The 57671-nt window shown below is 68.2% G+C and carries 56 protein-coding genes and 1 rRNA gene (1 of these 57 running past the window's edge); 32 read left to right on the top strand and 25 right to left on the bottom strand.

The genetic code is table 11. The features are described 5' to 3' along the window. Positions 1-791, bottom strand: the 5' portion of a protein-coding gene (locus ABT340_RS34695) for an ABC transporter substrate-binding protein (RefSeq protein ID WP_352015127.1). It extends 220 nt beyond the left edge of the window; the window shows 791 of its 1011 coding nt (coding positions 1-791); it begins with the start codon at positions 789-791; the stop codon falls past the left edge of the window. A gap of 225 nt (positions 792-1016) precedes the next feature. Between ABT340_RS34695 and ABT340_RS34690 the strand changes: the two genes are divergently transcribed. From ABT340_RS34690 to ABT340_RS34670, 5 genes are all read left to right on the top strand, one after another. After that, positions 1017-1682: a B3/B4 domain-containing protein gene (locus ABT340_RS34690; protein WP_352015126.1), complete on the top strand. Its 666-nt coding sequence runs from the start codon at positions 1017-1019 to the stop codon at positions 1680-1682. A 170-nt stretch (positions 1683-1852) separates the two neighbouring features. After that, a complete protein-coding gene (locus ABT340_RS34685; protein WP_352015125.1) occupies positions 1853-5521 on the top strand; it encodes a multifunctional oxoglutarate decarboxylase/oxoglutarate dehydrogenase thiamine pyrophosphate-binding subunit/dihydrolipoyllysine-residue succinyltransferase subunit in 3669 nt (1222 codons plus the stop codon). A 99-nt stretch (positions 5522-5620) separates the two neighbouring features. Further along, positions 5621-5800, top strand: coding sequence for a DUF6104 family protein (locus ABT340_RS34680; protein WP_352015124.1), 180 nt, complete (start codon positions 5621-5623; stop codon positions 5798-5800). A gap of 66 nt (positions 5801-5866) precedes the next feature. Further along, positions 5867-6664 carry a DUF4097 family beta strand repeat-containing protein gene (locus tag ABT340_RS34675; protein ID WP_352015123.1) on the top strand — a complete coding sequence of 266 codons (798 nt, stop codon included), beginning with the start codon at positions 5867-5869 and terminating at the stop codon, positions 6662-6664. After that, entirely contained in the window at positions 6661-7371 is a 711-nt protein-coding gene (locus tag ABT340_RS34670) for a PadR family transcriptional regulator (RefSeq protein ID WP_352015122.1), read from the top strand. Before ABT340_RS34675 ends, ABT340_RS34670 begins: the two co-directional genes overlap by 4 nt. Positions 7372-7457: 86 nt before the next feature. Here ABT340_RS34670 and ABT340_RS34665 read toward each other — a convergent pair whose 3' ends face one another. The 4 genes from ABT340_RS34665 to ABT340_RS34650 all read right to left on the bottom strand — a co-directional run bounded on the left by ABT340_RS34665 (position 7458) and on the right by ABT340_RS34650 (position 10482). Then, positions 7458-8420: a zinc-binding dehydrogenase gene (locus ABT340_RS34665; protein ID WP_352015121.1), complete on the bottom strand. Its 963-nt coding sequence runs from the start codon at positions 8418-8420 to the stop codon at positions 7458-7460. A gap of 9 nt (positions 8421-8429) precedes the next feature. Continuing rightward, positions 8430-9323, bottom strand: coding sequence for a hypothetical protein (locus ABT340_RS34660; RefSeq protein WP_352015120.1), 894 nt, complete (start codon positions 9321-9323; stop codon positions 8430-8432). A gap of 368 nt (positions 9324-9691) precedes the next feature. Continuing rightward, entirely contained in the window at positions 9692-10225 is a 534-nt protein-coding gene (locus tag ABT340_RS34655; RefSeq protein WP_352015119.1) for an SSI family serine proteinase inhibitor, read from the bottom strand. Between the two features lie 92 nt (positions 10226-10317). After that, positions 10318-10482: a hypothetical protein gene (locus ABT340_RS34650; RefSeq protein WP_352015118.1), complete on the bottom strand. Its 165-nt coding sequence runs from the start codon at positions 10480-10482 to the stop codon at positions 10318-10320. 61 nt (positions 10483-10543) lie between these two features. Between ABT340_RS34650 and ABT340_RS34645 the strand changes: the two genes are divergently transcribed. The 5 genes from ABT340_RS34645 to ABT340_RS34625 all read left to right on the top strand — a co-directional run bounded on the left by ABT340_RS34645 (position 10544) and on the right by ABT340_RS34625 (position 18801). Then, positions 10544-12058: a trypsin-like serine peptidase gene (locus ABT340_RS34645; protein ID WP_352015117.1), complete on the top strand. Its 1515-nt coding sequence runs from the start codon at positions 10544-10546 to the stop codon at positions 12056-12058. A gap of 224 nt (positions 12059-12282) precedes the next feature. After that, entirely contained in the window at positions 12283-13440 is a 1158-nt protein-coding gene (locus ABT340_RS34640) for a trypsin-like serine peptidase (RefSeq protein ID WP_352015116.1), read from the top strand. A 136-nt stretch (positions 13441-13576) separates the two neighbouring features. Further along, positions 13577-14746: a trypsin-like serine peptidase gene (locus ABT340_RS34635; RefSeq protein ID WP_352015115.1), complete on the top strand. Its 1170-nt coding sequence runs from the start codon at positions 13577-13579 to the stop codon at positions 14744-14746. A gap of 448 nt (positions 14747-15194) precedes the next feature. Next, complete coding sequence (locus ABT340_RS34630) at positions 15195-16736, top strand: trypsin-like serine peptidase (protein ID WP_352015114.1); 1542 nt, start codon at positions 15195-15197, stop codon at positions 16734-16736. A gap of 538 nt (positions 16737-17274) precedes the next feature. After that, on the top strand, positions 17275-18801 hold the full coding sequence (locus tag ABT340_RS34625) for a trypsin-like serine peptidase (RefSeq protein ID WP_352015113.1): 1527 nt from the start codon (positions 17275-17277) through the stop codon (positions 18799-18801). A 168-nt stretch (positions 18802-18969) separates the two neighbouring features. On the opposite strand, the gene ABT340_RS34620 is transcribed toward ABT340_RS34625, so the two are convergent. Continuing rightward, entirely contained in the window at positions 18970-20331 is a 1362-nt protein-coding gene (locus ABT340_RS34620) for an NsdA family TPR-like regulatory protein (RefSeq protein ID WP_352015112.1), read from the bottom strand. Between the two features lie 298 nt (positions 20332-20629). Then, positions 20630-21820, bottom strand: coding sequence for an NAD(P)-dependent malic enzyme (locus tag ABT340_RS34615; RefSeq protein WP_352015111.1), 1191 nt, complete (start codon positions 21818-21820; stop codon positions 20630-20632). Between the two features lie 309 nt (positions 21821-22129). Here ABT340_RS34615 and ABT340_RS34610 point away from each other — a divergent pair, with 309 nt between their 5' ends. Continuing rightward, positions 22130-22663, top strand: a complete 534-nt coding sequence (locus ABT340_RS34610; protein WP_352015110.1) for a CGNR zinc finger domain-containing protein — start codon at positions 22130-22132, stop codon at positions 22661-22663. Here the strand turns inward: ABT340_RS34610 and ABT340_RS34605 are convergent. Next, entirely contained in the window at positions 22630-22950 is a 321-nt protein-coding gene (locus ABT340_RS34605) for a S24 family peptidase (RefSeq protein WP_352015109.1), read from the bottom strand. The genes ABT340_RS34610 and ABT340_RS34605 overlap by 34 nt on opposite strands. A 74-nt stretch (positions 22951-23024) precedes the next feature. Between ABT340_RS34605 and sodN the strand changes: the two genes are divergently transcribed. The 3 genes from sodN (at position 23025) to ABT340_RS34590 (ending at position 24842) form a co-directional block, all read left to right on the top strand. After that, complete coding sequence (sodN, locus tag ABT340_RS34600; RefSeq protein ID WP_352015108.1) at positions 23025-23426, top strand: superoxide dismutase, Ni; 402 nt, start codon at positions 23025-23027, stop codon at positions 23424-23426. A gap of 193 nt (positions 23427-23619) precedes the next feature. Next, positions 23620-24045 carry an anti-sigma factor gene (locus ABT340_RS34595; protein ID WP_386192473.1) on the top strand — a complete coding sequence of 142 codons (426 nt, stop codon included), beginning with the start codon at positions 23620-23622 and terminating at the stop codon, positions 24043-24045. Between the two features lie 17 nt (positions 24046-24062). Further along, entirely contained in the window at positions 24063-24842 is a 780-nt protein-coding gene (locus ABT340_RS34590) for an RNA polymerase sigma factor SigF (protein WP_352015107.1), read from the top strand. Here ABT340_RS34590 and ABT340_RS34585 read toward each other — a convergent pair. Beyond that, positions 24839-25246, bottom strand: a complete 408-nt coding sequence (locus ABT340_RS34585; RefSeq protein WP_352015106.1) for a hypothetical protein — start codon at positions 25244-25246, stop codon at positions 24839-24841. The two genes, ABT340_RS34590 and ABT340_RS34585, sit on opposite strands and share 4 nt — an antisense overlap. 75 nt (positions 25247-25321) lie before the next feature. Here ABT340_RS34585 and ABT340_RS34580 point away from each other — a divergent pair, with 75 nt between their 5' ends. Both ABT340_RS34580 and ABT340_RS34575 read left to right on the top strand, forming a co-directional pair. Further along, positions 25322-26362 (top strand): diacylglycerol/lipid kinase family protein, encoded by a 1041-nt coding sequence (locus ABT340_RS34580; RefSeq protein ID WP_352015105.1) that lies wholly within the window; start codon positions 25322-25324, stop codon positions 26360-26362. 281 nt (positions 26363-26643) lie between these two features. Further along, complete coding sequence (locus ABT340_RS34575) at positions 26644-26898, top strand: WhiB family transcriptional regulator (RefSeq protein ID WP_352015104.1); 255 nt, start codon at positions 26644-26646, stop codon at positions 26896-26898. Positions 26899-26990: 92 nt separating this feature from the next. Here ABT340_RS34575 and ABT340_RS34570 read toward each other — a convergent pair whose 3' ends face one another. Continuing rightward, complete coding sequence (locus ABT340_RS34570; protein ID WP_352015103.1) at positions 26991-28454, bottom strand: sensor histidine kinase; 1464 nt, start codon at positions 28452-28454, stop codon at positions 26991-26993. A 67-nt stretch (positions 28455-28521) separates the two neighbouring features. Between ABT340_RS34570 and ABT340_RS34565 the strand changes: the two genes are divergently transcribed. The 5 genes from ABT340_RS34565 (at position 28522) to ABT340_RS34545 (ending at position 34026) form a co-directional block, all read left to right on the top strand. After that, positions 28522-29679 (top strand): 8-amino-7-oxononanoate synthase, encoded by a 1158-nt coding sequence (locus ABT340_RS34565; RefSeq protein WP_352015102.1) that lies wholly within the window; start codon positions 28522-28524, stop codon positions 29677-29679. A gap of 73 nt (positions 29680-29752) precedes the next feature. Then, positions 29753-30472, top strand: a complete 720-nt coding sequence (locus tag ABT340_RS34560) for a GntR family transcriptional regulator (RefSeq protein ID WP_352015101.1) — start codon at positions 29753-29755, stop codon at positions 30470-30472. A 19-nt stretch (positions 30473-30491) separates the two neighbouring features. Beyond that, positions 30492-31208: a dethiobiotin synthase gene (gene bioD / locus ABT340_RS34555; RefSeq protein ID WP_352015100.1), complete on the top strand. Its 717-nt coding sequence runs from the start codon at positions 30492-30494 to the stop codon at positions 31206-31208. A gap of 31 nt (positions 31209-31239) precedes the next feature. Then, on the top strand, positions 31240-32235 hold the full coding sequence (bioB, locus tag ABT340_RS34550; RefSeq protein ID WP_352015099.1) for a biotin synthase BioB: 996 nt from the start codon (positions 31240-31242) through the stop codon (positions 32233-32235). Positions 32236-32373: 138 nt separating this feature from the next. Further along, a complete protein-coding gene (locus tag ABT340_RS34545) occupies positions 32374-34026 on the top strand; it encodes an acetolactate synthase (RefSeq protein WP_352015098.1) in 1653 nt (550 codons plus the stop codon). A 29-nt stretch (positions 34027-34055) separates the two neighbouring features. On the opposite strand, the gene ABT340_RS34540 is transcribed toward ABT340_RS34545, so the two are convergent. Both ABT340_RS34540 and bsaP read right to left on the bottom strand, forming a co-directional pair. After that, positions 34056-35696 (bottom strand): serine/threonine-protein kinase, encoded by a 1641-nt coding sequence (locus tag ABT340_RS34540; protein ID WP_352015097.1) that lies wholly within the window; start codon positions 35694-35696, stop codon positions 34056-34058. Between the two features lie 247 nt (positions 35697-35943). Next, on the bottom strand, positions 35944-36153 hold the full coding sequence (bsaP, locus tag ABT340_RS42530) for a biotin synthase auxiliary protein BsaP (protein ID WP_502992568.1): 210 nt from the start codon (positions 36151-36153) through the stop codon (positions 35944-35946). On the opposite strand from bsaP, the gene ABT340_RS34535 reads away from it, so the two are divergent. Further along, entirely contained in the window at positions 36152-36532 is a 381-nt protein-coding gene (locus tag ABT340_RS34535) for a thioesterase family protein (RefSeq protein WP_352015096.1), read from the top strand. The two genes, bsaP and ABT340_RS34535, sit on opposite strands and share 2 nt — an antisense overlap. A 29-nt stretch (positions 36533-36561) precedes the next feature. On the opposite strand, the gene ABT340_RS34530 is transcribed toward ABT340_RS34535, so the two are convergent. From ABT340_RS34530 to ABT340_RS34500, 7 genes are all read right to left on the bottom strand, one after another. Beyond that, the gene (locus tag ABT340_RS34530) at positions 36562-36774 is read right to left on the bottom strand and encodes a biotin/lipoyl-binding carrier protein (RefSeq protein WP_352015095.1); all 213 of its coding nucleotides are present in this window, start codon (positions 36772-36774) and stop codon (positions 36562-36564) included. A 49-nt stretch (positions 36775-36823) separates the two neighbouring features. Beyond that, positions 36824-38155 carry an acetyl-CoA carboxylase biotin carboxylase subunit gene (locus tag ABT340_RS34525; RefSeq protein WP_352015094.1) on the bottom strand — a complete coding sequence of 444 codons (1332 nt, stop codon included), beginning with the start codon at positions 38153-38155 and terminating at the stop codon, positions 36824-36826. Positions 38156-38281: 126 nt separating this feature from the next. After that, positions 38282-39574: an HD-GYP domain-containing protein gene (locus ABT340_RS34520; protein WP_352015093.1), complete on the bottom strand. Its 1293-nt coding sequence runs from the start codon at positions 39572-39574 to the stop codon at positions 38282-38284. After that, positions 39571-40878 (bottom strand): HD-GYP domain-containing protein, encoded by a 1308-nt coding sequence (locus ABT340_RS34515; RefSeq protein ID WP_352015092.1) that lies wholly within the window; start codon positions 40876-40878, stop codon positions 39571-39573. The genes ABT340_RS34520 and ABT340_RS34515 overlap by 4 nt, the downstream gene beginning before the upstream one ends. A gap of 264 nt (positions 40879-41142) precedes the next feature. After that, the gene (locus tag ABT340_RS34510) at positions 41143-42087 is read right to left on the bottom strand and encodes an NAD-dependent epimerase/dehydratase family protein (RefSeq protein WP_352015091.1); all 945 of its coding nucleotides are present in this window, start codon (positions 42085-42087) and stop codon (positions 41143-41145) included. Between the two features lie 53 nt (positions 42088-42140). Then, positions 42141-42407, bottom strand: a complete 267-nt coding sequence (gene rsrA / locus ABT340_RS34505) for a mycothiol system anti-sigma-R factor (protein ID WP_352015090.1) — start codon at positions 42405-42407, stop codon at positions 42141-42143. 34 nt (positions 42408-42441) lie between these two features. Further along, entirely contained in the window at positions 42442-43047 is a 606-nt protein-coding gene (locus ABT340_RS34500) for a sigma-70 family RNA polymerase sigma factor (protein WP_184720417.1), read from the bottom strand. 280 nt (positions 43048-43327) lie between these two features. Here ABT340_RS34500 and ABT340_RS34495 point away from each other — a divergent pair, with 280 nt between their 5' ends. After that, positions 43328-44065, top strand: a complete 738-nt coding sequence (locus ABT340_RS34495) for a class I SAM-dependent methyltransferase (protein ID WP_352015089.1) — start codon at positions 43328-43330, stop codon at positions 44063-44065. Positions 44066-44072: 7 nt separating this feature from the next. On the opposite strand, the gene ABT340_RS34490 is transcribed toward ABT340_RS34495, so the two are convergent. Both ABT340_RS34490 and ABT340_RS34485 read right to left on the bottom strand, forming a co-directional pair. Beyond that, positions 44073-44405, bottom strand: a complete 333-nt coding sequence (locus ABT340_RS34490) for a TraR/DksA family transcriptional regulator (protein ID WP_352015088.1) — start codon at positions 44403-44405, stop codon at positions 44073-44075. 191 nt (positions 44406-44596) lie between these two features. Beyond that, on the bottom strand, positions 44597-45358 hold the full coding sequence (locus tag ABT340_RS34485) for an SOS response-associated peptidase (RefSeq protein WP_352015087.1): 762 nt from the start codon (positions 45356-45358) through the stop codon (positions 44597-44599). A gap of 60 nt (positions 45359-45418) precedes the next feature. Between ABT340_RS34485 and aroA the strand changes: the two genes are divergently transcribed. Both aroA and rsgA read left to right on the top strand, forming a co-directional pair. Next, a complete protein-coding gene (gene aroA, locus ABT340_RS34480; RefSeq protein WP_352015086.1) occupies positions 45419-46696 on the top strand; it encodes a 3-phosphoshikimate 1-carboxyvinyltransferase in 1278 nt (425 codons plus the stop codon). Between the two features lie 49 nt (positions 46697-46745). Further along, positions 46746-47753 (top strand): ribosome small subunit-dependent GTPase A, encoded by a 1008-nt coding sequence (gene rsgA / locus ABT340_RS34475; RefSeq protein WP_352015206.1) that lies wholly within the window; start codon positions 46746-46748, stop codon positions 47751-47753. A gap of 11 nt (positions 47754-47764) precedes the next feature. On the opposite strand, the gene ABT340_RS34470 is transcribed toward rsgA, so the two are convergent. Beyond that, the gene (locus ABT340_RS34470; RefSeq protein ID WP_352015085.1) at positions 47765-48208 is read right to left on the bottom strand and encodes a DUF4442 domain-containing protein; all 444 of its coding nucleotides are present in this window, start codon (positions 48206-48208) and stop codon (positions 47765-47767) included. A gap of 121 nt (positions 48209-48329) precedes the next feature. On the opposite strand from ABT340_RS34470, the gene hisN reads away from it, so the two are divergent. The 6 genes from hisN (at position 48330) to ABT340_RS34440 (ending at position 54055) form a co-directional block, all read left to right on the top strand. Next, positions 48330-49133 (top strand): histidinol-phosphatase, encoded by an 804-nt coding sequence (hisN, locus tag ABT340_RS34465; RefSeq protein ID WP_352015084.1) that lies wholly within the window; start codon positions 48330-48332, stop codon positions 49131-49133. Positions 49134-49525: 392 nt separating this feature from the next. Next, a complete protein-coding gene (gene pstS / locus ABT340_RS34460) occupies positions 49526-50644 on the top strand; it encodes a phosphate ABC transporter substrate-binding protein PstS (protein ID WP_352015083.1) in 1119 nt (372 codons plus the stop codon). 4 nt (positions 50645-50648) lie between these two features. After that, positions 50649-51629 carry a phosphate ABC transporter permease subunit PstC gene (gene pstC, locus ABT340_RS34455; RefSeq protein ID WP_352015082.1) on the top strand — a complete coding sequence of 327 codons (981 nt, stop codon included), beginning with the start codon at positions 50649-50651 and terminating at the stop codon, positions 51627-51629. Next, complete coding sequence (gene pstA / locus ABT340_RS34450; protein ID WP_352015081.1) at positions 51626-52516, top strand: phosphate ABC transporter permease PstA; 891 nt, start codon at positions 51626-51628, stop codon at positions 52514-52516. Before pstC ends, pstA begins: the two co-directional genes overlap by 4 nt. Positions 52517-52534: 18 nt before the next feature. Continuing rightward, complete coding sequence (gene pstB / locus ABT340_RS34445; RefSeq protein ID WP_352015080.1) at positions 52535-53311, top strand: phosphate ABC transporter ATP-binding protein PstB; 777 nt, start codon at positions 52535-52537, stop codon at positions 53309-53311. Positions 53312-53335: 24 nt separating this feature from the next. Beyond that, positions 53336-54055: a response regulator transcription factor gene (locus ABT340_RS34440; protein WP_352015079.1), complete on the top strand. Its 720-nt coding sequence runs from the start codon at positions 53336-53338 to the stop codon at positions 54053-54055. Here ABT340_RS34440 and ABT340_RS34435 read toward each other — a convergent pair. Both ABT340_RS34435 and ABT340_RS34430 read right to left on the bottom strand, forming a co-directional pair. Continuing rightward, positions 54028-54843 (bottom strand): serine hydrolase, encoded by an 816-nt coding sequence (locus ABT340_RS34435; protein WP_352015078.1) that lies wholly within the window; start codon positions 54841-54843, stop codon positions 54028-54030. The two genes, ABT340_RS34440 and ABT340_RS34435, sit on opposite strands and share 28 nt — an antisense overlap. A 361-nt stretch (positions 54844-55204) precedes the next feature. Beyond that, positions 55205-56092, bottom strand: coding sequence for a phenylalanine 4-monooxygenase (locus tag ABT340_RS34430; RefSeq protein WP_352015077.1), 888 nt, complete (start codon positions 56090-56092; stop codon positions 55205-55207). 120 nt (positions 56093-56212) lie between these two features. On the opposite strand from ABT340_RS34430, the gene ABT340_RS34425 reads away from it, so the two are divergent. Further along, positions 56213-56680 carry an Lrp/AsnC family transcriptional regulator gene (locus tag ABT340_RS34425; RefSeq protein ID WP_352015076.1) on the top strand — a complete coding sequence of 156 codons (468 nt, stop codon included), beginning with the start codon at positions 56213-56215 and terminating at the stop codon, positions 56678-56680. A gap of 903 nt (positions 56681-57583) precedes the next feature. Here the strand turns inward: ABT340_RS34425 and rrf are convergent. Continuing rightward, positions 57584-57671, bottom strand: a 5S ribosomal RNA gene (gene rrf, locus ABT340_RS34420); the annotation flags it as partial.

Genomic DNA, 57671 nt, shown 5'->3' with positions numbered 1-57671 from the left:
CTGGCGACGTACTCCTGCCGGGAGTGGGTCTGGGTCCACTCGACGGCCCTGGCGACCGCCTCGACGAACTTCTTCGTGGTGTTGGGGTTGCGGGCGATGAACCTGTCGGTGAGCACGTAGCTACCCGCGGTGAAGGGGCCGAACAGGTCGATGTCCTTGAACAGGGCGCGGATGCCGCCGCGTTGCAGGGCCGTGTCGCGCAGGACGCCGTTCAGCGCGGCCACGTCGATCTGGCCCTGGCGCAGCGCCTGCTCGGTGCTGATCGGAGGCACGACGACCAGCTCGACCTGCTTGATCTCCTCGGGGGTCAGGCCGCCGCGCTTGAGGTACTCCTTGAGCACGGCCTCCAGGTGCGCCCCGAGGGTGTTGACGCCGATCTTCTTGCCGATCAGGTCGCGGGGACCCTTGATCGGCGAGCCGTCGGGGACGAAGTAACCGACGTAGCTGTCGGCGTCACTGCCGTAGTAGCCGACGACCGCCTTGATGGGAGCCTTGGCGGCGGCCAGTTTGATGATGGCGCCGTTGAACGCGCCGCCGAAGTCGGTCTGCCCGGTCGCGGCGGCCTGGATGTCCTGCGGCCCCGAGATCGTGTTGCCGATCCACTTGAGCTTCACAGGGGCGAGGTAGCCGAGGTCCTCGGCGAGCTCGGGGAAGGTCACGGCGCCGACGTTGCCCTGGTAGCGCAGCTCCAGGGTCTCCGGCGCACCGGGTTTGGCCGCGGCCTCCGCGCCGCAGCCCGCGAGGCCGAGAGCGAGCAGCACAAGGAACGGGACGTTTCTGAACTTGATCACGAACGTTTCCTGAGGGATGAAGGAAGGGGGGACGGAGGTCGGTTCGTGATCACGGACACAGAGCACTGAACACGCGACAGAAGTCGACATGTGCACACCGGGTCAGATAGAGGCCCATACCGGAGAAGCTACGCACGACTCCACGCTTAGTCAATATTTCCTACTTGTTTTGCATGAAATCGTAGGTGAGAAGTATGTGACAGGGGACGACCTAGACTGAGGTCCGTGATTGAGGACATCCGGGTCGACCCCGCCGTCAGCGCGCTGCGGCCGGACTTCGCCGTCCTGGCCATGGCCGTGTACGGCCTGCGCAACGGCCCGACCGACGACAGGTCGAGGGCCTGGCTGGCGACGGCGGCCCAGGAGGCCGTCTCCGCGGACGACCCGAAGGTCGAGGCCTGGCGGGAGGCCTACCGGGCATTCGGCGCCAAACCCCAGCGGACCAGGCCGTCCGTCGACGCGTTGGTCAGGCGCATGCCGCTGCCGGAGATCAACCTGGTGGTCGACGCCTACAACACGGTCAGCGTCAGACACGGGCTCCCCATCGGCGGAGAGGACCTCGGCCGTTACGCCGGGGCGGCCAGGCTGGTCAGGGCCGTGGGCGACGAGCCGTTCGAAGTGATCGACAAGGGCGAGACCGTGATCGACACCCCCGAGATCGGCGAGGTGGTCTGGCGCGACGACCTGGGTGTCACCTGCAGGCGGTGGAACTGGCGGCAGTGCGTGCGGACCCGGATCACCGAGGAGACGACCGACGCGCTGTTCCTGCTGGAGCGCCTGGCCCCCATGTCCCTCGACGAACTGCACGCCGCGGGCGAGGAGCTGAAGGCCCTGCTTGAGGCCGTGACGCCGGGCGTCAAGATCGAGTCCAGGCTCGTCGAGCATGAATGACCAGACCGGTACCACCCAGATGGACCCCCCGGGGATGACCGTTTTGAGCTGTCCTGAGAGGATCAGGCGGAGAGCTGCGGTCAGACTGGCGCAGGTCCGGGTCCGGGCGAGTAGCCTTGGACAGGTTCTCTATCATCAACGCCGATCTGCGGAAGAGGGCGATTTCCGCCGTGTCGTCTGAGTCGTCGCGGACAAACCCGCTGGCAGCCTTTGGTCAAAACGAATGGCTGGTCGACGAGCTATATCAGAAGTACCTCCAGGATCCCGAGTCCGTGGACCGTGCCTGGTGGAACTTCTTCGCTGATTACAGCCCTGACTCCGGGGCGGGCAGAGCCGCGCCCCCCGGGACGGCCCAGGCCGCTCCCGTTCCCCCGACCTCCGCTGCGGCGCCGGTGACCCCGGCGGCCACTCCGGCACCCCCCGCGCCGAAGCCAACCTCGGCGCCGGCTGCCCGATCCAAGCAGGAGACCCCGTTGCCCGCCGGTACCGAGGAAGTCAGACTCCGTGGCGCGGCCGCCCGTACGGCCGCCAACATGGAGGCCAGCCTCGAAGTGCCGACGGCGACCAGCGTGCGCGCCGTACCGGCGAAGCTGCTGATCGACAACCGCATCGTGATCAACAACCACCTGTCGCGGGGTCGCGGCGGCAAGGTGTCGTTCACGCACCTGATCGGTTACGCGGTCATCAAGGCCCTCAAGGTCCTGCCGGAGATGAACCACTCCTACACGGAGGTGGACGGCAAGCCGGTGCTGGTCAAGCCCGAGCACGTCAACCTGGGCCTGGCCATCGACGTCGCCAAGAGCGACGGCACCCGCCAGCTCCTGGTGCCCTCGATCAAGGCGTCCGAGTCCATGGACTTCCGCCAGTTCTGGGTCGCCTACGAGGACATCGTGCGCAAGGCCAGGTCCGGCAAGCTGGGCGTGGAGGACTTCGCGGGCACCACGATCTCGCTGACCAACCCGGGCACGATCGGCACCGTCCACTCGGTGCCGCGCCTGATGCCCGGCCAGGGCACGATCATCGGTGTCGGCGCGATGGAGTACCCCGCCGAGTACCAGGGCGCCTCCCCGGAGACGCTCTCCCGCCTGGCGGTGAGCAAGGTCATGACGCTCACCAGCACCTACGACCACCGGATCATCCAGGGCGCCCAGTCGGGTGACTTCCTGCGCCAGATCCACCGGCTGCTCCTCGGCGAGGACGGCTTCTACGACGAGATCTTCGAGGCCCTGCGGATCCCGTACGAGCCGATCCGCTGGGTCCAGGACATCTCGGCCACCCACGACGACGACGTCGCCAAGTCGGCCCGTGTCATAGAGCTGATCCACGCCTTCCGGGTCCGCGGTCACCTGATGGCCGACACCGACCCGCTTGAGTACAAGCAGCGCAAGCACCCCGACCTCGACATCAAGTCGCACGGGCTGACCCTGTGGGACCTGGAGCGCGAGTTCGCCACCGGCGGCTTCGGCGGCCGTCCCCTGATGAAGCTGCGCGAGATCCTCGGCGTGCTGCGTGACTCCTACTGCCGCACCATCGGCGTGGAGTACATGCACATGCAGAACCCCGAGGAGCGCGCCTGGATCCAGGCGCGGGTCGAGCGTCCGCACGCCAAGCCCGACCGCACCGAGCAGCTGCGCATCCTGGAGCGGCTCAACACCGCCGAGGCGTTCGAGACGTTCCTGCAGACGAAGTTCGTCGGCCAGAAGCGCTTCTCGCTGGAGGGCGGCGAGTCCCTGATCCCGCTGCTCGACTCGGTGCTGTCTGCCGCCGCCGAGGAGGACCTCGACGAGGCCGTCATCGGTATGGCCCACCGCGGCCGGCTGAACGTGCTGGCCAACATCGTCGGCAAGTCCTACGGCCAGATCTTCGGCGAGTTCGAGGGCAACATCGACCCGCGCAGCGCCCACGGCTCCGGCGACGTGAAGTACCACCTGGGCGCCAGCGGTGACTTCGTCTCACCCGACGGCTCCAAGCTCAAGGCCTCCGTCGTGGCCAACCCCTCCCACCTGGAGACGGTCGACCCGGTCCTTGAGGGCGTGGTCCGCGCCAAGCAGGACCTGCTCGAACGCGGCGAGGAGGGCTTCAGCGTCCTGCCCGTGCTCGTCCACGGTGACGCGGCCTTCGCGGGTCAGGGCGTGGTCGCGGAGACGCTGAACCTGTCGCAGCTGCGCGGCTACCGCACCGGCGGCACCGTGCACATCGTGGTCAACAACCAGGTCGGCTTCACCACGAGCCCGGCCAGCTCACGTTCCAGCGTGTACGCGACCGACGTGGCCCGGATGATCCAGGCGCCGATCTTCCACGTCAACGGCGACGACCCCGAGGCCGTGGTCCGGGTCGGCAACCTGGCCTTCGAGTACCGCAAGGCGTTCCGCAAGGACGTCGTGATCGACCTGATCTGCTACCGCCGTCGCGGCCACAACGAGACCGACAACCCGGGCTTCACCCAGCCGCTGATGTACGACCTGATCGACGCCAAGCGTTCGACCCGAAAGCTCTACACCGAGGCGCTGATCGGCCGGGGCGACATCACGGTCGAGGAGGCCGAGAGCGCGCTGCGCGACTACCAGGCCAAGCTGGAGAACGCCTTCGCCGAGACCCGCGAGGCGGTCAAGCAGCCGACCGGTGAGTTCGCCCGTCCCGACACCATGGAGACCATCCCGTGGTCCCACGAGGACACCCCGACGGGCATCTCCGAGGAGACGGTCAAGCGGATCATCGACACGCAGCTCAACCTGCCGGAGGGCTTCACCGTCCACCCGCGTCTGCTGCCGGTGCTCCAGCGCCGGGGCCAGATGGTCGCCGAGGACCGCATCGACTGGAGCACGGGTGAGACCCTGGCCTTCGGCTCGCTGCTGATCGACGGCCACCCGGTCCGTCTCGTCGGCCAGGACTCCCGGCGTGGCACCTTCACCCAGCGGCACGCCGTGCTGGTCGACCGCATCACCGGTGCCGAGCACACGCCGCTCAAGACGTTCAACCAGGGCACCACGAAGTTCTACGTCTACGACTCGCTGCTCAGCGAGTACGCCGCGCTCGGCTTCGAGTACGGCTACAGCGTGGAGCGCCCCGAGGCCCTGGTCGCCTGGGAGGCCCAGTTCGGTGACTTCGTCAACGGCGCCCAGTCCGTCATCGACGAGTACATCACCGCGGGCGAGCAGAAGTGGGGTCAGCGTTCCAGCGTCACCCTGCTGCTGCCGCACGGCTACGAGGGTCAGGGTCCCGACCACTCCTCGGCCCGCATCGAGCGCTTCCTGCTGATGTGCGCCCAGGACAACATGACCGTGGCCCAGCCGACGCTGCCGGCCAACTACTTCCACCTGCTGCGCTGGCAGACGATGTCGAACCGGCGCCGTCCGCTGGTGGTGTTCACGCCCAAGTCGCTGCTGCGCCACAAGGCCGCGGTCTCGGCGGTCAGCGAGTTCACCTCGGGGTCGTTCAGGCCCGTGCTCGGCGACACCACGGTCAACCCGGCGCAGGTCCGCAAGGTCGTCCTGTGCTCCGGCAAGATCTACTACGACCTGGCCGCGGCCAGGGAGAAGCAGGGCAGGAACGACGTGGCGATCGTCCGCCTGGAGCGGCTCTACCCGTTCCCGGCGAACCCGCTGCAGGCCGAGCTGGCCCGCTACGGCGACGACGTCGAGGTGGCCTGGGCGCAGGACGAGCCCGCCAACATGGGCCCGTGGCCGTTCCTGACCATGAAGATGGTCGAGCACCCCGACGCGTTCGGTGGTCGCAGGCTCAGGAGGATCTCCCGCAAGGCGAACTCCTCCCCCGCGACCGGCTCGCACTCCGCGCACGAGACGGAGCTGCAGCAGATCCTGGACGAGGTCTTCGGCTAGACCGGGCACGAAGCACACCGAGGAAGTCCCCCACAGGCGATCCTGTGGGGGACTTTCCCCTTTGAGACCTGCCGAGAGACCTGTTGAGAGAGGACGACGATGTACTTCACCGACCGTGGCATCGAGGAGCTCGTCACGCGCCGCGGCGAGGAGGAGGTCAGCCTGACCTGGCTCGCCGAGCGGCTGCGCGAGTTCGTCGACCTGAACCCCGAGTTCGAGACCCCGGTCGAGCGGCTGGCGACCTGGCTGGCCCGGCTGGACGACGAGGACGAGGAGTAAAACACGATATATCTTGACCATTGCCGATAACGCGACATATCGTGTCTCCATAAGGAGGTCACGAACATGCGGCAGTGGACGATCGAGAAACCCGAGCAGCTCACCTTTGACACCGTGCGCAAGCTCAACGTGCGGATAGTGGCGGGGAGGCTGGCGGTGCTGGCCAGCGAGGGGCCGCCCACCCTTGAGGTCACCGACATCGGCACCCCGCCGTTGATCGTCACCCACGACGACGACGGCACGCTCGTCGTCACCTACAAGGATCTGACGTGGGAGGGTGTGCTCGGCTGGCTGCAGCCGGGGCGCAGGGAGGCCACCCTGACCCTGACCGTACCGAAGGACTGCCCGGTCAGCGCGGGAGTGGTCTCCGCCTCGGCCGTCGTCGCCGGTTTCGAGAACCGCACCTCGGTCAAGAGCGTGAACGGCGAGATCGTGCTCGACGGGGTGAGCGGCGAGATCACCGCCGACACCGTCTCCGGAACCGTGGAGAGCCGTGGCCTGGTCGGCGACCTGTCCTTCAAGAGTGTCTCGGGTGAGCTGACCGTGGCCCAGGGCACACCCCGCCGGTTGAGCGCGACCACCGTCTCCGGCCGGATCACCGCCGACCTGGAGCTTCCGCCGACCGGTCATGTGACGCTGAACAGCGTCTCCGGCGAGATCGTGCTCAGGCTTCCGTCCACGGTCGAGACCGACGTCACCATCCGTTCGACCTCGGGCAGGATCAACACCGCCTTCGCCGAGCTGCGCCACACCAGCCAGCCGGGTGCGAAGACGCTGAGCGGCCGCATCGGCGGGGGCATGGCCTCGCTGGCCGCGACCACCCTCTCCGCGGACGTCACCCTGCTGAAGGGAGCACTGGCATGAGCCCGGTCTTCGGCCACGGGCGGCTGCGTCTCTACCTCCTCAAGCTGCTCCAGGAGAGCCCGCGCCACGGTTACGAGGTGATCAGGCTGCTCCAGGACCGCTTCCTCGGCGTCTACTCGCCCTCGCCCGGCACGATCTACCCCCGCCTGGCCCGTCTGGAGGAGGAGGGTCTGGTCACCCACGAGGTGGTGAACGGCAAGAAGGTCTTCACCCTCACCGAGCAGGGTCAGGAGGAGCTGAAGGCCAGGGGCGACGAGCTCGCCGACCTTGAGCAGGAGATCTCCGAGTCGGTCCGTGACATCGCCCGCGAGGTCAAGGAGGACGTGCGCGACACGGTCAGGTCACTGCGCGATGAGCTGACCCAGATGGCGCGCGAGGTGCGCCAGGGGGTCAGGCACGAGGAGCAGCAGGTCAGGCAGGAGCAGCGCGAGTCCTGGCGGGAGCAGAAGGCCGAGTGGCGACGGCAGAAGCATGAGTGGAAGCGCCAGGCCCACGAGTGGAAACACGAGTGGAAGCAGCACTGGGCGGAGAGCTTCACCGGCCACGGCCCCACCGAGGCCGACGACCAGCTCGGGCAGATGCTTGCCGAGTTCGTCCAGGAGGTCCGTCAGGACACGGCGGCGGGACGGGTGACCGAGGAGACACTGGCCACCGCGCAGGACGCGCTCTACGACGCGGCCCGTCGTATCCGCGACGCCCTGCGCTGACCCGCGCGGCCCGACCGGGTACGGCTCAGCCGGGCGGGATTCGGTCCAGCGGTCCTCAGCCCGGCGGGCTTCGGCCTGAGCGGGCTTCAGCCCGGCAGGGTGAAGACGATCTTTCCGAAGACGTCGCCGTCCCGCAGGGCCGCGAACCCCGCGCGGGCCTCGGTCATCGGGAGCACCCGGTCGATCGTCGGCCGGACACCGGTCTGCTCCAGGAGGCGGGCCAGCCTGCCCAACTGGTCACGGGTGCCCATGGTGGAACCGACCACGGAAAGCTGCAGGAAGAAGACCCGGTTGAGGTCGGCGGGCGGTACGGCTCCGCTGGTGGCCCCCGAGACGACGATCCGGCCACCCGGGCGCAGCGCCTTGAGCGAGTGCGCCCAGGTGGCCTGGCCGACGGTCTCCATCACCGCGTCCACCCGCTCCGGCAGCCGGGCGCCGCTGTCGAAGACCTGGTCGGCGCCGAGAGCCAGGGCGTGCAGCCGCTTCTTCTCCGACCGGCTGGTGGCCCAGACCCGGTAGCCACCCGCCCGGCCCAGGACGATCAGTGCGGTCGCGACACCGCCGCCGGCCCCCTGGACCAGCACCGTCGAACCGGGTTCCAGCCCCGCCTTCTCGAACAGCATCCGGTAGGCGGTCAGCCACGCGGTCGGCAGGCAGGCGGCCTCCTCGAAGCTGAGCGCGGCGGGTTTGGGCACCAGGTTCCGCCGGGGTACGGCCACCCGCTCGGCGAAGGTGCCGTCGTGGACCTCGGAGAGCAGCGACCTTCCTGGGTCGAGTGTCTCGTCGGCTCCCTTCCCGATCACCGCGTGCACGATGACCTCGTTGCCGTCCTCGTCGACACCCGCGGCGTCGCAGCCGAGGACGATCGGCAGCCTCTCCTGACGGATTCCCACGCCTTTGAGCGTCCACAGGTCGTGGTGGTTGAGCGCGGCGGCCCGCACCGTGACGACGGTCCAGCCGTCCGGCGTCTCGGGGTCGGGGCGCTGCCCGAGTGTGAGCCCGGCGAGCGGGTCCTCCGGGTCGATCCGGGTGGCGGTTACGGCGAACATGGCCGCACCCTACCGAACCGGTTTGCCCCTGACTCCGGCGATCACCCGCTCCACGATGTCGCGTTCCCCGGAGGCCGCGACGTATATCCCGTTCTTACAGACGCTCTCCGAGACGCCCTGCCCCGCTTCGATCGGGCCGATCCCGGCGGTGTCGCAGCCCGGCATGGGCGCGACCACGACCAGTGGCCCGCCGAATCCGCCGAACCACAGCCGCGGCCCGGCGAGTCCTCCTCTGAAGATCTGCCCGGACTTGCCCAGCCGTACGGGGGAGGAGGCCTTCAGCACGAGGTAGCCGTCCTTCGTCACCTCACCGTGCAGGTTCTTGGCCCAGAGCTGCCGCTGTTCGAAGGTCATCCCGTTCCTCTGGTCGCGCAAGGTGACGTACCAGGGAGTGAAGTCGAACAGCAGGATCTGCCCCTCGGTGGGGCTCGCCGACTGCCAGAGGGTGCTCTGGCCGGCCAGCTCACGGATCATGGGGCCGCCCTGGGCGATCTCGTCGCGCCCTCCCGGGGGAACGGTCAGCTCCCGGTACAGGCTGAAGTAGCCGTCGAGCCAGCCGCCGAGGGCGGGCCGTACACCCAGTTCGGCCAGGCCGAGCTCCGCGGGATAGCCGATCTCGGCCTTCGTGCCGTCGGGGAAGACGACGTCCAGGATCTCCTTGCCACCCTTGCGGCGTGGCTTGGGGTGGAGCACGTTGGTGGGGGCCGACGCGGCCACCGGTGCCGAGACGGCGCCCGAGGTGGTGGCCCCCGTGTCGGGGACGGGCGGGAGCCCGGGATCCCTGCTGGCCAGCAGGCTGACGACCGGGACGACCACGAGCGCGGCCAGCACCGCGATCCCGACCCAGCGCCTGGGGCCCGCGGGCCCCTTGGACTCGATGACGTCGTTCGGATCCCCGGCCACGTTCAGACTGCCTTCACGAAATTACGGCTTTCGTCCATCTTCGGCGGCGTTTGACGCCCACGCCTAGATCATCTCGATCACGAATCGGAACCGATGTGTCACCGCTTCATGACACCGGGAGGTCCGTGATTCCGGCGGCCCATTGTTCCCACGGCTACCGGAGAAGCAGGGGGAACCGGTGTTGCCGGAGTTTCCCATGATGTGATGGACAGGCCTCTCACCTGCGGATCCACCCACCACACGGCCGTGCTGAATCGTTCCACGTCAACCGTCGGGTAAGGCCGTCCCTTTTCTTTTCAGGACAGCGGAACGGCCTTTTCCGAGTCAGGACTTTCCGTACGGGACCCGGCCGTGGAGACCGGACCCGTTCAGGACTTGGAGCGTTCCCCGAAGGAGAAGACCGCACCGGTCGCGGCGTACAGCGAGCAGTCGTTGCCGTAGGTCTTAACGAATCGGACAAACCTTCCATCCCAGGTCCCGGTGGCGGTCACCGTGACCGGGTCGTACCGGGTCGTACAGACCACGCCGGACAGGGGCGTGAGCGCACCCGGGTCCCCCTTGGCCGCGACCAGTGCGCCGCACGCCGCCACCGGATCGGAGTGCGTGCCCCGCGGCGGGTCGCACATGAGCAGGACGTGCCGGAGGACCGGCGTCGGACTCTCGCCACGGGCGAAGGTGAGCAGGAACGTCCTGACCCGGCTCGGCGGCCGGTCCCCGCCCGGCCTGACCGGCCCGGGGACGATCGGCACCACCTCTCCCGGGTACGGCGGGCCGGACCCGACCGGCGCGTTCGCCGCCCGGTCGGACCCATGGGGCGGCGAGGCGGCGGCCGTACCGAACAGGGACCCGGACAAGGGCAGGGCCAGGAACCCGGCAGCTGCCAGGCCGATGAGACGTCGCAAGGATTCCCCCGAATGTCGCGTGACGCCAGGTGCGGCTCAGCCTTCCGCACCCGTCCCGCCCCGGCAACGACCGACTCTCCCGTTTTCGCAGCTCACAGCCCGGCGCAGGCGCCGGCTTCCGGCACATTCAAAGCGGAAGAGATCAGACGCCGATCTTGCGAATTCGGTTCCATCCGTTTGGTAACGAAAACATAACGGTACCCTGTGATGTCCGTTTTGTTGTCTTTTAACCGTTCTTTGCCTAGTACGGTCAGCACTTGTCTCTTTACGCATGCGTGGGTTGCGTCCCGAGTGACCCATGACAAAGAAGGAGCTAGATTGAACTTCCGAGCAAAGCACCTGATCCTCCCCCTTGGCGGTGCCGTCGTGGCCACCTCCATGGTCAGTGCGACTCTCGCGTCCTCAGCTCAGGCCGCTCCGGACCGCAAGACGATCACTCTGGCCGCCTCCGGCAACGCGAAGGCCATCGCGGGCTACTGGACCCCCTCCAAGCTGAAGTCGGCCAAGACGTACACCTCCGAGGGCACCGTCTCCGCCAAGCTCAAGACCGGCGCCTCGCGCGCCTCCGCCGACGGCAAGGCCGGAAACGTCGCCCCCACCGGTGAGAGCGGCAAGAGCGCGGGCAGGTCCAAGAACCTGAACCTTCCCATCACCGTCGGCAAGGTCTTCTTCCTCGACGACAAGGGCCAGGAGCGTTGGTGCTCCGGCACCTCGGTGCAGTCGAAGTACCGCAACCTGGTCGCCACCGCGGGTCACTGTGTCTACGACACCGACACGAACAAGCCTTACAACAACTTCGTGTTCATCCCCGGCTACTACCAGGGCAAGGCTCCCTGGGGCATCTACGTCGGCTCCAAGGTCAACGTCCACTACGACTTCGACGTCTACGAGGACTACGACTACGACTACGCGTTCGTCAACGTCTACAACGGCGTCAAGCAGACCGGCGCCAGGGAAGTCAAGAAGGCGGAGTTCGACAAGTACACCGGCCTCAAGTACACCGAGGACACCAAGGTGTCCAAGGAGACCTACGAGGAGTGGATCGGCCGCTACGGCGGCGTCGGATTCGCCAAGGACGCCGTCGCCGCGCAGATCACCGGCCCCGAGGACAAGCGCGGCCTCTACGCCCCGGAGGAAGTCGACAACGAGGCGTGGAAGGAGGCCGCGAAGATCGGCGGCCCCTCCACCATCAAGATCGGCGCCCAGGCTTACCAGACGATCGAGGTCGTCTCCGAGGCCGAGGCCAAGGAGTACGAGGCCGCTTCGAACACCACCCACCCGGGACGCGTCTTCCGCGACGACAAGACGGGGCAGTGGAAGATCGAGCACTCCTACGTGAAGCGCTGGGTCATCCCCGGCAAGGACGCCGAGTTCTACATCACGAAGTTCTACATCAAGACCTTCGCCGACGCGGGCCGCCTCGGCGACAACGTCGGTGGCCAGGGCTTCAGCTGGAACCAGCGGACCGGCAAGAAGATCTTCACGTTCGGTTACCCGGCCGCGGCCCACCTCGACGGTGACAAGCCCTACAGCGGTCACACCATGAAGTGGTGTTACGGCGCGACCGGCGCGGCTCCGGTCGTGGCACAGTTCAAGGCCGAGGAGCAGCAGGCCATCAAGTGCGCCTTCACCCCCGGCGCCAGCGGCGGCCCGTTCCTGCTGCAGTACAAGAGCAGCAAGCGGACCGGTTACCTCAACGGCGTCGTGAGCCTGACGCTCGACAGTGACAAGAACGGCCGTTACGACCGGGTCACCACCCCGTACTTCAACGGTGAGACCTACGGCATCTACAAGTACGCGGCCAACCTCTGGACCGGGAAGCTTCCCGTCTGAGGACAGACACCGTGAACGGGAAGACCCGCCGATGGCGGGTCTTCCCCCCGTCTGACAAGGGGTTTATGTCCGAAGATGCATACTCTTTCAAGGAGGACTACAAAACCTCACGTCTAAGACCTCGAAGTAGATCACCCCACCGAACTGCCCAAAACCAAATCGATCTGGAAAAATCACCCCTTACGACCAACTTTTCCCCTTGATCCCAGAAGGGAACACCCGCCATGTCCCCCCGCGTGAGGCGGTTGACGGCCCCCCTGAGCGCCCTCGTGGCCTCCGGCGTGCTCGTCATGTCCGCGTTCACCGGGAGCGCGGGCGCCGTGAGCGCCCAGGCCGAGAAGGCGACGGCGGGCAGTATCACCTCCATCACGCTGACCAAGACCAACGCGGACGTGAAGCGGATCGCGGAGTACTGGAGCCCGGCCAAGCTCAAGCAGGCCCAGAACAACAACCCCGCCACCCCCGAGGTCAAGCCCAGCGACGGCAGCAAGGCCTCCTCCGCCCCGGTCTCCCCGACCCCCACCGGTACGGCCAGCGGCGGCACGGCGGTGAAGGCCGTCACCTACAGCAACCCCAAGGCCTCCTCTCCGGTCGTCAGCCCCGCCGTGCCGACGAAGAAGCAGTCATCGAACAGCAACCTCCCCCGCACCGTGGGCAAGGTCTTCTTCAAGATCGGCGACAAGGAGTACTGGTGCTCCGCCTCGGCCGTCGCCTCGAAGAACCGCCACCTGGTCGCCACGGCCGGACACTGCGCCTTCGACCCCAAGCGGAACAGGCACGCCGACTACTGGATCTTCATCCCGGGCTACGACCAGGGCAAGACACCGTACGGCATCTACGTCGGCCACTCGCTCAACCTGCACGAGAACTTCACCGCCCAGGGTGACTACGACTACGACTACGCCTTCGTGACGGTGCACGACGGGTTCGTGTGGAAGCCCGGCAAGGCGGCGAACACCTACCAGATGGAGTCGGTCGGCAGCCTGGAGGACAACGTCGGCGGCCAGGGCCTGATGGTCAACCGCGGTGTCGGGCTGTCCGTCTTCGCCTTCGGCTATCCGGCCGCCCCCAACATCGACGGCAGCAGGCCGTACGACGGGCAACGGATGCTGTGGTGCGACGGGCGCACCTACCAGACCAAGGCGCCGACCCGTCTGGTCGAGATGGGCGTCTCGCTGGGCTGCACGTTCACCGGTGGAGCGAGCGGCGGACCCTGGTTGATCTACTACGATCCTGACCAGGGCGTCGGCTATCTGAACGGCGTCAACAGCTTCGCCTGGGACACCGACACCGACAAGAAGTACGACCGCATCTCCTCTCCGTACTTCATTCAGTCGACCTATGTCGTCTACGAGTACGCCGACCGCCAGCGCGCTTTCTGAACCTTATAGGAACCTTATGGCTACCTTAAAAGGGACTTAAGGCAGCCTTATATCAAGCTTTACTCTTACCTGTCTGCATAGGTTTCTGTCGTCCCCTGATTCCGATGCCTGCACTCAAGCAGCGCAAGGAGCAGTCTTGAAGCGCATCCTCCTTCCCGTCGTCGGCACCGTCGCCTCCGCCGGTCTGCTGGCCGCCGGCCTGGCCGGTACCGCCCAGGCCGCCCCGGACTGGGCCACCGACCCGATGGCTGTCAACAACGCCGCGGCGGTCTCCGTCGTCGACTACTGGACCGCGTCGAACAACGCCGCCCTGAAGAACGCCACGGCTTACTACCACGACAGCACTCCGCCTTCCTGGAAGTCCGGCGGCGGCTACTCTCCCGACGGTAAGCCCGGCTCCGTCCTCCCCATCGGTGAGGAGCGGGCCACCCCCGCCACCGCCAAGAACATCAACCTGCCCAGGACCATCGGCAAGGTGTTCTGGGTCGACGCCAGTGGGCGTCCGAAGTGGGCGTCGGCCACCTCGGTGCAGTCGAAGTACCGCAACCTGGTCGTCACCGCCGCCCACAACGTCTACGACACCGCGGGCAACGGCGATCCCCAGGTCCTCGACAGGTGGGTCTTCGTCCCGGGCTACTACCAGGGCAAGGCTCCCTGGGGCATCTACGTCGGCAAGGTCGCCTGGACGCACTACGACTTCGACGTCTACGAGGACTACGACCGCGACTACGCGTTCGTCACCGTCTACAACGGCGTCCTCGCCAACGGCGAGAAGAAGGTCACCAGGAACGAGTACGACAAGTTCACCGGCCCCAAGTGGACCAAGGGCGGCAACTTCTTCATCGGCCTGTCCAGGGACGCCGGCCGCCTCGGCGACAACGTCGGCGGCCAGGGCTTCACCTGGAACCAGCGAACCGGCCAGGGCGTGTACGTCTTCGGCTACCCCCAGGCCCCGCACCCCGACGGTGACAAGCCCTACACCGGCGTGACGCCGAAGTGGGTGTACGGCAAGACCACCGGCAAGGTCTACGTCTCGCCCGCCGAGAAGGTCGAGGAGCACGTGGGCCTCAAGGCCGCCCTCACCCCCGGCGCCGACGGTGGCCCCTGGCTCGTCAGGTACAGCAACGCCAAGCGTCTCGGCTACGTCAACGGCGTCACCAGCCTCTTCGGCGACCAGGACAAGAACAACCGTTACGACCTGATCACCTCGCCGTACTTCGACGGTGAGACCGCCGACATCTACAAGAAGGCCTCCAACGTCTGGTCCGGCAAGATCGTCGGCCCCAACGGGGAGCTCTACCGCTAGAACCCGAGGTTTTTCTCTCCTCACACGACGCGAGGCCCGGCACCCGCCGGGCCTCGCGTCCTTTTTGTCCATATTTCAGTGAGTGACGATTCCACGACGGATTGACTATGGGCGCGTTAGACGTAGTTCAGGCCGATTTGGTGCCATCGAAAAATGTGATCTGCGTCACATGAGATCGGGGCGCCCCAACTTGGGATCGGTCCACCAAGGATCTTCACCACCCACACCGCCATCTCACTGATCTGCAAAAACAGTTCATATGCCTCACAGCAGCAACAGGCACCCCACCCCCACCATCCCTCTTTGGAACGATCCCTGACGGGTTGACCGGCGACTTTACTTAGCGGAGCGGCTTCCGCTTACGAAGATCGCCCCTGTATGTTTCTGGCTATCCCTTTACTGACGCTTGGGACGCAAGATGCGTCCCACATCAGACCAAGGAGTTCCCTTGAAGCGCATCCTCCTCCCGGCCGGTGGCGCCGTTCTCGCCTCCGGCATGCTGGCCGCCGGTCTGGCCGGCACCGCCCAGGCCGCCCCGGACTGGGCGACCGACCCGCTGGCCGCCAACAACGCTGCCGCGACTTCTGTCGTCAACTACTGGACCGCGTCCGACAACGAGGCCCTGAAGAAGGCGACCGCCTACTACCACGACGCTTCCGCCAAGGGCTGGAAGTCCGGTGGCGGTTACTCCCCCGACGGCAAGCCGGGCGCCGTGCTGCCGACGGGCGAGGAGAAGGTCGTCCCCACCAAGGTCAAGAACATCAACCTGCCGAAGAACATCGGTAAGGTCTTCTGGACCGACAAGCAGGGCAACAACCGCTGGGCCTCCGGCGCTTCGATCCAGTCGAAGTACCGCAACCTGGTCGTCACCGCCGCCCACAACGTCTACGACACCGCCGGTGTCGGCGACGCCGAGGTGCTGAAGAACTGGGTGTTCGTCCCGGGTTACTACCAGGGCAAGACCCCCTACGGCATCTACGTCGGTAAGACCGCCTGGACGCACTACGACTTCGACGTCTACGAGGACTACGACCGCGACTACGCGTTCGTCACCGTCTACAACGGCGTCTTCTCCGGCGGCATCAAGCGCGTCACCGAGAACGAGTACAAGTCCTTCACCGGTCCGAAGTGGGTCGAGGAGAAGAAGGCCTCGGTCACCAAGGAAGAGTACGAGAAGTGGGTCGGCACCACCGGCAACGCCGGTGAGGTCATCGCCAAGGTCGACCCGCAGATCACCGGCCCGGACGACAAGCGCGGCACCTACGCGCCCAAGGAAGTCAGCAGGAACGCCTACCTGCAGGCTGCTGGCATCGGCGGCCCCGCCGTCGTCAAGCCGGGCGCCCAGGCCTTCACCGAGACCATCGTCGCGTCGAAGGAGGAGGCTGAGAAGTACGCCCAGGAGCACAGCCTCTGCTACGTCGAGAAGAAGGACAACGGGCAGTGGGTCATCACCCGCTACTACGTGAAGCAGTGGGTCATCGCCGGCTCTGACGCCAAGTACATCATCAAGGACAACCAGTTCTTCATCGAGCTGTCCAAGGACGCCGGTCGCCTCGGTGACAACGTCGGCGGCCAGGGCTTCGCGTGGAACCAGAAGACCGGCCAGGCCGTCTTCATCTTCGGCTACCCCGAGGGCCCGCACCCCGACGGTGACAAGCCCTTCACCGGCATCACGCCGAAGTGGGTGTACGGCAAGACCTCCGGCAAGGTGTACGTCTCGGCCGCGCAGAAGATCGAGGAGCACATCGGCGTCAAGGGTGCTCTCACCCCCGGCGCCGACGGTGGCCCCTGGGTCCTGAAGTACAACAACAACAAGCGTCTTGGCTACGTCAACGGCGTCACCAGCCAGTTCGGCGACCAGGACGGCAACGGCCGCTACGACCTGATCACCTCGGCCTACTTCGACGGCGAGACCGCCGACATCTACAAGAAGGCCGCGAACGTCTGGTCCGGCAGGATCGTTGGCCCGAACGGCGAGCTCTACAAGTAAGCCGTTAGGGACCTGACGGTCTCCGAGTCAGGGGGTCCAAACCCCTGACTCACCCAGCTCCACCACAGAGGGGCCCGGTGTGCGCAACCGGGCCCCTTTGTCATGCCCGGAAAACCTCAGCGGGAACGCTCACGATCATGGTTCCAGCCTCATCTCGAGCCCGAGATGTCGCCGGAGAGCCGTTCCCCGGGCCGCCGACCGGAAGTGTTAGACGTGAATTTCCCGGATTCGGTGCCATCAGACTGATGTGATCTGCATCACATCAGTCCGGTAACGGAAAGTATTAGGGCGAACACGCCACTTCAGTCACACCGGCAACAAATTCAAGTTGATCTGCAAAAACACCGTAGATCACCTACAAGCGCCATGGGAGCGACATGGCCCCATAAAGGTAACAGAATGATATCGGGAGGTTTGGGCGCTTCGCAGCCTCGCCAACCGGCTTCCGCTCTTCAAGATCGACACTGTATGTTCCTGGCTATCCCTTTACTGACGCATGGGACGCAAGATGCGTTCCACATCAGACCAAGGAGTTCCCTTGAAGCGCATCCTCCTCCCGGCCGGTGGCGCCGTTCTCGCCTCCGGTCTGCTGGCCGCTGGTCTGGCCGGCACCGCCCAGGCCGCCCCGGACTGGGCGACCGACCCGCTGGCCGCCAACAACGCCGACGCGATCTCGGTCGTTGACTACTGGAGCGCGTCGAACAACGCCGCCCTGAAGAGCGCGACCGCGTACTACCACGACGCCGCCCCCACCTCCTGGAAGTCCGGTGGCGGTTACTCCCCCGACGGCAAGCCGGGCGCCGTGCTGCCGACGGGCGAGGAGAAGGTCGTCCCCACCAAGGTCAAGAACATCAACCTGCCGAAGAACATCGGTAAGGTCTTCTGGACCGACAAGCAGGGCAAGAACCGCTGGGCCTCCGGCGCTTCGATCCAGTCGAAGTACCGCAACCTGGTCGTCACCGCCGCTCACAACGTCTACGACACCGCCGGTGTCGGCGACGCTGACGTGCTGAAGAACTGGGTGTTCGTCCCGGGTTACTACCAGGGCAAGACCCCCTACGGCATCTACGTCGGTAAGACCGCCTGGACGCACTACGACTTCGACGTCTACGAGGACTACGACCGCGACTACGCGTTCGTCACCGTCTACAACGGCGTCTTCTCCGGCGGCGTCAAGCGCGTCACCGAGAACGAGTTCAAGTCCTTCGTTGGTTCGAAGTGGACCAAGGAAGAGAAGAAGCAGGTCACCAAGGAAGAGTACGAGAAGTGGATTGGCACCACCGGCAACGCCGGTGAGGTCGTCGACAAGGTTGACCCGCAGACCACCGGTCCGGACGACAAGCGTGGCGCCTACCTCCCCAAGGAGGTCAGCGAGGGCACCTACACCGGGGCTGCTGACGTCACCACCATCAAGCCGGGCGCCAAGGCCTTCACGGAGACCGTTATCGTCTCCAAGGAGGAGTACGACAAGTACGCGGGTCCCGGCAAGAAGGCTCAGGACCCCAAGACCGGCCAGTGGACGATCACCCGCTACTACGTGAAGCAGTGGGTCATCGCCGGCTCTGACGCCAAGTACTTCATCAAGGACTACGGCTACTTCATCGAGCTGTCCAAGGACGCCGGTCGCCTCGGTGACAACGTCGGCGGCCAGGGCTTCGCGTGGAACCAGAAGACCGGCCAGGCCGTCTTCGTCTTCGGCTACCCCGAGGGCCCGCACCCCGACGGCGACAAGCCCTTCACCGGCGTGACGCCGAAGTGGGTGTACGGCAAGACCACCGGCAAGGTGTACGTCTCGGCCGCGCAGAAGATCGAGGAGCACATCGGCGTCAAGGGTGCTCTCACCCCCGGCGCCGACGGTGGCCCCTGGGTCCTGAAGTACAACAACAACAAGCGTCTTGGCTACGTCAACGGCGTCACCAGCCAGTTCGGCGACCAGGACAAGAACGGCCGCTACGACCTGATCACCTCGGCCTACTTCGACGGCGAGACCGCCGACATCTACAAGAAGGCCGCCGCTGTCTGGTCCGGCAAGATCGTTGGCCCGAACGGCGAGATCTACAAGTAAGCCGTTAGGGACCTGACGGTCTCCGAGTCAGGGGGTCCAAACCCCTGACTCACCCAGCTCCACCACAGAGGGGCCCGGTGTGCGCAACCGGGCCCCTTTGTCATGTCCGCTGTAAAGTCCGCATGAATTCGCCGGCCGTACCCTGTCAGGGTTCCTGTCAGGTTCGGCTCACGTGACGGAGACGAGATCTCCGGCCCGCACGTCCAGTTCGGCGACCGTCCTGTTCCCGGCGAAGGGGGCCAGCCTGCGGCGCAGGTCGGCCACGTAGGACCGGGTCCGTGCCGACTGCAGCCCCGTCGCGAGGTCCAGCGCCTCGGCCGCCGCGACGCAGGCGTGTTCCAGTTCCCCGCGCTGCAGCAGTCCCGCCGCCAGCAGCGCCAGGTTGAACATCCGCCCCCTGACATAGCGGCCGTCCATGTCCAGGGACCGCCGCGCGTGCCGTACGGCCGCCGCGCCGTCGCCCAGGTCGCGGAAGCAGTGGGCGAACTTGGCCGACAGGTAGGCCTCGTCGAAGTAGGCGATCCAGTCGGGCCGCTCCCCTGTCTCACGCCTGTCGAAGGCCAGTTCCGCCTCGTGCAGGGCGGCCCCGCACGCCGGGCGGTCCTCAAGGAGTGCGTGGGCGTGGGCCTCGACCACGTGGGCCTCGGCCAGCAGGGCGTAGACCCCGGCGCGGCGGGCCGAGAGCTGGGCGGCCCTGGCCAGGTCGAGGGCGTGGGCGGGCTGGCCGATGTACAGGGCTTGGTGGCTCATTCCCGCGAGGATCTCTCCGCCCAGTCCGTGGTCACCGGCCCCCCTGGCCAGCCGCAGCGCCTGGATCAGGTAGCGCTGGGCCAGGCCGTGCTGCTCCAGGTCGTAGGCCATCCACCCGGCGAGCCTGGTCAGCTCGGCCGCGGCCGACGCCAGCGCCCTGCCGGTCGTCTCGGCGTAGGAACCCTCACCGAGCAGTGGGGCGACGGCGGTGTCGAGATATTTCACGACCGCCGATCTGACCCTGCCGCCGCCGAACCTGTTGTCGAGTTCGCCGAACGACCGGGTGACCTCCTTGATCGCGGCGATGTCGGCCATGCCGACCCGGCGGGGACCGTTGGCCGTGGGATGCTCCTCGACGGGCAGGGTCAACCAGCGCAGAGCCCCGGTCGAACCCGCGCCGATCGCGAAGGTGGAGTCGAGCAGGAACCTGCGTCTTTCTACGTCCCCGCGCCACAGTGCTGTCACGGTCGCGATCCCTTCCTGCCACGTGTGAGTGAACTCCTGCCCCAGATCTGTGGGGGTGGAGACGGCGGGCAGGCCGAGATCTTCGACGCCGACCGCCCTGCCAAGCCGGAGGGAGAAGATCTCCGCGAGCAGCATGGGGACGGGGCCTCTGGGTCGTTGGCCACCGATCCAGCGCAGCACGGAGCTGTGGTCGTACTTCAGGCCGGACAGACCGCGGGTCACCCCGAGGTCGTTGAGCCTGCGGGCCAGCCCCTTGTGGGTGAAGCCCGACTCGATGATGAGCCGCTGAAGTGCGCGGTTCGGCTCGCGTTCCATTGCTCTCCTCACCGTGAGAACCGTCTGAGCATGGGAGACACGGCCGTCTGTGACGGCCACCGGCAACCGCCCCGCATGCCTCTCACCTGAGCAGGTAACGGAACGCCATTTTTATAGCACATTCCGTGAACATCGCTCATGGATTCGCAAACCAAAAAACGCCCCTCGCCGATCGGGCGAGAGGCGTCCCCACGAGGGTGTTCCACCGGCGGATCTGGAAGGGGGTGACCTGTGCAGACCCCGGCCGACGGACATGGAAGGACTGACCCGGACGAAACGGGCCTGAAACCGGAAAGCGCTACCTGCGGGCCACTCCGTCGAGACGGGCCTGCTCGGAGACAGCGGCGATGACCGCAGGGGCGACCCGCTCGTCGAACGGGCTCGGGATCACGTAGTCGGCGGACAGGTCGTCACCGACGACGGAGGCCAGCGCCTCGGCGGCGGCCACCTTCATGTTCTCGGTGATGGCCGTGGCGCGGACATCGAGTGCCCCGCGGAAGACGCCGGGGAAGGCGAGCACGTTGTTGATCTGGTTGGGGAAGTCGGAGCGGCCGGTCGCCACCACGTGGGCGTGCCTCCTGGCGACCTCCGGGTGGACCTCGGGGGTCGGGTTGGACAGCGCGAAGACGATGGAGTCCTTCGCCATCGAGGCGACGGCCTCCTCGGAGACGGTCGATCCGGAGAGCCCGACGAACACGTCGGCCCCGGCCAGAGCGGACTCGGTCGAGCCGCGCAGGCCCGCCCTGTTGGTGTCCCGCGCCAGGGCCTCCTTGACCGGGTTGAGCCCCTCGCGGCCCTCGTGGATGAGGCCCTTGGAGTCGGCCACCGCGATGTCCCCGATGCCGGCGTTGAGGAGGATGCGGCTCACGGCGATCCCCGAGGCGCCCGCTCCCGCGACCACGGCCCGCAGGTCTCCCAGCGAGCGCCCGGTCAGCCGCGCGGCGTTCTTCAGCGCCGCGAGCACGACGATCGCGGTGCCGTGCTGGTCGTCGTGGAAGACGGGGATGTCCAGCAGTTCGCGCAGCCGGTCCTCGACCTCGAAGCATCTGGGGGCGCTGATGTCCTCCAGGTTGACGCCTCCGAAGGAGGGGGCGAGGCGGGCGACGGTCTCGACGATCTCGTCGACACCGGTGCAGCTGATGCAGATCGGCACCGCGTCGACCCCGGCGAACTGCTTGAACAGCAGGGCCTTGCCCTCCATGACCGGCATGGCGGCCGCGGGGCCGATGTCTCCGAGGCCGAGCACGGCGGTGCCGTCGGAGACGACGGCGACCACGTTGGAGACCCAGGTGTAGTCGTTGACGAGGTCGGGCTCGTCGGCGATCGCGCTGCAGACCTTCGCGACTCCAGGTGTGTAGGCCAGGGCCAGGTCACCGGCGTCGCGGACGGGAACGGTCGAGCGGACCTCCAGCTTGCCCCCGCGGTGCAGGGCGAAGGCCGGATCGAGATCGAGGGATTCTAGAGAGATGGAAGATGGCGTGACAGCCACAGCGACCCCTGTGTTCAGTCAGACTCAGACGGATTGGTCCTTCGTAGACGGCCGCCGCGGGCCTGGCCCGGCTTCGGTAGTCGCTCGGGGCCTGCTCGTGGGGCCGTCGGAGGGGTACGGGGGTCACCCGTTGCTCGATTCTGCCACAGGGAGGCCTCCCACCAGGGGACAGGGGCCACTCACTTTCGTTACATGACGAGGGGCCTCTTTCGTTACATGGTGACGGTCCGGCCACCCCTGTAGGATGCGGCTCCGATCGTCGTCGCTCGCCACGACTGTCGTCATCACCCACCACGACGGAACAGTCCGATGGATCTGACCTCCTACGCCGAGCTGGCCGTACTACTGATCAACAGCCCGGACCGGCTGGCCGGCCTGGACGGCCTGCGCGCGCTGCTGGAGGAGAGCGGGCGTCACCGGCCCGGCTGCCGCCTCACCCGCGGCGACCTCGACGCCCTGCGGGACCTGCGCGCGGAGCTGACCGCCGTCTTCGAGTCAGCGCAGGCCGGTGACGAGGCCGACGTGGTCGACCGGCTCAACTCCCTGCTGGTCCGGCATCCCGTACAGCCGCAGATCTCCGGGCACGACGGCCAGCACTGGCACATGCACCTCACCGAGAGCGGCCGGGCGGCCGACCAGTACGCCGCCGGGGCCGTGATGGGCCTGGCCACCCTGGTGACCGACCTGGGGGTGAGCAGGCTCGGCCTCTGTCAGGCGGCCCCCTGCAGACGGGCCTTCCTGGACACCTCCTCGAACCGGTCGAGGCGTTACTGCTCCGAGCGCTGCGCCAGCAGGGCGAACGTCGCCGCCTACCGGGCCCGCAGGAAGGGCGGCGGCCAGTAGCGCAGCGCCACCCGGCCGACCAGTGACGAGGAGGGCACCGCGCCGAAGTCCCAGCTGTCCCTGCGGCCCGAGGCGCGCTGGTTCTCGCTCTCCAGCCACCAGTCCTCCCCCTCACGCCAGGCGGCCCGTTTGACGATGAGCAGCGACGGGTCCGAGGGGAGTCTGGCCACCACCAGATCCCCGGCGCTGACGGGAGCGCCACGCCGTACCCACAGCCAGTCGCCGGGGCGCAGCACGGGCAGCATGGAATCTCCCTCGACACGCACTCTCACGGATCTCAACCCCATCCCATACGGCATTTGAAGGCGAGTAAGGTCGGTAACGGACCATGTTGATCTCAGCATCAAGGAAGGACTTTCCGATGCTTGCACGACTTCTGCGGCCCAGGCTCGTCGCGTCCGCGCACTGCGACCTGCCGTGCGGCGTGTACGACCCGGCACAGGCCCGCATCGAGGCCGAGTCAGTCAAAGCCATCATCGAGAAGTACAACGCGAACGAGGACCCGGTCTTCCGCACTCGCGCACTGATCATCAAGGAGCAGCGGGCCGAGCTGGTCAAGCACCACCTGTGGGTGCTGTGGACCGACTACTTCAAGCCCCCGCACCTGGAGGCCTACCCCCAGCTGCACCAGCTGTTCTGGGAGGCCACCAAGCTCGCGGGCGCCGCGGGCGGCAAGGGCACCGTCGAGGTGGCCCAGGCGGACGAGCTCCTGGCCAAGATCGACGAGATCTCCAAGATCTTCTGGGCGACCAAGGCCGCCTGAGCCAGAAAGCCCGGTGATCGACACGTCCAGGCCTCGTGTGGGGTGCGACCACACGGGGCCTGACCTGTTCTTAGAGCCCATTCGGTGTCTTAAAGTGTTCTTGAGGTGCTAAATCACCCGGATCGCGAGTCCAAGCGGGCCAACCACCGCCGTGGGGCTGTAAGTTGCAGTCAGCGACTCTGCGAGGAGGAACGTGACCGAACACACCGAGACACCCGCGGTCGACATGGGCGGAATCCGTGACGTGGTCAGCGTCCGGCTGCCGGCCGCGAGTGCCTATCTGTCCGTGCTGCGTACGGCGACCGCCGGGCTGGCCGCGCGGCTGGACTTCACGCTTGACGAGATCGAGGACCTTCGGATCGCGGTCGACGAGGCGTGCGCGATGCTGCTGACCCAGGCCGTTCCCGGCACCGACCTGACGGCCGAGTTCGAGCTGACCGGGCAGCTGATGCAGGTCAGCGTCGAGGTCAGCACGGTCGGCAGCGCCGCGCCGAAACGTGATGACTTCGCCTGGATGGTGCTCACCGCGCTTGCCGACGACGTGGATGCCGTGACCGACTCCCCCGACCGTATGGCGATCGTGCTACGTAAGCGCCGGGGCGCGGCGAGGCCGGCGTGACGGAAAGGACTCGTGCCATGGCCGCCAGCGACCACGCGGTGCCCGACCGGGTGCGCGCGCGCCTGCTTTTCGCGGAACTGGCGGAGTTGACCCCCGACGACTCACGGCGCCAGCGCATCCGTGACGAGCTCGTCGAGCTCCACCTGCCTCTCGTGGAGTACCTCGCCCGCCGGTTCCGCAACCGGGGTGAGTGGCTCGACGACCTCACCCAGGTCGCGACCATCGGTCTGATCAAGTCGATCGACCGCTTCGACCTCGCCCGTGGGGTGGAGTTCTCCACCTACGCCACCCCGACGATCGTGGGCGAGATCAAACGTCACTTCCGTGACAAGGGCTGGGCGGTCCGTGTGCCGCGCCGTCTGCAGGAGCTGAAGCTCTCGCTCACCAAGGCGATCAGCGAGCTGTCTCAGCGCGAGGGGCGTGCCCCGACCGTCGGAGAGCTGGCCTCGTTCCTGAAGATGACCGAGGAGGAGGTGCTTGAGGGGCTTGAGTCGGCCAACGCCTACTCCACGGTCTCCCTCGACGCGCCCGACTCCGGTGACGACGACGCGCCCGCGGTCGCCGACTCCCTCGGCATCGTGGACGACTCCCTTGAGGGCGTCGAGTACCGCGAGTCGCTCAAGCCCCTTCTCGAACGGCTGCCGCCCCGCGAGAAGCGCATCCTTCTGCTGCGTTTCTTCGGCAACATGACGCAGTCGCAGATCGCCACCGAGCTGGGCATCTCCCAGATGCACGTGTCCCGGCTGCTGGCCAGGACCCTGGCTCAGCTCCGCGAGGGGCTGACGGCGGAGGACTAGACGCCGTCCCGGTGCTCTCCGTAGAGCGCCTGGGTCGTCGGGGGTGACAGCAGCGCGACCAGTCCGATCACTGCCACGGTGATCAGCGGGATGCCGATCGTCCGCTGGTCGGACTGGATCAGCGTGACGCCCACGACGACGGCGAAGATCTGGGCGAGCACTCCGGGGCTCCTGGACCATCGCTCGGTCCTCAGCATGCCCAGGGCCACCCAGACCAGCGCGGCCCCGAGCAGGATGCCGAAACCGGCGACGAAGGCCGAGCTCACCACGTCAGAGGGCTGCCCGATGACCGTCTCGACTCCGACGTAACCGCCGAGCAGCACGGTGACGACGCCTTCGAGCGCCATGACGACGGCTGCGACGGTGAGAGTGAGCGGGCGCTGGTTCGACACGGGGTTCGACACAGCCAAAGCCTATCGCCGGGACATCTCGCCCTTCTCTGCCGCCGTGGCCGTGGTCGCGGCGGATACGCTGGCGTTATGCGAGCGATGCTCCTGGTGAACCCCAAGGCCACCACGACGAACCAGCGGACGCGGGACGTGCTGATCAGGGCGCTGGGCGCGACGGTGGATCTGACCGTCGAGGAGACCCAGTACCGGGGGCACGCGGCCCATCTGTCCCGCGAGGCCCATGGCTCCGGTTTCGACGTGGTCGCCGTGCTCGGCGGCGACGGGACCGTCAACGAGGCCGTCAACGGCCTGCTCGACGCCCCTGGCATCGCCGACATCACCGGGGAAGCCGTGGAGGGCGGCGACGCCGAGACGGCCCGTCGGGAAGATTCGTCCGATGACGGTGCCGTGGACGACGGTGTGAGCGGGGGCGCGGTGAACCGTCCCGCGCTGCTGACGATCCCCGGCGGCAGCGCCAACGTCTTCGCGCGGGCGCTGGGGCTGCCCAACGACCCGGTCGAGGCGGTCGGCGCGATCCTTGAGGCCCTGCGTGACGACAGACGCAGGACCGTCGGACTGGGCCAGGCCATCTGGAACGGCCGGCGCAGATACTTCACCTTCTGCAGCGGGCTCGGGTACGACGCCGAGGTGATCAGGGCCGTCGAGGGGCTGCGGGGCGCGGGACGCAAGGCCACGCCCGCCCGCTATGTGAACACGGCCCTGCACCACTATCTGTCGACGGACAGGCGGCAGGCGCCCATGAGCGTCGAGGGGCCCGAGGTGCCTCCCGCGGACGACCTCTTCATGGCGATCGTCTCCAACACCTCACCCTGGACCTACGTGGGCTCCCGTCCGGTCTGCCCGACGCCGTGGGCGAGTTTCGAGACCGGCCTGGACCTGCTGGGGTTGCAGCGGCTCGACCCTGTCACGATGTGCCATCTGATGCCCCAGATCATCGGGGTGCGTGAGACCCTGCCCACCGGCCGCCACCTGGTACAACTCCATGACGAACGGGAGTTCACGGTGAGCGCCCTGCGCCCCGTGGCCTTTCAGCTTGATGGTGACTATCTGGGAGAGGTTGAGCGGGTAACGTTCCGCTCCATCCCGAAGGCGTTACAAGTGGTGGTATGACCAGTTACATCCGGTCATCGTGTGACGCATCCGACATGCATATCAGGCAAAACCTTCTCCCAAACCTCTTGCATGTACTGAGCGTGGCTGACAATCTCAACATTGACGTCGGAACGTAGGACCTTTGAGCGGAGACATCGCTCTTGGGCCACCGGCGATCTAGTGAACGCAACCCCGAACCGAACCAGGCTCGGGCGATCGTTCGCGCTGGTTAGTGAAAGTCTTCACAAAGTACACCGCCGGAGCCGAAGCAAGGGCTCCTCATCCGAAGGAGTGGACGCATGGACTGGCGCCACCGAGCCGCCTGCCGTGACGTGGACCCCGAGCTTTTCTTCCCGATCGGCAACACCGGCCCCGCCCTGATGCAGATCGAAGAGGCCAAGCAGGTCTGCCGCACCTGTAACGTCAGCGAGGCCTGCCTGAAGTGGGCGCTGGAGTCCGGTCAGGACGCCGGTGTCTGGGGCGGCATGAGCGAGGACGAACGCCGCGCCCTCAAGCGTCGCACGGCACGCGTCCGCACCCGTGTCAGCGCCTGAATCTCAGCGATCCGACAGAACCTTAGCAAACCAGGCGACGACTCCCGCGCGCCCCTCCCCCCGGGCTCGAACCGTGACCCCATGCCACGGTCTCAGGCCACGGGGAGGGGAATGCTCAGCGTGACCTCGGTGCCACCGCCCTGACGAGGTTCGATCGCCAACCTACCCGACAGTTCGCCGACGACGAGCGTCCGTACGATCTGCAGGCCGAGGCTGGTCGACGACTCCAGGTCGAAGTTCTCCGGCAGGCCGTTGCCGTCATCGGAGACGATCACGTCAAGCCGGTCGGCACCTCGCTCGACGATCACCTGAAGCTTCCCGGGACGCTGGGCGAGACCGTGCTGGACCGCGTTCTGCAGCAGCTCGGTGAGAACCATCGCCAGCGGCGTCGCGATCTCCGAGCGCAGTACCCCGAACGTCCCGATCCGGCGCGGCACCACCTGTGCCTCGGGTGCGGCGACCTCCCCTGTCATCGCGATCACCCGGTCGGCGATGTCGTCGAAGTCGACCTGTTCCTCGGGTGTGTGGGACAGCGTCTCGTGCACGATCGCGATCGAGCCGACCCTGCGCACCGCCTCCTCCAGCGCCTCCCGCCCCTCCGGCAGTTGCAACCGCCTGGCCTGCAGCCGCAGCAGCGCGGCCACCGTCTGCAGGTTGTTCTTGACCCGGTGGTGGATCTCCCTGATGGTCGCGTCCTTGGTCATCAGCTCCCGCTCACGGCGACGCAGCTCCGTCACGTCGCGGATGAGCACCAGCGCGCCGATGCGCCCGCCCCCCACGACCAGCGGGATCGCCCGTAGCTGCACGACCGTCCCGCCCGACTCGACCTCGGTCTCCCTCGGTTCCCGGCCGCTGGCCACGATCATCAGGTTCTCGTTGATGGGCTCGTCGGAGTAGCACAGGTTCGCCGTGGTACGGCCGAGCTCGGCACCGACCAGGTCCGCGTTGAGCCCCAGCCTGCGGTAGGCGGACAGGGCGTTGGGCGAGGCGTAGGTGACCCGCCCCGCACGGTCGAGCCTGAGCAGTCCGTCGCCGACACGCGGGGAGCGGACCAGGATCGGTTCGGCGCCGGAGAAGGGGAAACGTCCCTCGGCGACCATCTGGGCCAGGTCGGAGGCGCTCTGCAGGTAGGTGAGTTCGAGCCGTGACGGGGTGCGCGCGGAGGAGAGGTTCGTCGAGCGCTGGATCACGCCGATGAAGTGGTCGGCGCGCCGTACCGGGATGGTCTCCTCGCGCACCGGCACTCCGCTCGACCAGTCGGGGTCGCCCTCCCGGCAGATGCGCCTCTCGTTCCAGGCGGTGTCGATGAGCGCCCGCTCGCCCTTGGCCGCCGTCATCCCCACGATGTCGTCGTGATAGACGGTCGGGCCCGTGGTCGGCCGCATCTGGGCGACCGCGATCCAGCCGGTGCCCTCCCTGAGGGGGATCCACAGGATGAGGTCGGCGAACGACAGGTCGGCCAGAAGCTGCCAGTCGGAGACCAGTGAGTGCATCCACTCAAGGTCCGCGTCGTCGAGCGCGGTGTGACGAACCGCCAGGTCGCTTAGAGTCGGCACTCGTGCATCATGCGTGGTTTGAGGGGCCGAACGCGAATCGGGCACACCACATTGGGAAAATGCCCCCATGACACATGGGCCCGATCCGCTGGCGCGCTTCCGAACCGCCGCGGTGGCGCGGGAGGCCGCGGGACTCAGACGGGTCCTGCGTGCCCGGGCCTCCGACGACGACCTGGTCGATCTGGCCTCGAACGACTATCTCGGGCTCGCCGGGGACCGGCGACTCGCCGAGGCCGCGTCCGCGGCGGCCTTCGAATGGGGAACGGGTGCGACCGGCTCCCGCCTCGTGACCGGTTCGACCGTGCTGCACGCCCGCCTTGAGGAACGGCTGGCCGCCTTCGCCCGCGCGGAGGGCGCCCTGGTGTTCTCCTCCGGGTACCTGGCCAACCTGGCGGCCGTCACGGCGCTCGGCCGCGACGCCCTGGTGGTCTCGGACGCGGGTAACCACGCCTCGATCGTGGACGCCTGCCGTCTGTCGCGCTCCCCCGTGACGGTCACCCCGCACCGGGACGTGACGGCCGTGGAGAAGGCGCTCGCCGGCCGGGACACCGAGCACGCGATCGTGGTCACCGACGCGCTCTTCTCCGTCGACGGGGACCTGGCCCCGCTGGCCGAACTGCACGCGGCGGCCGTACGGCAGGGCGCGCTGCTGGTGGTCGACGAGGCGCACTCTTTGGGGATCCTCGGGTTCGGAGGACGGGGAGCGGCGCACGCGGCGGGCCTGGCCGGGGAGCGGACCGTTGTGAGAACGGTCACACTCTCCAAATCCCTCGGTTCCCAGGGCGGGGCCGTCCTCGGCGCTCCCGAGGTCATCGAAACCCTGATAAACACGGGCCGTTCCTTCATCTTCGACACCGCTCTCGCGCCGGGGAGCGTGGCCGCCGCACTCGCCGCGCTAGATATCCTTCACAATCAGCCCGAACTGCCCGGACACGTGCTCACCAGAGCGAAGGAGCTGGCCGCCCTGGCCCGCGACCTCGGTCTGGAGACCAACGATCCGGCGGGTGCGGTCGTCCCGATCGTGCTCGGCCAACCCGAGACGGCGCTTCGGGCCGCCGTCATCTGTGCGGAACACGGGGTGCGGGTCGGATGCTTCCGGCCGCCCTCGGTACCGGCCGGCCGCTCTTGCCTGCGGTTGACCGCGCGGGCCAATCTGAGTTCCGACGATCTAGCGGTGATCAAGGGTGCGCTCACCGCCGTGGCCGAGATGAAGGTGACCATGTGAGTGAGCGAAGCGAGCGGACCTGCGGGTGGGACACGGGTCCCGTCGCCCTCGAACCTCCGGACGAGGTGCGGGCGTGACGGAGGAATCCCCCAGAATCCCGAAGTACTACGACGTCAAGCGCAGCCTGCTCGCGCTCACCAAGAGCCTGGCCGCCGGCAGCGCCCTGCCCCCCGAGCGGACGCTCGCGGTGCGTTTCGAGACGTCGCGCACCACCGTGCGCCAGGCCCTGTCCGAACTCGTGGTCGAGGGACGGCTGGTGCGCATCCAGGGCAAGGGGACGTTCGTCGCGCACCCCAAGGTCGCCCAGGTGCTGCAACTCACCTCCTACACCGGTGACCTCAGGACCGTCGGCCTCGAACCCGACACCAAGATCCTCGACATCAGCTACATCACCGCGGACGAGCCGCTGGCCCGGCGCCTGGCGATCAACCCCGGCGGCCGGGTGCTGCGGATCCACCGGCTCCGTCTGGCCAACGGAGAGCCGATGTCCATCGACACCACCCACCTGTCCGCCCGCCGTTTCCCCCGGCTCAGGCGCGAGCTTGAGGTGCACTCCTCGCTGTACGAGACACTGCACAACGCCTACAACGTACGGCTGACGGACGCCGAGGAGATCATCGAGACCGTGCTGGCCACGCCGTACGACGCCCAGGTGCTGAGCGTGGACGTGGGTCTGCCGATGCTGCTGCTCACCCGGCACGCCTTCGACGCCGACGGCAACCCGGTCGAATGGGCCCAGTCCCTCTACCGGGGAGACCGCTACAAGTTCGTCACCCGCCTTCGCCGCCCCTGACGTCCGTAAGGTGTGGAGGATGAGCATCCTCGTGATCACCGGGACCGACACGGGAGTCGGCAAGACGATCGTCACCGCCGCGGTCGCCGCGCTCGCCAAGGAGCGGGGCGCCTCGGTCGCGGTGGTGAAACCGGCGCAGACCGGGGTCGGCGCGCTCGACCCCGGCGACCTGGACGACGTCATCCGGCTGACCGGGGTGACCACCACCTTCGAGCTGTCCAGGTTCCCCGACCCCCTGGCCCCCGCGGCGGCGGCCAGGGTCGCGGGCCTGCCCCCGGTCTCCCTCGACCACGCCGCCGCCCGCATCGCCGATCTGGCCTCCTCCCACCGCCTGGTGCTCGTCGAGGGCGCGGGCGGGCTCCTGGTCCGCTTCGACGAGGAGGGGGCGACCCTGGCCGACCTGGCCAGGGCGTTGTCCGCTCCGGTGCTGCTGGTGACGCGGGCGTCCCTGGGCACGCTCAACCACACCGCGCTGACGCTGGAGGCCATGGCGGGACGCGGCCTCGACCTGGCGGGCGTGATCATCGGTTCCTGGCCCGCCGAACCCGGCCTCGCCGAACGGTGCAACGTCGCCGATCTGGAGATGCTCGCCGCCAGGCCGCTGGCGGGTGCGCTGCCCGAGGGCGCCGGATCCCTCGACCGGGAGGCCTTCGCCCGTACGGCCCGCATGGGCCTGGCCCCCGTGCTGGGAGGGGGCTTCGACTCCTCAGCCTTCAGATCCACATTTAGGCTCTAGCCGTAGCCGACGGCCTTCAGAGTGGAGCAGCATGAGCGACATACTCGACATCGCCCGCGTCCAGGTGCTTGAGGAAGGCAGAGGACTCGACGCCGGACAGGCCCTGCGGTGTCTGGAGTTACCCGAAGAGCGAGTTTCCGACCTGCTGGCGCTCGCGCACGAGGTACGTGTGAAGTGGTGCGGCCCCGAAGTCGAGGTCGAGGGGATCATCTCCCTCAAGACGGGCGGCTGCCCGGAGGACTGCCATTTCTGCTCCCAGTCGGGGCAGTTCAGTTCACCGGTCCGCGCCGCGTGGCTGGACATCCCGTCCCTGGTCCAGGCGGCCAAGGAGACCGCGGCGACGGGGGCGACGGAGTTCTGCATCGTGGCCGCGGTGCGCGGCCCCGACCGGCGGCTGATGGACCAGGTCCGCGAGGGGGTCGAGGCGATCAGGCAGGCCGTCGACATCAACGTCGCCTGCTCCCTGGGCATGCTCACCCAGGAGCAGGTCGACGAGCTGGCCGGGATGGGCGTGCACCGTTACAACCACAACCTGGAGACCGCCAGGTCGCACTTCGACAAGGTCGTCACCACCCACAGCTGGCAGGAACGCTGGGACACCTGTCTGATGGTGCGCGAGGCCGGGATGGAGCTGTGCTGCGGCGGCATCGTCGGCATGGGCGAGACGCTGGAGCAGCGGGCCGAGTTCGCCGGACAGCTCGGCGAACTCCAGCCCGACGAGGTCCCGCTGAACTTCCTCAACCCCCGTCCCGGCACGCCCTTCGAGTCGTTCCCGCTGCTGACGGGTACCGAGGCGCTCAGGACGATCGCGACCTTCAGACTGGCGCTGCCCCGCACGATCCTGCGCTACGCGGGCGGCAGGGAGCTGACGCTGGGCGACCTGGGCACCCGTGACGGCATGCTCGGCGGGATCAACGCGATCATCGTCGGCAACTACCTCACCACGCTTGGCCGTACCCCCGAGGCGGACCTCAACCTGCTGGCCGACCTGCGGATGCCGATCAAGGCGCTCTCCGAGACCCTGTGAGCCGAGGAACCCGCTCCCGGTGCCGTCCGAGGAGCGGGTTCCCCCATGTGACAGGTGGTCAGAGCGTTAGCCGGGGGGAATCTGGGCAGGGTCTCCAATCACTGTCCGGCTAAGTGACTGACTGGTAGGTTGCGCGATATGGAGTCTCCAAAGCACGCGGGCGACATCGCGGTCGCCGTCTCCAAGGCCTACGGGATCGAGACCATGTTCACCCTGTCCGGCGGGCACGTCTTCCCGCTGTACGACGGGGCGGTCCACGAGGGCGTGCCGATCCTCGACGTACGGCACGAGCAGAGCGCGGTCTTCGCGGCCGAGGCGACGGCCAGGCTGACCCGCAGGCCGGGTCTGGCCGTGCTCACCGCGGGCCCCGGCGTCACCAACGGCGTCAGCGGCGTGGCGACCGCGCACGCCAACGGCTCCCCCGTCGTGATCATGGGAGGCAGGGCGCCGAGGTCGCGCTGGGGCTCCGGCGCACTGCAGGAGATGGACCACCCGCCGTTGCTGGCTCCGATCACCAAACTGGCCTTCACCGGCTCCGGGCCCGACTCCGTCGGCGAGGACGTGGAGATGGCCTTCAGGACCGCCCTCGCCCCGCACCGGGGGCCGGTCTTCCTCGACTTCCACATGGACGACCTGTTCTCCCCGGCTCCCCCGCTCGAACACGCGACCAGGACCCTGACCCCCTCACCGCTCGAACCCGATCCCGACGCGCTCGCCGGTATCGCCGCCCTGCTCGCCGAGGCCGAACGCCCGGTGCTGGTGCTCGGCTCCGACGTGTGGATGGACCGGGCGGAGGAGGTCGCCAGGGGCTTCGCCGAGGAGTTCCGCCTGCCGGTCATCCCCAACGGACAGGGTCGTGGCATCCTTCCCGCGGGCCACGAACTCCTGGTCACCCGCGCCCGCGGCCTGGCCTTCTCCCAGGCCGACCTGGTGATCGTCGCGGGCGCCCCGCTGGACTTCCGGCTCGCCTACGGCTGGTTCGGCGGCAAGAACGGCACCCCGCTCGCCAGGGTCGTGCACCTGGCCGACGCGCCGTCGCAGCTGACCCCCCACATGCAGCCCTCCGGTGCCGCCGCGGGTGACCTGTCGCTGGTCTTCTGGGGTCTCGGTACAGCCTGCGGCGAGGCGGGAGTCTCCCCCAAGGCGTACGCGCCGTGGCTGTCGAGGTTGAGGGAGGCCGCCGACGCCGCGGTCGCCGGGGACGCCGAACTGCTGGCCTCCGACGCCGACCCGATCCACCCGATGCGGATCTACGGTGAGCTGAACAAGATCCTCGCCGACGACGCCGTGGTGATCGGCGACGGCGGCGACTTCGTCTCCTACGCGGGCAAGTACGTCGAGCCGAGGCAGCCGGGCAACTGGCTCGACCCCGGCCCCTACGGCTGTCTGGGCACCGGCCTCGGCTACTCCATCGCCGCCCGCCTGGCCAGGCCGTCCTCCCAGGTGGCGTTGCTGCTCGGCGACGGCGCCGCCGGGTTCTCGCTGATGGATGTGGACACGCTCGTCCGGCACCGCCTGCCGGTCGTGATGATCTGCGGCAACAACGGCATCTGGGGCCTGGAGAAGCACCCCATGCGGCTGCTGTACGGCTACGACGTGGCGGCCGAGTTGCAGCCGCAGTGCCGATACGACGAGGTGGTGACGGCACTCGGCGGGGGTGGTGAGCTGGTCACCGACCCGGCGGAGATCGGTCCCGCGCTGCGCCGGGCCTTCGACTCCGGCGTGCCGTACATGGTGAACATCGCCACCGATCCGGCGATCGCCTACCCCCGCAACACGACCGGGGTCTGAACGGCCCCGGATCGCCGGGGCCGTCCAGATCAGGAGGTGCTCGGGCTCGGGCTCGGGCTCGACGGGCAGGCGTCGTTGACCAGGGTGATGTCCACCGGCCGCTTCGCGTCCCACATGGTGCCCGCGCCGGGCCGCTGCTCGACCACCTTCATGCACTGGGTGACGTCGACGTCGGGGCCGATGCTTGAGGCCGCCTTGAAACCGGCCTTCTTGAGCACCGCCTTGGCCGCCTCCTCGTTGAGGCCCATCACGCTCGGCACCTTCTTCTTCACCACCGGCGTCGCGGTCGCGCTCGGCGAGTGAGTCGGGGACGAGGACGGTTTCGGGTTGTCAGCCGTCTTCGTCGGCTTTGCCGTTGGCTCCTCCGGCTCGTCGGATTCGGTCTCCGTCGGAGTGGGGGTCCGCGTCGGGGTGGGCTTCGGCTCGTCGTCCTGGGTGGGCCTCACCGTTGGGGCGGTCGTCTTGGGCGGCCTGTGGGTGGACGGAGGCTTCGCGGCGGAGGTGCTCACGGTCGGGACCACCATGCCCTGGGTGTCCTTGGTGGGGCCGGTCTCCCCCGCGGCCATCGCGTTGATCGCGATCCCGACGAGCCCGGCGCACGCCACGCCCGCGACGGCGAACACCGCGATCGTCCCGCCCTTACGCCGTGGCTTGCGTAAAGCCCGGCGACCACGTCCGGGGACGGAGACGGCGACCTCGGTGGCCGGGCTCCGTGGCGAACTCTCCTGGGGAGGCGTGGTCGCGGGCCCCGTCATCGGCGGACCCGGCTGCGGCGCGGGCTGCCAGGCGGTCTCCTGCACCGCCGGAGGCGGAGTGCCCGCCATACCACCCTGCTGGCCGGGAGCCGCCGTGGCCTGCCTGGCGGCGGCGCTCATCGCGGCACCGCTCGGGAAACGCCGGGCCGGGTCCTTGGACAGCGCCCGCTCGACCAGTGCCCGCACTCCGGGCGGGATGTGCGGCGGCAGCGCGGGAGGCTCCTCGCGGATGTGTTTGAGCGCGATGGTGACCGGTGTGTCACCGTCGAAGGGCCGCTGCCCGGCCAGGCACTCGTAGGCGACCACCCCGAGCGCGTAGATGTCCACGGCCGGTGTGACGGGTGCGCCCTCCGCCTGCTCAGGGGCGCAGTAGGCGGCGGTGCCCAGCACCATGCCCGCGTCGGTGAGCCTGCTCGCGGCGTCCGACCTGGCGATGCCGAAGTCGGTGAGCACGAGAGTGCCGTCCGAGCGGACCAGCAGGTTTCCCGGCTTGATGTCGCGGTGGACGATGCCCTGCTCGTGTACGGCCTGCAGGGCCGAGGCCGCCTGGGCGATGAGCTCCATCGCCGCCCCCGGCGCGATGCTCCCCAGACGCGCGAGCAGCCGGTCGAGCGGCTCCCCGTCGACGAACTTCATCACCAGGTATGCCGTCGCCCCCGCGCCGGGCACCTCGTGAACCCCGTAGTCATAGACCTCGACCACTCCGGGGTGGTTGATCGTCGCCATCGCCCGGGCCTCGCCCTGGAACCGCACCAGGAAGCCCGGATCGTCGGTACGGCCGGGCAACAGCACCTTGACGGCGACCGTCCTGGCCAGAACGATGTCCTCGCCACGCCAGACCTCGCCCATACCGCCGGCGCCGATGCGGGTATCCAGGCGATACCGCCCCGCCAGCGTCGTGCCTTGGGCCACCATGAAAATCCCCCGTAACCCTCTCCGCTCCCGCCTCAGGGCTCTCCAACAAAGCGGATTTGTATCGCGGCAACGTCACGGCGAAGTCACGAAACCCTGTGGGCCGGACAGCTTGTTAAAGGCGCGTGCCGTAGCATGGCACAAATCTCAAAATCTTTGCGGTAATTGTACAGATTGTGGCTTTACCCGCCGGGGGACGAAGCCACTTTGGCGGTCACGACCAGAAAACGGCAGGTCAGGACAGTCGCGATCAGCCGCTCAGCGAGCCGTGTTCCGAACAACGCGCCGACCAGCCACGCACAGTCACCTGAACCACCATTCGGCGGCGGCAGCGGGCGCAGTAGCGGGGCGGCTCGAAGGCACGGGCGGCGAGACAGGCCGCGTGGTCTCCCTCATCCGAAGGACGACCGCAGTGATCGCAGTAGGGGGTCACAGGATCAGACCCTATGCTGGCCCGCATGACGCTCGCTCCCGGTATGCACGCCCGGCTGCTCATCATGGTCGAGAGGAGCGACACCGCGACGAAGGTCGGCAGCGGGGACGTCCCCGTGCTGGCCACCCCGCGGCTGCTCGCCTTCGCAGAACGCGCGACCGTCCAGGCGATCGGGGACGCCCTCGGACCCGGTCAGACCTCCGTGGGGACGAAGGTCACGCTGGAACACCTGGCCGCGAGCCCGGTCGGCGCCCACGTCGAGATCAGCGCCGAGCTCACCGCGGTCGAGGGCCGTCGCCTGTCGTTCGTCTTCACCGCCCGCGACCGCGACTCCGTCGTCGCGACGGGCACGGTGGAGCGGGTGATCGTCGACCGCGAGCGTTTCCTCGCCGGTCTCACCCGCTGACCCCCGGCCGCGCCGTCCGCCCCGCGGGTCTACTCGATGACGGCGATGAGGTCGCCCTCCTGGATGACGTCGCCCTCGGCCACCTTGAGCTGGGCGATGACCCCCTCGTCCTCGGCGATGACGGGGATCTCCATCTTCATGGACTCAAGGATGACCAGGGTGTCACCGTCCTCGACGGTGTCGCCCTCGGAGACGAGGACCTTCCAGACGTTGGCCACCATCTCAGCGTGTACTTCAGCCACCGGAAACTCCTATCAATCACTGTGATTCAACTGTGCCAGACGGGATGACTCAGGCCCTCATCCGGGAGACCAGCCCGGTGTCGTAGCTCCCGTCAACGAACTCGGGGTGTTCCAGCAGCTCCGCGCAGAACGGCAGGTTGTTCTTCGGTCCCTCGACCTTGAAGTCCGCCACCGCCCCGCGGGCGCGCTCCAGGGCCTCGGCCCGGGTCTGGCCGTACACGCACAGCTTGGCCATCAGCGGGTCGTAGAACGGGGTGACCGTGTTGCCCTCGGTGTAGCCCGAGTCGACCCTGACGCCCTCACCGGACGGCTCCGACCAGACGGCGATCTTGCCGGGGCCGGGGAAGAAACGCTTGGGGTCCTCGGCGTAGACCCGGAACTCGATCGCGTGGCCACGCGGGGTGGCGTCGAGGTCGGTCCGCTCACCCGCGGCGATCCGCAACTGCTGCTCGACCAGGTCGACCCCGGTGACGAGTTCGGTCACCGGATGCTCGACCTGGAGCCTGGTGTTCATCTCCAGGAACACGAAGTCCTGCTTGTCGGCGTCGACCAGACACTCGACGGTGCCCGCGCCGAGGTAGCCGACCGCCTCGCCGGCCCTGACCGCGGCGGCCAGCATGCGCTCGCGCAGTTCCTGGGTGATGCCGGGGGACGGGCTCTCCTCGACGACCTTCTGGTGACGGCGCTGCACCGAGCAGTCACGCTCGCCCAGAGCGAGGACGGTGCCGTCGGTCAGGCCGAGGATCTGCACCTCGACGTGGCGGGCCCGTTCGATGTAGTGCTCAAGCAGGATGGCGGGTGTCCCGCCGAAGCGGGCCGCCGCCCTCGACGCCTGTTCGAACGCCTTGGCCAGCCCCTCGGCGTCGTGGGCGACGCCCATGCCGATACCGCCGCCGCCCCCGGCCGTCTTCACCATCAGGGGGTAGCCGATCTCCTCGGCCGCCGCGACCGCCTGCTCCAGGTCGGTGACCGGGGTACGGGTTCCCGCGGCGACGGGCACGCCCGCCTCCTCCATGAGGTTCCTGGCGTTGATCTTGTCGCCCATCCGCTCGATCGCCTCGGGAGATGGGCCGATCCAGACAATTCCCGCCTCGGCCACGGCCCTGGCGAACGCGGCGTTCTCCGAGAAGAAGCCGTACCCGGGGTGGATCGCCTGCGCGCCCGACTCACGGGCGGCCCGCAGGACCTTCTCCGCGTCGAGGTAGCTCTGCGCCGGGTTCGCGGGCCCCAGAAGGATCGCCTCGTCGGCCTCCCTGACGAACGGCAGATCCGCGTCTGCCTCGGAATACACCGCGATGGCCCGCAGGCCCATGCGCTGGACCGTACGGATGATCCGTCGTGCGATTTCGCCGCGGTTGGCGACCAGAACGGACTCGAACACTGTGGTGGACCCCTTTCGACCGCTCCACCTTATGACCGGCTTCCCCACTCGGCCCTTCGTCTGAGCCACCGATCACGGCAACACGATCTGTAGGAAACCCACAACAGTGCGAGGAAACCGTACGGCTCAAAGTCTGTTGAGGCAGGCCAGCCTGCCGACGACGCGGGTCATGGCCTCGACGACCTCGGGGTCGTACTCCTCCCCCGCGCCGAGGTGGAGCCGTTCGAGCGCCGCCCCTGCCCGGTCGCGGTCGACGGACCCGCCGACCAGGTCGTCGTAGGCGTTGGCCGCCTTGATGACACGGCTGGCCACCGGCGGGTTCTCCGCGCAGCCGTCGCACTGACGCCGGACGATCTCGGCGACGCGGTCGAGCACCCCGGTCTGGCGGATCACCTCCGCCCCGAGTTCGGCGATGCGCCTGGCCTGCTCGGGCTCGGTGAGGACCGTGGCTCCGCCGGGGATCGGGTCGCGCAGGGACAACTGCCCGATGTCGTGCATGAGCGCGGCGTACTCCAGGTCGAGCAGCTCGGGCTCGGCCATGCCCAGCTCACGGCCGGTCGCCACGGCCAGGCGGCTGACCCGGTGGGAGTGCCCCGGCTCGACGTAACCGCCGACCTCGGTCACCCGCGCCAGCGCCCTGACCGTCTGCAGGTAGGTCGCCCTGATCCCGGCGTACTTACGGAAGGCCACCTGGGTGACCAGCAGGGGCGCGGCGAAGACCAGCAGCGCGGCCATGTCCATGCTGTGCGAGGCCAGCGCGAGCAGGATGCCCGAGGCCGCAACCGCCGCCCACAGCGGAGCCGCCATCCGCAGCTCGTCCTGTACGGCGACGCCGAAGGCCGCCCGCACCTGCTCGGCCCGCAGCACGGCGGCCAGCAGCACGTCGACCAGCACCATCACCAGGACGAGCAGGCCCATCACCCCGAGGGCGGGCCACCAGCCCCCCTCCGGACGTTTGGCCAGTTCGAACAGCGGACCGGCCAGCGGCCGGTAGGCCAGGGCGAGCAGGGCGCCGGTGAACAGCCTGCGCGCCATGGCGTCCGGGCTCGGCGGCCTGCCGACCGCCAGATGCGGCAGCGCACCGGCGATCATGCCGACCGTCAGCACCGCGATGACCTGCAGGGCCGTGTGCCGGGCCGGGACGCCCCCCAGATCCAGCAGCAACGTGTAGCCCAGGGCGGCGGCGGCGCCGATCGGCGCGACCTCCCTGTTGCCCGGCATCGTGAGCCTGGCCAGCTCACCCGCGGCGATCAGCGCGCCGAACCCGACGGCGACGCTGGGGGCGGTCAGACCGGTCGCGGCCGTGTGCGCGACCCCGGCGACCGCCAGCAGACCGGCCGCGCAGATCAGCAGGAGCTGACCGGAGTCGAGCCGCCGGAACGTCCTGGTGGCCAGGGTTGTCGTGGTGGTGCTGCTCACCGCTCGGGCACCACCTGGATGGGCATCGTCGGATCGTCGTGGTCCTTGGCGGTCGTCTCCGCCGTGTCCTCGGGGGGTGCGACGACCTTGCGCGGCGCCTCCCAGCCGTGACGGTCGACGGCCTTGGTGAAGGCGACGACCATCTCCGGGTCGAACTGAGTGCCCGCCCCCTTGCGCAGTTCGGCCATGGCCACCTCCACGGGCCGGGCGCCCCGGTAGGAGCGGTCGGAGGTCATCGAGTCGAAGGCGTCGGCGACCGCGATGATCCGGGCGAACTCCGGTATCTCCTCCCCGGCCAGCCCCATCGGGTACCCCTTTCCGTCCTGCCGCTCATGGTGGTGCATGATCCCGGCGAACGCCTCGTCGAGGAAGTCGATGCCCCGCACGATCTCCAGTCCGCGCATCGGGTGCAGCTGGATGGCGGCGTACTCCTCCTCGGTGAGCGGCCCGTCCTTCTGCAGCACCTTGGTCGGCACTCCCAGCTTGCCCACGTCGTGCAGCATCCCGGCGTAGCGAATCGCCCGCAACCTCTCGGAGCCCATGCCGATCTCCTGGGCGATCATTCCGGAGGCCAGCGAGACCCGGGTGCAGTGGCCTCGGGTGTAGTAGTCCTTGGTCTCCACCGCCTGGCACAGCGCGGCGATCGTGGCGTCGTAGGAGCGTTGCTGGGCGAGGTACTGGCCGAAGGCCCAGCGGGCGACGAAGAGCGGCAGCAGCACGAGCACCGCGGAGATCGAGTTGACCGTGGCCCACAGCCCGGCGATCAGCAGTCCGAAGGTGGCGTAACCCAGGTAGGAAACCATGAACTGGGCCAGTCCCCGCAGCGGAGGCACCTGGTCGGCCTGCCCGGTGACGACCAGGACGATCGCGATGAGGACGAAGTTGAGCGGTACGAAGACAGCCGCGGCCCCGGCGAACGGCACGATCAGGTCGTCGAACCCGGCGATGTCCGGCAGCCTGGCCCTGCCGCCGAGCCACTCGTAGGCGCAGCCCGCGGCGTAACCGCAGATGGCGAACTGGGCGCCGTTGAACAGGCGCTTGACCAGCGGCAGCCCGGGACGCACGCTGAAGACGGCCGTCATGCCGACCAGCGCGGCGCCCTGCGGCCCGACGAGCACCACGGCGGCGAGCGCGGCCGAGAAGCTGACCGAGACCGCCGCCTGCTTGACGTTGAGCAGGGTCGGCACCGACTCGCACACCAGGAACAGCAGGGCCAGCACCAGGAGGTTCGACCAGTCGAGCCACTCCAGACGATCGCTTCCCGCCACGCTGTATCCGAGCAGCGCGCACGCCACTCCGATCACAGCGACCAAATAGACCTTGGCAAACCACGGCAGTCCACGCAAAGCGGCCACCCTTGGGGTCCTACGCGCGCGTGCTCAGGTCCAGGAGATCCCCAGTCGGATGGGGGTGACCGTTTCCTTCAACATGCGCTGCCTCCATGTCGATTTCCCACTCAGGCTACAGAAGCCGAACAGGCCAAGACCGGCAGACGTGGAATCGCAAGCAAAGCGTAACCAATCCATCACCCCACGCCATCACGGACCATCCCGTACGGCTCGCACCCGTTACGGCGCCGTACGCCTGGCCCTGGCCCAGTCGACGGTGACCTTCAGCCCGGCGGCCAGGTCCGTTCCCGGCCGCCAGCCGAGGCCCTCGAACGCCGGGGTGGGGTCGACCGCCATCGCCGGCAGGTCGCCGAGCCTGGCCGGCGCGCTGTCCGGCGCGTCGGGGGCCCCCGCCGCGGCGGCGACCAGGGAGTGCAGTGCCCGGTCCGTCGTCTCGACGCCCGTGCCCAGGTTGAACCTGCGGCCGTCGCCCTCCTGCCCGCAGGCCCGCGCGAAGCCGTCCACCACGTCGTCGACGAACACGTAGTCACGGGTCTGGGTGCCGTCGCCGTACACGACCGTGGGGGTGCCGTTGAGCAGGGCGTCGGTGAAGATGGCCACCACCCCCGCCTCCCCCTGCGGAGACTGGCGCGGGCCGTAGACGTTGGCGAGCACGAGCGTGGTGTACTCGATGCCGTACAACGCCCTGAAGGTCGCCAGGTAGGTCTCCGCGCTGAGCTTGGACGCCGCGTACGGCGAGCGCGGGTCGGTGGCCGCGTCCCCGGGCACCGGGATGACGGCGGGCCTGCCGTACACGGCGACGGAGGAGGCGAGGACGACCTTCCTGGTGCCGCCGCGGTGGGCGGCGGTCAGCACCGAGGCGGTCCCCTCGACGTTCAGCCTGGCGTCGTGGACGGGGTCGGCCACGCTCTTGCGCACACTGATCTGCGCGGCCAGGTGACAGATCACCTCGGGCCTGACCTCGGCGGCCAGGCCGATCAGGGCCGGGTCGCGGATGTCCATCTCGTGCAGGGAGAAGCGCGGGCTCTCGGCCGCGGCGGCGAGGTTGCCCCGGTCTCCACCGGACAGGTCGTCGACCGCGGTGACCTCGTGGCCGTCGGCCAGCAGCCGGTCGACCAGGGTGGAACCGATGAACCCGGCCCCACCGGTGACGAGTATCCGCATGCCAAACCCCCAGGTCTCTCGTGTGGCACAGCCGTACGAGAGATCCTAAGAGGTCAGCCCGTCAGTTCGGAGCGGACCTGCTCGATCCGGCCGAGCACCTTGGCACGCAGGTCCTCGGAGGCCTTGTCACAGCCGCAGTGTTTGGCGATCAGCTGCTTGACCACCTGTTCGAGACCGTACTCCTCCAGGCAGGGACCGCACTCGTCCAGGTGCACGCGGATGTCGGCGCAGTTGCCCTCGTCCAGCTCGCCGTCGAGGTAGGTGTAGACCTTCTCCAGGACGTCCCGGCAGTCGGTGGCGTGGGGCTTTCCACAGCTCATGCGATCACCTCGCCACAGAAGTCGCCGTGCTCGCTCACTTCGCACCCTCCGCGGGGACCAGACCACGCTCACGGGCGTAGTCCTCAAGTTGCGTCCGCAGCTGACGCCTGCCGCGGTGCAGCCTCGACATCACGGTCCCGATGGGCGTGCCCATGATGTCGGCGATTTCCTTGTAGGGGAAGCCCTCCACGTCGGCGAGGTAGACCGCGATGCGGAACTCCTCGGGCAGGGCGGCGAGCGCCTGCTTGACGTCACTGTCGGGGAGGTGTTCGAGCGCCTCGATCTCCGCCGACTTCAGGCCGCCGGAGGTGTGCGACTCGGCCCTGGCGAGCTGCCAGTCCTCGATCTCCTCGGCGCCCGACTGCTTGGGCTCCCGCTGCTTCTTGCGGTAGCTGTTGATGAAGGTGTTGGTCAGGATGCGGTACAGCCAGGCCTTGAGGTTCGTGCCTTCCTGGAACTGGTGGAAGGACGCGAAGGCCTTGGCGAAGGTCTCCTGAAGGAGGTCTTCGGCATCCGCCGGGTTCCGGGTCATCCGAAGGGCCGCGGAGTAAAGCTGGTCGAGATAGGGCATGACATCCCGTTCGAACCGCGCGCTCCGCTGCTCCAGAGTCTCCTCGTCTGTCGCAGGGACCGGACCCACCCCCTTAGTATCGCCGGAGTCCTGCTGACGCGGGACGCCGTACTGAGCGGAGAATACCCGCTCATCAGGGAATGACCGATCACCGGGGCGGACGACGGGTTCGATCAAGGCGAGCATTGGCTGGCCAACCTCCCGAAAGGATCTGTGTTGTCCGCTGCAACACCCCCGCCCGGCCATCTGTTCCCACAAGATAGAAGGTGACGAACACCCCGGTGTGGGGAAAACCATACGTACCGGTAGGTACTGGAGACCACCGGAAACCAGACGCCAGGAGCCGCTTGTGCTGCCCATCCCGGCCGAAGAGCTGAACGGCTCAGGAACGCTCGGGCCGTACTGGACCTTTTACCGAGCCGTAGCCGCCGAGCAACTGAGCCGCTGGCTGCCGGAGAGCCCCTCGACCGTCCTCGACCTGTCCGGGGGCAGGGGCCGCTGGTCCGCCCAGGCCGCCAGAGCCGGGCACCGGGTGCTGGAGGTCGTCGACTTCCGCAGGGCCGTCGAGGGACAGGCGCTGCACGACGCCTCGAAGGTCCGCCAGGTACGTGCCGACGACCTGCGCTTCCTGCCCGACGAGAGCATGGACGCCGTGCTCGCCGAGGAACGCGCGATGTCGGTCGAGCTCATGGCCGAGTCCGCGATGGGCGACGTCGCCAGGGTGCTGCGCCCCGGCGGGCGGGCCCTGGTCTGCGTCGACTCCCTGGTGCTGGGGATGGCGATCCTCGCCGAGCAGAACTACTGGGCCCACCTGCGCCAGACGGACGAGGTCATGCTCGTGCCCTGGCCGGACGGCAGCATCACCCGCTGCTTCAGCAGCGGCCAGCTCCGCGAGCTGCTCACCGGCGCGGGGCTGGAGGTCGAGTGGATACGGCCCCGCACGGTGCTGTCCCCCTCGACGGTCGACCACGTCCTGGCCTCCGACTCCAGGGCGCTCACCTGGCTGGTCAACACCGAGCTTGAGGCGCACCCGGACGACGACGACACCGTCGGCATCCACCTGGTGGCCAGCGCCAGACGGGTGTGAGGAGCGTTCAGCGACGGCGTTCGCGCCGCGACTGACACCGGACACAGCGGGCGGCCTCGGGGCGCGCCTCAAGCCTGCCCTCCGGTACGGCCTGGCCGCAGTCGGCGCAACGACCGTAGACCCCCTCCTCCAGACGTCTGAGCGCGTCGGCGACCGCGCGACGCTGCACGGTCGCCGCCTCCAGCATGGCCAGGGTCCGGTCGGCGTCGGTCAGGACGGATCCGGCGTCCGCGAGGGAACGTTCCCATCCGGCCAGTGGGTCCCCTCGCAGAACCCCGATGGATCGGTCGAGCTCGGCGAGCATGCTCTCCAGGCGCATGCGCACGGTCGCGGCGTCCACGAATCCGCACCTCCGCAGGGTGGGGGCGGCCTGTGAAGGGATTTCCCCGACTTCTCCCGTCAGGCGGCAAGACGATGAGGTCTGTGGGCGAACGCCCCACCGATGGCGCCATGAGGCATCGCTCCCTCAGCGGATGCCCGCTACGGAGGGTTTCCACACCGTTTACCGAGAGGTTTCCTTTCCCGGCTCTTTCAGAACAACGCCTGACCGTCTCCTTGGTCCTCGGGGAGCGGCTCCACGAGTTCGGGACCGTTGTTGCGCACCGAGTTCACCGCGCTTGAGACGGGATAGGCCGTCAGCCCCGCCGAGGCGGCGGGCACCAGGAACTCCTCCGCCTCGGGGACGCCGGGGTCGAGCCACTGCGCCCAGCGGTCCCGCTCGATCAGCATCGGCATCCGCTCGTGGATGGCGCCCAGTTCGTCACGGGCCGTGGTGGTGACGACCGCGCAGGTCGTCAGCCAGGCGAGCGGATCGTCCTCGGCCCTGCCCTTGTCACGCCAGAACTCGTAGATCCCCGCCATCGCCATGACCTCGCCGTCGGCGGGGTGGATGAAATAGGGCTGCTTCTTCGGCCTCTTGGCCGTCCCGCCCTCCTCAAGCACCGCCCACTCGTAGTAGCCGTCCGCGGGCAACAGGCACCTGCGCTGGGCGAACGCCCTGCGGAAGGACGGCTTCTCCGCGATCGTCTCCACCCGCGCGTTGATCATCTTCGAGCCGATCGACGGGTCCTTCGCCCAGGCCGGGACCAGTCCCCATTTGACGACCCGCAGCTGCCGTACCGCCCGGTCGCCCGGACCCTCCTTGGGCACGCGGCTGAGGATCGCGTAGACCGGCTTGGTCGGCGCGACGTTGTAGTCCGGCCCCAGGTCCTCCTCCGCGGCGCCGTCCAGTTCGACCTCGAACTCCTCAAGCAGCTCCTGCTTCGGTCGCGTGGACGCGTATCTCCCGCACATATCCCCCACCTTGCCACGCCTTCGAAGGCGCGGGCCCCTCATCCCGGTAGGCTTTTGCCCATGTCCGCTCCGCTGTGGCCCGCACCTACCGCGACCTCTCCCGTCCACGCGACCGTCTCCCTTCCCGGGTCGAAGTCCGTGACCAACCGCGCGCTGCTGCTCGCCACGCTGGCAGAGGGCCCCGGCACCGTACGGCGGGCGCTGCGCAGCCGTGACTCCGACCTCATGGCCCAGGCCCTGCGGGCGCTCGGCGCCACGATGACCCCGTCCGGCGAGAGCGCCTCAAGCTCCGACTGGACCATCACCCCCGGTCCGGTCGTCGGCGGGGCGCACATCGAGGTGGGGCTGGCGGGCACGGTGATGCGGTTCGTGCCGCCGGTGGCCGCGCTGGCCGACGGTGAGGTCTCCTTCGACGGCGACCCGCACGCGCGCAAACGCCCCATGGGGGTGATCCTGGACGCGCTGCGCGCCCTCGGCGCCCAGGTGCGCGGCGACGCGCTGCCGTTCACCGTACGCGGCCCGCTGTCCGGCGGCGAGGTCACGCTCGACGCCTCCGGCTCCTCGCAGTTCCTCTCCGGCCTGCTGCTGACCGGTGCCCGCTTCGACAAGGGCGTCACCGTACGGCACCAGGGCCCGCCCATCCCCTCACAGCCGCACATCCTGATGACCGTCTCGATGCTGCGCGAGTACGGCGTCCACGTCGACGACTCCGAGCCCGACGTCTGGCGGGTCGAGCCCGGGCCGATCGCGGCCAGGGACTTCACCGTCGAACCCGACCTGTCGAACGCGGCGCCGTTCCTCGCCGCCGCGATGATCACGGGTGGCTCGGTCACCGTGCCGGACTGGCCGACGAACACGACACAGCCGGGCGACCAGCTCAGAAGCCTGCTGGCGGACATGGGCGCCTCGGTCGAGCACACTCCGCTCGGCCTGACGGTCACCGGCACCGGGAGCGTCCACGGCATCGAGGCCGACCTGCGTGACGTGGCCGAGCTGACCCCGACGATCGCCGCGCTGGCCGCGCTGGCCGACTCGCCCAGCCGCATCGGCGGCGTCGCCCACATCCGCGGACACGAGACCGACCGCCTGGCCGCCCTGGTCGCGGAGATCAACGGACTCGGCGGCGACGCGAACGAGACGGCGGACGGCCTGGAGATCAGGCCGCGTCCGCTCAGAGGCGGCGTCTTCCACTCCTACGCCGACCACAGGATGGCGACCGCGGGCGCGGTGATCGGCCTGGCGGTGCCCGGTGTCGAGGTCGAGGACATCGCGACCACCGGCAAGACCCTGCCCGAGTTCGCCTCCATGTGGGCGGACATGCTGCGGGAGACGCGTTGAGGACCGGGTTCCGGGTCTTCGGGGTCATGGACGGATCGAGGCGGCGAAACTGAGAAAACGGGAGTACGACGAGGACGACGTCAGGATCCGGCCGGGGAAGGGCTCCCGGCCCCGGACGCGGATTCGTCCTGCGCACGAGGACGCGGTCGAGGGCTTCGTGGTCGCGGTCGACCGCGGCCGATACACCTGCCTGGTCGAGCCGCCGAAGAAGGACAGCCGGATCGTCGTCGCCATGAAGGCCAGAGAGCTGGGCCGCAAGGGCATCGTGGTCGGTGACCGGGTCGCCCTGGTCGGGGACGTCTCCGGCGACTCCGACACGCTGGCCCGGGTCGTCCGCGTCGAGCCCCGCAGCTCCATGCTCCGCCGTTCCGCGGACGACACCGACAACACCGACGGCATCGAGCGTCCCGTGGTCGCCAACGCCGACCAGCTCGTGATCGTGACTGCCCTGGCGGACCCGCCGCCCCGGCCCCGCATGATCGACCGGATGCTGGTCGCGGCGTTCGACGCCGACATCGAGCCGATGCTGTGCCTCACCAAGGCCGACCTGTCCTCACCGGAGGATCTGGTCTCCCTCTACGCCCCGCTGGGCGTGCCGTACGTGGTGCTGCACAAGGGCGGTCCTCTCGACGAGATCAGGCATCGCCTCCTCGACCGGGTCAGCGTGCTGGTCGGCCATTCGGGCGTGGGCAAGTCGACCCTGGTCAACGCCCTGGTCCCGGACGCCAACCGGGCCGTCTCCCACGTCAACGCGGTGACCGGCCGGGGCCGCCACACCTCGACCTCGGCCGTCGCCCTTGAGCTCCCCGAGGGCGGGTGGATCATCGACACGCCCGGCGTGCGCAGCTTCGGGCTGGCGCACGTGTCCGTCGAGACCGTCCTGGCGGGCTTCCCCGACCTGGTCGAGGGCACCGTCGAGTGCCCGAAGGGCTGCAGTCATCTGGGCGAGGAGTGCGCCCTCGACGCCTGGGTCGAGGCGGGCCACGCCGACCCCGCCCGGCTCGTCTCGCTGCGCCGCCTGCTCGCCAGCCGCGAGGGCGCCGCCGACGACGACTGATCCCGTACGGCTCAGCGGTTGGGACGCAGGGTCCAGGTGACGGTCACCTCGCAGACCGGCGTGCCGTCGGCCGTGCCGACGGTGACCGCGACCTCGAACTCAGGGCGCTCCCCCGCGTCCAACCTGGCCACGACCTCCTCCCTGGAGGCCGAAAGGCGCGCCTCGGCGACGACCTCGCCCATCGCCAGCTTCACGTAGCGGACCGCGGCGCCGACGGCCAGCGGGGTGGCCCGTGTCAACTGGTCGCCGAAGGCCGACAGCATCGCGGCGCCGGAGGCGGACTCGGCGAGGGTGAACAGCGCTCCCGCGTGCGGGCCGCCCACGTGGTTGCGCAGGTCGGGACGGTCGGGCATCCGCGCGACCGCGATTCCGTGCCCGACCCTGTCGAAGGTGATGTCCAGCGTCCGTGCGAACGGAACGCTCTGCAGCATGAAGGCACCCACGTCGAACGTCATGACCGCATGCTACTCGCGGGTAACACCCGATGTTCCCGACCATTCGCATGACGCGCCGCAATCCCCCCGCATCTTCCTCCACCTCCTATAACCGACCGGCGACGCGATAGCGTGGCCCAACGTGACGGACTACAACGACGACCTACGCCTGGCACACGTCCTGGCCGACGCCGCCGACGACCTGACCATGCGCCGCTTCAAGGCCGTGGATCTGAAGGTCGAGACCAAGCCGGACCTCACACCGGTGAGCGACGCCGACCGGGCGGTCGAGGAGGTCATCCGCAACACACTCGGCCGGGCCCGCCCGCGTGACGCGGTGATCGGTGAGGAGTTCGGCAGCACCGGGAACGGCTCCCGTTCCTGGATCGTCGACCCGATCGACGGCACCAAGAACTACGTGCGGGGCGTCCCCATCTGGGCCACGCTCATCGCCCTGATGGACCAGGGCAGGGTCGTCGTCGGACTGGTCTCCGCCCCCGCGCTCGGCCGGCGCTGGTGGGCCGCCCACGGCAGCGGCGCCTGGACGGGCAAGAGCCTCACCAAGGCCACCCGTTGCCAGGTCTCCTCGGTCTCCCGTCTCGACGACGCCTCCTTCTCCTACTCCAGCTTCGGCGGGTGGGAGGAGGCGGGCAGACTCTCCGAGTTCCTCGACCTGAACAGGGCGGTCTGGCGCAGCCGCGCCTACGGCGACTTCTGGTCACACATGCTGGTCGCCGAGGGGGCGGTCGACCTGTCCGCCGAGCCGGAACTGTCCCCCTGGGACATCGCGGCGCTGACGGTGATCGTCGAGGAGGCCGGCGGCATCTGGACGGACCTGTCCGGAGCCTCCGGCCTGGACGGCGGCAGCCTGGTGTGCAGCAACGGCCTCCTGCACGCCGAGGCCCTCAAGCGCCTCGGCGGCGGCCCGCTCACCCTGCCCATGTGACGCCACCTGCGGGGTTTCGGCCCCGCAGGCCAAGCCATTCGAAGAGACCGTTTCCAGGCCCCCGGTGAACCCACCCGGTACGGCCGGGCGCCCCGGCATTCGCTCGATGATCACCGGCCGTTCACCTGATGGGCCGTTCGATCGTTCACGACCTCCCGGGAACCGTTCAATCCGGTTAGGCCCCGTCTGGGCAGTTCAGCACACCCATATCCTGGTGTCCGGCGGGTATGCCACCGGCAACCGCACCCGGAGAGCGCTCCAAGTCCGGCCCAAGGGATCGCCACGACAGCGACCGGATGCATTCATTTTGCGTTCATCTTTCTACCGGTTTTGAGTCACCTTGCCTCCCTACTCTCCTGAACGTTGAAGGACTTAGTGGGAGGAACCCAACCGTGAAGTATGCAGGCCGGCTCGCCGCGGTCACCCTTGTTGGCGCGCTCTCGCTCGCTGCGTGCGGCACCGATAACAACGGCGGCTCCGCCAACGGCTCCACACCGGCCACCGACGCCTCGTCGGCCGGATCGGGCTCCGGCGGCCTCAGCGGCACGATCAACGCCGCCGGCTCCTCGGCCCAGGCCAACGCCATCGACGAGTGGAAGAAGAACTTCCAGCAGGCGAACTCGGGGGTCAGCCTCAACTACCAGCCCAGCGGCTCCGGCGCCGGCATCCAGGCCTTCATCCAGGGCACGGTCTCGTTCGCGGGTTCCGACTCGGCCCTCAAGGACGACAAGGGCGAGCCCGCCCAGGCCGACGCCCGTTGCAAGACCGGCAAGGCGATCAACCTCCCCATGGTGATCGGCCCCGTGGCCGTGGTCTACAACCTGCCCGGTGTGGACAACCTGCAGCTCTCGCCCAAGACCATCGGTGACATCTTCAACAGCAAGATCACCAAGTGGGACGACGAGGCGATCAAGAAGGACAACCCCGACGCCAAGCTCCCCTCGACGGCGATCCAGGCCTTCCACCGCTCGGAGGAGTCGGGCACCAGCGACAACTTCACCAAGTTCCTGTCCAAGACCGCCGACTGGCCGTACGAGCCCGCCAAGGCGTGGCCCGCCGAGGCCAAGGGCCAGGGCGCCAAGGGCTCCGACGGCATCGCGCAGGCGGTCAAGACCGGCGTCGGCGCGATCAGCTACGTCGAGCTCTCCTTCGCCGAGAACTCCGGCCTGTCCAAGGCCAAGGTCGCCAACGGCTCCGGCGAGTTCGTCGAGCTGACCCCGGAGAGCGCGGGCAAGACGGTCGAGGCCGCCGAGATCACCGGCCAGGGCAACGACCTGAAGCTGAGCATCGACTACGCGACCAAGGCCGCAGGCGCCTACCCGATCGTCCTGGTGACCTACGAGATCACCTGCGAGAAGGGTCTCCCCGAGGACCAGTCCAAGCTCGTCAAGGCCTTCCTGACCTACACCGCCAGCGACGAGGGCCAGCAGGCGCTGACCAACCTCGGCTACGCCCCGCTGCCTGCGACGCTGGTCGCCAAGGTCCGCACCGCCGTCGAGGCGATCTCCTAAGTTGATGGCCACGTCACTTCGTACTCGCGACGGCGGGCCGGCCACCGGCCGGCCCGCCTCGCGGCGCAGCCGAGGTGAGACCCCCTTCCGATACGCCTCGACGGGTGCCGGAATCCTCCTGCTGGCGATCATGGCGGCCATCGCCGTCTTCCTGATCGTCGAGGCGGTTCCCGCCCTCCAGGCCAACCAAGGAAGCTTCCTGGGGACCCTCACCTGGACGCCGAACAACACCGAGCCGTCCTTCGGTATCGCGGCCCTGGCGTTCGGCACCCTGCTCAGCTCGCTCCTCGCCCTGGTCATGGCCGTGCCCGTGGCCGTCGGGGTCGCGCTGTTCATCTCCCACTACGCTCCCCGCCGTCTGGCCGGCGTCCTGGGCTACGTCATCGACCTGCTCGCCGCCGTACCCAGCGTCATCTACGGCCTGTGGGGCGTCATCTTCCTTGTCCCGCTCGTCCAGGGGCCCTACGAGTTCATCAACGAGTACCTCGGGTTCATCCCGCTGTTCGGCGGCGAATCGGTCGGCGGCCACTCGATCATGACCGCCTCGATCATCCTTGCGATCATGATTCTGCCGATCATCGCGGCGATCTCCCGGGAGGTCTTCCTCCAGGTGCCGCGGATGCACGAGGAGGCGGCGCTGGCCCTCGGCGCGACCCGCTGGGAGGTCGTCAAGACCGCGGTGCTGCCCTTCGGACGACCCGGCGTCATCAGCGCCTCCATGCTCGGCCTCGGCCGCGCCATGGGCGAGACCATCGCCGTCGCCCTCATCTTCCCCGCGACGTTCGGCATCAACTTCCACATCCTCGCTCCCGAGGGCAACAGCATCGCCGCCAACATCGCCAACGGGTTCGCCGAGGCGGGTCCGGTCGGCCGTGGCGCGCTGATCGCCTCCGGTCTGGTGCTGTTCATCATCACGCTGCTGGTCAACACGGCGGCACGCCTGATCGTCGCCCGCCGCAAGGAGTTCTCCGGAGCAGCCGCATGACCGCGATCCAGCACGCGCCCGCGATCCGGCGCATCTCCGCAGGCAGACGCGCCAAGGACAAGATCGTCCATGGGCTCGTCTACCTGTCGTTCGCCATCGCCGTCGTACCGCTGCTCTCCGTCCTCTGGCTGGTGCTCAGCAACGGCTTCGCCAGGCTCAACATGGAGTTCCTGACCCACTCGATGCGCAACGTCGGGGCCAGGGACGCGGGCGGCGGCGCCTACCACGCCATCATCGGCACCCTTGAGCAGGTCCTGCTGGCGTCGGTCATCTCGATCCCCATCGGCCTGCTCACCGCGATCTACCTCGTCGAGTACGGCAGAGGCGGACGACTGAGCCGGGCGATCAGCTTCTTCGTCGACGTCATGACCGGCATCCCCTCCGTGGTCTCCGGCCTGTTCATCCTGGCCTTCTGGATCCTGGCCCTGGGGATGCCCTTCTCCGGTTTCGCGGGCGCCCTCGCCCTGTCGATCCTGATGATGCCGACCGTGGTGCGCTCCGCCGAGGAGATGCTCCTGCTGGTCCCCAACGACCTGCGCGAGGCCTCGTACGCGCTGGGCGTGCCCAAGTGGCGGACGATCGTCAAGGTCGTCCTGCCGACCGCGTTCACCGGCATCGTGACCGGCGTCATGCTGGCCATCGCCCGTGTCGCGGGTGAGACGGCGCCTCTGCTGCTCACCGTCTTCTTCACCGACTCCATCAACACCGACCCCTTCAACGGGCCGCAGATGGGGTTGCCGCTCTATGTGTTCGACCAATCGGCCCGTCCCACCGACGTCGCCATTGACCGGGCGTGGGCCGGAGCGCTCACGCTCATTCTGATCGTCATGCTGCTCAACCTGGTGGCGCGCCTCATCGGCTGGTGGCGCTCGCCCGCCAGACGATAGGAAGGAGGAACGTCGCAGATGAGCCAGCAGATCCAGGTTTCAAGCCTCGACGCGTACTACGGAAAGCACAAGGCGATCGAGGACATCTCGATGACGATCGAGCCTCAGTCGATCACCGCCTTCATCGGCCCCTCCGGATGTGGCAAGTCCACCTTCCTGCGGACGCTGAACCGCATGCACGAGGTCATCCCCGGCGCTCGCGTCGACGGCAAGGTCCTGCTCGACGGCGAGGACCTCTACGCCCCCGACGTCGAGCCTGTCTCGGTGCGCCGCATGATCGGCATGGTCTTCCAGCGCCCCAACCCGTTCCCCACGATGTCGATCTACGAGAACGTGGCGGCCGGCCTCAAGCTCAACGGCGGATACGCCAAGTCCGAGATGGACGGCATCGTCGAGACCTCGCTGAAGGGATCGAACCTCTGGAACGAGGTCAAGGACCGTCTGAACAAGCCGGGAGCGGGCCTGTCCGGCGGTCAGCAGCAACGCCTGTGCATCGCCAGGGCCATCGCGGTCAAGCCCGAGGTCCTGCTGATGGACGAGCCCTGCTCCGCCCTCGACCCGATCTCCACCCTGGCGATCGAGGACCTGATGTCCGAGCTGAAGAGCCAGTTCACGATCATCATCGTGACGCACAACATGCAGCAGGCCGCCCGGGTCAGCGACCGTACCGCGTTCTTCAACCTCGCAGGTCAGGGCCAGCCTGGCCGAGTGATCGAGATGGACGACACGTCCCGCATCTTCACCAACCCCAGCCAGAAAGCGACCGAGGACTACATCACCGGCCGCTTCGGATAAACCAACCCCATAAGGAGGACCCGGGTGATCCAGCCGCAGACGGCACCCGAGGTGAGCGGGGACACCCGGACAGCGCCCCTGCTGCTGGTGGCGGATCCGGAATCGGCTCTGGTCCAGGGTCTGGCCAACGCCCTCGAACGCGAGGGAATCGAGGTCATGGGCGTCGCCGACGGCGCCCAGGCCCTGTTGCAGGCCGGGGCGCTCCAACCCGACGTGGTACTCGTCAGCGCCTCACTGCCGGTCATCGGCGCGGTGGAGTTCATCCGCGCGGTACGGCTGACGCGGGCGGTACCCGTCCTGCTGGGCGTGGGAGACAACCACGCCGAACAGGCCGTCCAGGCACTCTCGGCCGGCGCCACCGCCTGTGTGGCCCGGCCGTACCGCGTGCCTGAACTCCTTCCTCTGGTACAGGCCGCCTTCTCCGGAGAGTCTGGCATGCGCCGTACGCTTGTGGTGGGCAACGTGGAACTCGACGTCAACGCCTACCAGGTCAAGGTCAGCGGGCGGACCGTCCATCTGCCCCTGCGGGAGTTCGAACTGCTGCACTACCTGATGCGCAACGCGCATCGCACGGTGACCCGGGAGCAGATAATGCGCCACGTCTGGAACTCCACGGACACCACCTCGACCAACACCATCGCGGTGCACGTCAAACGACTGCGGGCCCGCCTCGGCGACACCGACGACCAGCTGATCCAGACCGTCAGGGGCGTCGGTTACCGGCTGGTCGACAAGGCCGCCTGATCCTCGGCGCCGGTCGGTGGACGACCGGCGCCGTTCGCGCACTCTCCACCGCGGAAGGCCGCCAGCACACGCCTGGCCGTCCCCTCGGCCACCGCGATACCCGCGTCCTTACTCGGCCCGTCCTCAGTGAGTACGGCGACGGCGTAGTCATGACCGGGCTCCCGGATCAGGCCGACACTGGCGACGGCCCAGAGCCTGTTGGCCACGTGGTGCAGCCAGCCGTTCTTCAACGCGACCCGGCCTCCGTCGCAGACCGCGGCGCTGATTCCCCACGCCTGCCTGGCGACCACCTTTCGCATCAGCCCGAGCACCTGTTCACGGTCCCCTTCCGGCAGCAGGTCCCGGTGCCCGGCCAGGATCCCGACAAGCCTGACCTGGTCCTCCGCGACCGTCTGCGTGATGCCCCAGCAGTACAGCCCCGCGCACCGGCCCGGTGGAGCGTAGGTGGCGCCGAGCCCGAACCTCCGGTTCGCCCGCGCCAGACCGTCCTGCAGCCCGATGCGCTCGTAGAGCCGGTCGGCCGCCGCGTTGTCGCTGATGCGGATCATCCTCTCCGCGTCCCGCCTGGTCCGCGCGTCCAGCTCGCGCCAGGGCGTGTCGAGCAGCAGCGCCATCAGGATGTCGACCTTCGAGACGCTGGCGGTCGGCAACCGCAGATCACCGTGGTAGACGTACGAGCGGCCGGTGCTGAGATCGCGCGCCGCGGCGGCGACCCGGACGCCACGCCCCGAAAGGAACCGGTCGAGCTTCCGGGTGAGCCTTGAGGCGACGACCTTCGGCGAGGCCACCGTCCTCCTCGGCTCCTCCTTCGGCGCCTCCCCCGAAGGCGCCGGTTCCTCCGTCGGAACGGGCGACCGCGACATGGGAAAGGCCTTGGCGGACGTCACGCCCACGGGCGCGCACCCCCATGTCAGCCCGGTTGTCAGCACGGCGACCGTCACGGCGGCTCGGCGTGTCATCCTCGTCGTCAGATCGGGGCTTCCCCAGTCCATGATCGAGGTCTATCCCACCGGACGAGGACGGAAGCCGGCGCGGGCAAACCCAGCCCGAAGAGTGGACAAGTCCTTGATCAGCGAGCGGGCCCGGCCTCCAGCCCTTCCGTCTTCAGATGGCGGCCTACGGTGAGGATCGCCGCTGAGAGGCCGTCCCTCAGCGGGCGTCGGCTACCAGCCTGGCGATGGACTCGTCGTCACATGTGGCCCAGAATTCTCCGACCACGTCCTCAAGGTGGTCCAGAGAGTCAGCCCGGAAGAGAACATCCTGATATTTCGTGATGTCGTACTGAGTGGTGCCCATACGGGCGACGTCCAACGGCCGGATGTCCATCCCGCGGAACTCCTCGATCTCCCCGTAGGAGGACAGGATGCCCGCGCCGTACGCCCGTAGCTCACCCTGGTCGGTCATCACGCCGAACTCCAGGGTGAACCAGAAGACCTTCGAGATGAACTCCAGCGCCGCGTCGCTCTCGACTCGACGCGCCGCGCCACCCGCCAGGCGGTACAGCCTCGCGTAACGGTCGGAGGCCAGCGAGTTGGCGTGTCCGATCACCTCGTGGATCACGTCAGGTTCCGGCGTGTAGAGCGGTGTCGAGTGGTGCCTGATGTACTGCGTCGAGTGGAAGAACCCCTCGGCCAGCACACCGTAGAACTCACGCAGCGGCACCAACCCCGCGGCGGGGATGTAACGGAAGCCGGTGAGCGGATACAGCAGCTCGCTGACCTCCTGGAGCTGCGGAATCCTCTCGCGGGGCAGACCGAGCCTCTCGACGGCGTTCAGATACTCCGCCGTGGCGTACACGCGGTGCTTGGTCGCCAGCTCACGGCTGACCAGCGTCCACACCTCGTGCTCCTGCGGGGTGTACTCGGCCGTCGGAATGGGCGTACCCGGCACGTAGTCGACCGCCAGCGCCGCGATGGCGTTGCGCCGAGCACGATAGACGGGGTCGGCGAACCCGGGGTGACTGGCGGCCAGCTCGACCTCCACCGTGCCGTCGTCACGGGTCGCCACCGGTGCGAAGTACTGTGCTTCTTCGAACATACATAAAATGACAGCAATCCCAAGAAACGTTGGCAAGAGAGAGCAGTTTTACTACTCGATCCGCGCAAGATCGCATGGTCAGACCTACCTATGGCTGGTCATATCGCCTAGCCTGATGCGGTGTCCATAGACGACCTTGACAGTCGCCTCCTGGTGACGATGCGAGCCAACCCCCGGATAGGCCTCACCGAGCTGGCCCGCCTGCTCGGTGTCGCCAGAGGCACGGTCCAAGCCCGCGTCGAGAAACTCATCAACCGCGGTGTGATCGCCGACTTCGGCCCAACCGTCACCCCCGAGGGAGTGGGCTACCCCATCCTGGCCTTCGTCTCCCTGCAGATCGCCCAGGGACGGCTGGCCGAGGCCGTAGAGGCCCTACGCCCCCTCCCAGAGATCCTTGAGGTGTATGGCACCAGCGGCCAGGCCGACCTGCTCTGCCGCGTCGTCGCGCGGAGCACACCCGACCTCCAGGAGATCATCGCCCGGATTCTGGCCTCGCCGGCAGTGCAACGCACCGACACGACGATCGCCCTGTCCGTCCAGGTCCCCTACCGAATCGAGCCGCTGCTCCACACCGCGCCGAACAACTGATCACCGGACCACTGCCTTTCACGAAGGCCATGATCGCCCGGCTGTTGAGGCCGTCAGGCGAGTATCGCCCCTTCGACCGCACCCAACCCACCGTCACCCACTGTCCCCAAAATCTTGACTCCCTTCGCACCCAACCCACCCCCCAAGGCCTTGGCTCCCCTCCCCCTACCTCACGGCCCTGTGGTCCACCACGCCTTCAGAGAAGGTACGGCTCGCTCCCGACACGATGCCGGGACCGTGGGGACCGTCGGACACCGGCCGCCGGAGGAGCGGCCCTTCGGCCTTCTCCGGCCCCCGACCCGGGACCTCATCGTTCGCAGCCAGGGCCGTCCACGACCAGGGCGAACAGGATCAACCTGACCACCCCGTGGACCCCCGCCGGCAGACAACACCACCCCCGAGGCCGCTGCCGGAGGCCGCTTCTGAACCAGAAAAGAAACAGCCCCGACCGCGAAGCCACCCCGCACCAGAGAAAGGGGCAGCCTCGCCGCCCCTCACGTCACCTTTCCAGGCCGGGCACAAACAAAATAAGGGGGCAGCCGCCAGCCACCCCAACCCCCAAACGCGCCCAACACCCCGCCTGGAACGCAACCCCACCCACCACAACACCCCTGGAAGACCGGATAAAGCCGACCGGACGAGCGGAGCGGTGACCGTCCTGTCCGGCGAACCCCACACCCTCCCACCCCGCTCCTGAAACAAAAAAAGGGGGCGGCTTTCGCCACCCCCAACCCCAGACACCCCGCCCAGAACGCAACCCCACCCACACCAAACACCCCCGGGACCCCAAGAGCCACACACAAAAAACGGGGGGGCAGCCCACAACCACCCCACCTACGCACGCACCCCTGAAAAACAAAAAAAAAGGGGGGCCACCCAAAAGGATGACCCCCCACAAAGATTGTCCGGCGGCGACCTACTCTCCCACACCGTCCCCGGTGCAGTACCATCGGCGCTGAAGAGCTTAACTTCCGGGTTCGGAATGTAACCG

The organism is Streptosporangium sp. NPDC000239 (genome assembly GCF_040300765.1).
Classification (GTDB): Bacteria; Actinomycetota; Actinomycetes; order Streptosporangiales; family Streptosporangiaceae; genus Streptosporangium.
This window is presented reverse-complemented; position numbering and strand designations above follow the sequence as displayed.

What these genes read in the sequence shown, in the direction of transcription:
- pstC (WP_352015082.1), top strand. Translation starts at nt 50,649, where the DNA reads ATGGCCACGTCACTTCGTACTCGCGACGGCGGGCCGGCCACCGGCCGG.
- ABT340_RS34545 (WP_352015098.1), top strand. Translation starts at nt 32,374, where the DNA reads ATGGAGTCTCCAAAGCACGCGGGCGACATCGCGGTCGCCGTCTCCAAG.
- ABT340_RS34640 (WP_352015116.1), top strand. Translation starts at nt 12,283, where the DNA reads ATGTCCCCCCGCGTGAGGCGGTTGACGGCCCCCCTGAGCGCCCTCGTG.
- ABT340_RS34430 (WP_352015077.1), bottom strand. Translation starts at nt 56,092, where the DNA reads ATGTTCGAAGAAGCACAGTACTTCGCACCGGTGGCGACCCGTGACGAC.
- ABT340_RS34605 (WP_352015109.1), bottom strand. Translation starts at nt 22,950, where the DNA reads ATGGGGTTGAGATCCGTGAGAGTGCGTGTCGAGGGAGATTCCATGCTG.
- ABT340_RS34535 (WP_352015096.1), top strand. Translation starts at nt 36,152, where the DNA reads ATGACGCTCGCTCCCGGTATGCACGCCCGGCTGCTCATCATGGTCGAG.
- ABT340_RS34590 (WP_352015107.1), top strand. Translation starts at nt 24,063, where the DNA reads ATGGCCGCCAGCGACCACGCGGTGCCCGACCGGGTGCGCGCGCGCCTG.
- ABT340_RS34675 (WP_352015123.1), top strand. Translation starts at nt 5,867, where the DNA reads ATGCGGCAGTGGACGATCGAGAAACCCGAGCAGCTCACCTTTGACACC.
- ABT340_RS34670 (WP_352015122.1), top strand. Translation starts at nt 6,661, where the DNA reads ATGAGCCCGGTCTTCGGCCACGGGCGGCTGCGTCTCTACCTCCTCAAG.
- ABT340_RS34680 (WP_352015124.1), top strand. Translation starts at nt 5,621, where the DNA reads ATGTACTTCACCGACCGTGGCATCGAGGAGCTCGTCACGCGCCGCGGC.
- sodN (WP_352015108.1), top strand. Translation starts at nt 23,025, where the DNA reads ATGCTTGCACGACTTCTGCGGCCCAGGCTCGTCGCGTCCGCGCACTGC.
- ABT340_RS34565 (WP_352015102.1), top strand. Translation starts at nt 28,522, where the DNA reads ATGACACATGGGCCCGATCCGCTGGCGCGCTTCCGAACCGCCGCGGTG.
- bioB (WP_352015099.1), top strand. Translation starts at nt 31,240, where the DNA reads ATGAGCGACATACTCGACATCGCCCGCGTCCAGGTGCTTGAGGAAGGC.
- bioD (WP_352015100.1), top strand. Translation starts at nt 30,492, where the DNA reads ATGAGCATCCTCGTGATCACCGGGACCGACACGGGAGTCGGCAAGACG.
- ABT340_RS34510 (WP_352015091.1), bottom strand. Translation starts at nt 42,087, where the DNA reads ATGCGGATACTCGTCACCGGTGGGGCCGGGTTCATCGGTTCCACCCTG.
- ABT340_RS34540 (WP_352015097.1), bottom strand. Translation starts at nt 35,696, where the DNA reads ATGGTGGCCCAAGGCACGACGCTGGCGGGGCGGTATCGCCTGGATACC.
- ABT340_RS34485 (WP_352015087.1), bottom strand. Translation starts at nt 45,358, where the DNA reads ATGTGCGGGAGATACGCGTCCACGCGACCGAAGCAGGAGCTGCTTGAG.
- bsaP (WP_502992568.1), bottom strand. Translation starts at nt 36,153, where the DNA reads ATGCGGGCCAGCATAGGGTCTGATCCTGTGACCCCCTACTGCGATCAC.
- ABT340_RS34665 (WP_352015121.1), bottom strand. Translation starts at nt 8,420, where the DNA reads ATGTTCGCCGTAACCGCCACCCGGATCGACCCGGAGGACCCGCTCGCC.
- ABT340_RS34610 (WP_352015110.1), top strand. Translation starts at nt 22,130, where the DNA reads ATGGATCTGACCTCCTACGCCGAGCTGGCCGTACTACTGATCAACAGC.
- pstA (WP_352015081.1), top strand. Translation starts at nt 51,626, where the DNA reads ATGACCGCGATCCAGCACGCGCCCGCGATCCGGCGCATCTCCGCAGGC.
- aroA (WP_352015086.1), top strand. Translation starts at nt 45,419, where the DNA reads ATGTCCGCTCCGCTGTGGCCCGCACCTACCGCGACCTCTCCCGTCCAC.
- ABT340_RS34620 (WP_352015112.1), bottom strand. Translation starts at nt 20,331, where the DNA reads ATGGAACGCGAGCCGAACCGCGCACTTCAGCGGCTCATCATCGAGTCG.
- ABT340_RS34575 (WP_352015104.1), top strand. Translation starts at nt 26,644, where the DNA reads ATGGACTGGCGCCACCGAGCCGCCTGCCGTGACGTGGACCCCGAGCTT.
- ABT340_RS34470 (WP_352015085.1), bottom strand. Translation starts at nt 48,208, where the DNA reads ATGACGTTCGACGTGGGTGCCTTCATGCTGCAGAGCGTTCCGTTCGCA.
- ABT340_RS34580 (WP_352015105.1), top strand. Translation starts at nt 25,322, where the DNA reads ATGCGAGCGATGCTCCTGGTGAACCCCAAGGCCACCACGACGAACCAG.
- pstB (WP_352015080.1), top strand. Translation starts at nt 52,535, where the DNA reads ATGAGCCAGCAGATCCAGGTTTCAAGCCTCGACGCGTACTACGGAAAG.
- rsrA (WP_352015090.1), bottom strand. Translation starts at nt 42,407, where the DNA reads ATGAGCTGTGGAAAGCCCCACGCCACCGACTGCCGGGACGTCCTGGAG.